56 protein-coding genes (2 of these 56 cut by a window edge) are annotated in these 57,671 nt (G+C 41.6%); 41 read left to right on the top strand and 15 right to left on the bottom strand.

Translation table 11 applies throughout. The features are described from left to right. A protein-coding gene (locus ACZ5AE_RS14600; protein ID WP_464565015.1) for an acyl-CoA dehydrogenase family protein crosses the window boundary here: on the top strand, positions 1-401 show its 3' end. 742 nt of this gene lie to the left of the window's left edge; only the last 401 of its 1,143 coding nucleotides appear in the window; the start codon falls outside the window, past its left edge; it ends in the stop codon at positions 399-401. Between the two features lie 179 nt (positions 402-580). On the opposite strand, the gene ACZ5AE_RS14595 is transcribed toward ACZ5AE_RS14600, so the two are convergent. Continuing rightward, positions 581-1,234 (bottom strand): hydrolase, encoded by a 654-nt coding sequence (locus ACZ5AE_RS14595; protein WP_464573636.1) that lies wholly within the window; start codon positions 1,232-1,234, stop codon positions 581-583. A gap of 699 nt (positions 1,235-1,933) precedes the next feature. Here ACZ5AE_RS14595 and ACZ5AE_RS14590 point away from each other — a divergent pair. From ACZ5AE_RS14590 to ACZ5AE_RS14530, 13 genes are all read left to right on the top strand, one after another. Then, positions 1,934-3,490: an acyl-CoA synthetase gene (locus tag ACZ5AE_RS14590; protein ID WP_464565013.1), complete on the top strand. Its 1,557-nt coding sequence runs from the start codon at positions 1,934-1,936 to the stop codon at positions 3,488-3,490. 3 nt (positions 3,491-3,493) lie between these two features. Beyond that, entirely contained in the window at positions 3,494-4,432 is a 939-nt protein-coding gene (locus ACZ5AE_RS14585) for an MBL fold metallo-hydrolase (protein ID WP_464565011.1), read from the top strand. Between the two features lie 75 nt (positions 4,433-4,507). Continuing rightward, positions 4,508-6,172 carry a sigma-54 interaction domain-containing protein gene (locus tag ACZ5AE_RS14580; protein WP_464573487.1) on the top strand — a complete coding sequence of 555 codons (1,665 nt, stop codon included), beginning with the start codon at positions 4,508-4,510 and terminating at the stop codon, positions 6,170-6,172. A gap of 226 nt (positions 6,173-6,398) precedes the next feature. Next, a complete protein-coding gene (locus ACZ5AE_RS14575; protein WP_464573485.1) occupies positions 6,399-7,547 on the top strand; it encodes an acyl-CoA dehydrogenase family protein in 1,149 nt (382 codons plus the stop codon). 14 nt (positions 7,548-7,561) lie between these two features. Continuing rightward, complete coding sequence (locus tag ACZ5AE_RS14570) at positions 7,562-8,332, top strand: SDR family oxidoreductase (RefSeq protein WP_464573483.1); 771 nt, start codon at positions 7,562-7,564, stop codon at positions 8,330-8,332. Positions 8,333-8,490: 158 nt separating this feature from the next. After that, positions 8,491-10,104, top strand: coding sequence for a long-chain-fatty-acid--CoA ligase (locus ACZ5AE_RS14565; RefSeq protein WP_464573481.1), 1,614 nt, complete (start codon positions 8,491-8,493; stop codon positions 10,102-10,104). Beyond that, positions 10,101-10,979, top strand: coding sequence for a 3-hydroxyacyl-CoA dehydrogenase family protein (locus tag ACZ5AE_RS14560; RefSeq protein WP_464573479.1), 879 nt, complete (start codon positions 10,101-10,103; stop codon positions 10,977-10,979). Before ACZ5AE_RS14565 ends, ACZ5AE_RS14560 begins: the two co-directional genes overlap by 4 nt. A 15-nt stretch (positions 10,980-10,994) precedes the next feature. Continuing rightward, positions 10,995-11,768, top strand: a complete 774-nt coding sequence (locus tag ACZ5AE_RS14555) for an electron transfer flavoprotein subunit beta/FixA family protein (RefSeq protein WP_464573477.1) — start codon at positions 10,995-10,997, stop codon at positions 11,766-11,768. A gap of 14 nt (positions 11,769-11,782) precedes the next feature. Then, a complete protein-coding gene (locus tag ACZ5AE_RS14550; protein ID WP_464573475.1) occupies positions 11,783-12,760 on the top strand; it encodes an electron transfer flavoprotein subunit alpha/FixB family protein in 978 nt (325 codons plus the stop codon). A gap of 72 nt (positions 12,761-12,832) precedes the next feature. Then, positions 12,833-13,678, top strand: coding sequence for a 3-hydroxyacyl-CoA dehydrogenase family protein (locus tag ACZ5AE_RS14545; protein ID WP_464573473.1), 846 nt, complete (start codon positions 12,833-12,835; stop codon positions 13,676-13,678). A gap of 15 nt (positions 13,679-13,693) precedes the next feature. Further along, positions 13,694-14,476: an enoyl-CoA hydratase/isomerase family protein gene (locus tag ACZ5AE_RS14540; RefSeq protein WP_464573471.1), complete on the top strand. Its 783-nt coding sequence runs from the start codon at positions 13,694-13,696 to the stop codon at positions 14,474-14,476. Between the two features lie 146 nt (positions 14,477-14,622). Next, the gene (locus tag ACZ5AE_RS14535) at positions 14,623-15,396 is read left to right on the top strand and encodes a hydroxypyruvate isomerase family protein (RefSeq protein ID WP_464573469.1); all 774 of its coding nucleotides are present in this window, start codon (positions 14,623-14,625) and stop codon (positions 15,394-15,396) included. Positions 15,397-15,398: 2 nt separating this feature from the next. Continuing rightward, positions 15,399-16,292: an NAD(P)-dependent oxidoreductase gene (locus ACZ5AE_RS14530; RefSeq protein WP_464573467.1), complete on the top strand. Its 894-nt coding sequence runs from the start codon at positions 15,399-15,401 to the stop codon at positions 16,290-16,292. A 147-nt stretch (positions 16,293-16,439) separates the two neighbouring features. On the opposite strand, the gene ACZ5AE_RS14525 is transcribed toward ACZ5AE_RS14530, so the two are convergent. Continuing rightward, positions 16,440-16,868, bottom strand: a complete 429-nt coding sequence (locus ACZ5AE_RS14525) for a PH domain-containing protein (RefSeq protein ID WP_464573465.1) — start codon at positions 16,866-16,868, stop codon at positions 16,440-16,442. Positions 16,869-17,020: 152 nt separating this feature from the next. Here ACZ5AE_RS14525 and ACZ5AE_RS14520 point away from each other — a divergent pair, with 152 nt between their 5' ends. Continuing rightward, positions 17,021-17,266 (top strand): hypothetical protein, encoded by a 246-nt coding sequence (locus tag ACZ5AE_RS14520; protein WP_464573463.1) that lies wholly within the window; start codon positions 17,021-17,023, stop codon positions 17,264-17,266. Positions 17,267-17,312: 46 nt separating this feature from the next. Here ACZ5AE_RS14520 and ACZ5AE_RS14515 read toward each other — a convergent pair whose 3' ends face one another. Further along, positions 17,313-18,140: a GNAT family N-acetyltransferase gene (locus tag ACZ5AE_RS14515; protein ID WP_464573461.1), complete on the bottom strand. Its 828-nt coding sequence runs from the start codon at positions 18,138-18,140 to the stop codon at positions 17,313-17,315. Positions 18,141-18,335: 195 nt separating this feature from the next. On the opposite strand from ACZ5AE_RS14515, the gene ACZ5AE_RS14510 reads away from it, so the two are divergent. The 3 genes from ACZ5AE_RS14510 to ACZ5AE_RS14500 all read left to right on the top strand — a co-directional run bounded on the left by ACZ5AE_RS14510 (position 18,336) and on the right by ACZ5AE_RS14500 (position 20,120). Then, positions 18,336-18,683, top strand: coding sequence for a hypothetical protein (locus ACZ5AE_RS14510; RefSeq protein ID WP_464573459.1), 348 nt, complete (start codon positions 18,336-18,338; stop codon positions 18,681-18,683). A gap of 117 nt (positions 18,684-18,800) precedes the next feature. Further along, positions 18,801-19,007 (top strand): hypothetical protein, encoded by a 207-nt coding sequence (locus ACZ5AE_RS14505; protein WP_464573457.1) that lies wholly within the window; start codon positions 18,801-18,803, stop codon positions 19,005-19,007. Between the two features lie 162 nt (positions 19,008-19,169). Then, positions 19,170-20,120: a ribose-phosphate diphosphokinase gene (locus ACZ5AE_RS14500; protein ID WP_464573455.1), complete on the top strand. Its 951-nt coding sequence runs from the start codon at positions 19,170-19,172 to the stop codon at positions 20,118-20,120. A 218-nt stretch (positions 20,121-20,338) separates the two neighbouring features. Here the strand turns inward: ACZ5AE_RS14500 and ACZ5AE_RS14495 are convergent, their stop codons facing one another. The 4 genes from ACZ5AE_RS14495 to ACZ5AE_RS14480 are packed head-to-tail and all read right to left on the bottom strand — an operon-like array spanning position 20,339 to position 24,399. Beyond that, on the bottom strand, positions 20,339-20,566 hold the full coding sequence (locus ACZ5AE_RS14495; RefSeq protein WP_464573453.1) for a hypothetical protein: 228 nt from the start codon (positions 20,564-20,566) through the stop codon (positions 20,339-20,341). 30 nt (positions 20,567-20,596) lie between these two features. Beyond that, on the bottom strand, positions 20,597-21,760 hold the full coding sequence (locus ACZ5AE_RS14490; RefSeq protein ID WP_464573451.1) for a Ger(x)C family spore germination protein: 1,164 nt from the start codon (positions 21,758-21,760) through the stop codon (positions 20,597-20,599). Then, complete coding sequence (locus ACZ5AE_RS14485; protein ID WP_464573449.1) at positions 21,738-22,865, bottom strand: GerAB/ArcD/ProY family transporter; 1,128 nt, start codon at positions 22,863-22,865, stop codon at positions 21,738-21,740. Before ACZ5AE_RS14485 ends, ACZ5AE_RS14490 begins: the two co-directional genes overlap by 23 nt. A gap of 13 nt (positions 22,866-22,878) precedes the next feature. Next, positions 22,879-24,399: a spore germination protein gene (locus ACZ5AE_RS14480; RefSeq protein ID WP_464573447.1), complete on the bottom strand. Its 1,521-nt coding sequence runs from the start codon at positions 24,397-24,399 to the stop codon at positions 22,879-22,881. 334 nt (positions 24,400-24,733) lie between these two features. Between ACZ5AE_RS14480 and sstT the strand changes: the two genes are divergently transcribed. After that, on the top strand, positions 24,734-25,972 hold the full coding sequence (gene sstT / locus ACZ5AE_RS14475; RefSeq protein WP_464573445.1) for a serine/threonine transporter SstT: 1,239 nt from the start codon (positions 24,734-24,736) through the stop codon (positions 25,970-25,972). Positions 25,973-26,323: 351 nt separating this feature from the next. Continuing rightward, positions 26,324-26,800, top strand: coding sequence for a hypothetical protein (locus ACZ5AE_RS14470; protein WP_464573635.1), 477 nt, complete (start codon positions 26,324-26,326; stop codon positions 26,798-26,800). 67 nt (positions 26,801-26,867) lie between these two features. Here ACZ5AE_RS14470 and ACZ5AE_RS14465 read toward each other — a convergent pair whose 3' ends face one another. Further along, positions 26,868-28,064 carry a CynX/NimT family MFS transporter gene (locus ACZ5AE_RS14465; protein ID WP_464573443.1) on the bottom strand — a complete coding sequence of 399 codons (1,197 nt, stop codon included), beginning with the start codon at positions 28,062-28,064 and terminating at the stop codon, positions 26,868-26,870. 305 nt (positions 28,065-28,369) lie between these two features. Between ACZ5AE_RS14465 and ACZ5AE_RS14460 the strand changes: the two genes are divergently transcribed. Together ACZ5AE_RS14460 and glnA are read left to right on the top strand one after the other, a co-directional pair. Next, positions 28,370-28,861, top strand: coding sequence for a hypothetical protein (locus tag ACZ5AE_RS14460; RefSeq protein ID WP_464573441.1), 492 nt, complete (start codon positions 28,370-28,372; stop codon positions 28,859-28,861). Between the two features lie 269 nt (positions 28,862-29,130). After that, positions 29,131-30,495 (top strand): type I glutamate--ammonia ligase, encoded by a 1,365-nt coding sequence (glnA, locus tag ACZ5AE_RS14455; RefSeq protein ID WP_464573439.1) that lies wholly within the window; start codon positions 29,131-29,133, stop codon positions 30,493-30,495. A gap of 280 nt (positions 30,496-30,775) precedes the next feature. On the opposite strand, the gene ACZ5AE_RS14450 is transcribed toward glnA, so the two are convergent. Further along, a complete protein-coding gene (locus ACZ5AE_RS14450) occupies positions 30,776-31,306 on the bottom strand; it encodes a UGSC family (seleno)protein (protein ID WP_464573437.1) in 531 nt (176 codons plus the stop codon). A 69-nt stretch (positions 31,307-31,375) separates the two neighbouring features. Next, positions 31,376-32,413, bottom strand: coding sequence for a hypothetical protein (locus tag ACZ5AE_RS14445; RefSeq protein ID WP_464573435.1), 1,038 nt, complete (start codon positions 32,411-32,413; stop codon positions 31,376-31,378). Positions 32,414-32,662: 249 nt separating this feature from the next. On the opposite strand from ACZ5AE_RS14445, the gene ACZ5AE_RS14440 reads away from it, so the two are divergent. Beyond that, positions 32,663-33,394 (top strand): TerC family protein, encoded by a 732-nt coding sequence (locus ACZ5AE_RS14440; protein ID WP_464573433.1) that lies wholly within the window; start codon positions 32,663-32,665, stop codon positions 33,392-33,394. A gap of 116 nt (positions 33,395-33,510) precedes the next feature. Here the strand turns inward: ACZ5AE_RS14440 and ACZ5AE_RS14435 are convergent, their stop codons facing one another. Then, entirely contained in the window at positions 33,511-34,290 is a 780-nt protein-coding gene (locus ACZ5AE_RS14435; RefSeq protein WP_464573431.1) for an alpha/beta fold hydrolase, read from the bottom strand. A gap of 418 nt (positions 34,291-34,708) precedes the next feature. Here ACZ5AE_RS14435 and ACZ5AE_RS14430 point away from each other — a divergent pair, with 418 nt between their 5' ends. From ACZ5AE_RS14430 to ACZ5AE_RS14405, 6 genes are all read left to right on the top strand, one after another. Then, a complete protein-coding gene (locus tag ACZ5AE_RS14430) occupies positions 34,709-35,056 on the top strand; it encodes a truncated hemoglobin (protein ID WP_464573429.1) in 348 nt (115 codons plus the stop codon). Between the two features lie 131 nt (positions 35,057-35,187). Next, positions 35,188-36,609: an amidase gene (locus ACZ5AE_RS14425; protein WP_464573427.1), complete on the top strand. Its 1,422-nt coding sequence runs from the start codon at positions 35,188-35,190 to the stop codon at positions 36,607-36,609. Positions 36,610-36,768: 159 nt separating this feature from the next. Beyond that, on the top strand, positions 36,769-38,496 hold the full coding sequence (locus ACZ5AE_RS14420; RefSeq protein WP_464573425.1) for a CocE/NonD family hydrolase: 1,728 nt from the start codon (positions 36,769-36,771) through the stop codon (positions 38,494-38,496). Between the two features lie 101 nt (positions 38,497-38,597). Further along, complete coding sequence (locus ACZ5AE_RS14415; RefSeq protein WP_464573423.1) at positions 38,598-39,617, top strand: zinc-dependent alcohol dehydrogenase; 1,020 nt, start codon at positions 38,598-38,600, stop codon at positions 39,615-39,617. 22 nt (positions 39,618-39,639) lie between these two features. Further along, positions 39,640-40,617: an NAD(P)H-quinone oxidoreductase gene (locus tag ACZ5AE_RS14410; protein WP_464573421.1), complete on the top strand. Its 978-nt coding sequence runs from the start codon at positions 39,640-39,642 to the stop codon at positions 40,615-40,617. A gap of 14 nt (positions 40,618-40,631) precedes the next feature. Further along, positions 40,632-42,374 carry an acetolactate synthase catalytic subunit gene (locus tag ACZ5AE_RS14405; protein ID WP_464573419.1) on the top strand — a complete coding sequence of 581 codons (1,743 nt, stop codon included), beginning with the start codon at positions 40,632-40,634 and terminating at the stop codon, positions 42,372-42,374. A gap of 136 nt (positions 42,375-42,510) precedes the next feature. Here the strand turns inward: ACZ5AE_RS14405 and ACZ5AE_RS14400 are convergent, their stop codons facing one another. Next, complete coding sequence (locus tag ACZ5AE_RS14400; protein ID WP_464573417.1) at positions 42,511-43,308, bottom strand: Cof-type HAD-IIB family hydrolase; 798 nt, start codon at positions 43,306-43,308, stop codon at positions 42,511-42,513. 145 nt (positions 43,309-43,453) lie between these two features. Here ACZ5AE_RS14400 and ACZ5AE_RS14395 point away from each other — a divergent pair, with 145 nt between their 5' ends. The 5 genes from ACZ5AE_RS14395 to ACZ5AE_RS14375 all read left to right on the top strand — a co-directional run bounded on the left by ACZ5AE_RS14395 (position 43,454) and on the right by ACZ5AE_RS14375 (position 47,302). Further along, positions 43,454-44,659: a CaiB/BaiF CoA transferase family protein gene (locus ACZ5AE_RS14395; protein WP_464573415.1), complete on the top strand. Its 1,206-nt coding sequence runs from the start codon at positions 43,454-43,456 to the stop codon at positions 44,657-44,659. 124 nt (positions 44,660-44,783) lie between these two features. Continuing rightward, positions 44,784-45,032, top strand: a complete 249-nt coding sequence (locus ACZ5AE_RS14390) for a hypothetical protein (RefSeq protein ID WP_464573413.1) — start codon at positions 44,784-44,786, stop codon at positions 45,030-45,032. Between the two features lie 15 nt (positions 45,033-45,047). Then, positions 45,048-45,368, top strand: a complete 321-nt coding sequence (locus tag ACZ5AE_RS14385; protein WP_464573411.1) for a carboxymuconolactone decarboxylase family protein — start codon at positions 45,048-45,050, stop codon at positions 45,366-45,368. Between the two features lie 16 nt (positions 45,369-45,384). After that, complete coding sequence (locus ACZ5AE_RS14380) at positions 45,385-46,329, top strand: phosphotriesterase family protein (RefSeq protein WP_464573409.1); 945 nt, start codon at positions 45,385-45,387, stop codon at positions 46,327-46,329. 40 nt (positions 46,330-46,369) lie between these two features. Continuing rightward, entirely contained in the window at positions 46,370-47,302 is a 933-nt protein-coding gene (locus ACZ5AE_RS14375) for an aldo/keto reductase (RefSeq protein ID WP_464573407.1), read from the top strand. Positions 47,303-47,417: 115 nt separating this feature from the next. On the opposite strand, the gene ACZ5AE_RS14370 is transcribed toward ACZ5AE_RS14375, so the two are convergent. After that, entirely contained in the window at positions 47,418-48,410 is a 993-nt protein-coding gene (locus ACZ5AE_RS14370) for an NADPH:quinone oxidoreductase family protein (protein ID WP_464573405.1), read from the bottom strand. A gap of 230 nt (positions 48,411-48,640) precedes the next feature. Between ACZ5AE_RS14370 and ACZ5AE_RS14365 the strand changes: the two genes are divergently transcribed. From ACZ5AE_RS14365 to ACZ5AE_RS14345, 5 genes are all read left to right on the top strand, one after another. After that, positions 48,641-49,201, top strand: coding sequence for a class I SAM-dependent methyltransferase (locus tag ACZ5AE_RS14365; protein ID WP_464573403.1), 561 nt, complete (start codon positions 48,641-48,643; stop codon positions 49,199-49,201). Between the two features lie 113 nt (positions 49,202-49,314). After that, a complete protein-coding gene (locus ACZ5AE_RS14360) occupies positions 49,315-50,538 on the top strand; it encodes an MFS transporter (protein ID WP_464573634.1) in 1,224 nt (407 codons plus the stop codon). A gap of 159 nt (positions 50,539-50,697) precedes the next feature. After that, positions 50,698-51,168 carry a CoxG family protein gene (locus ACZ5AE_RS14355; RefSeq protein WP_464573401.1) on the top strand — a complete coding sequence of 157 codons (471 nt, stop codon included), beginning with the start codon at positions 50,698-50,700 and terminating at the stop codon, positions 51,166-51,168. A 211-nt stretch (positions 51,169-51,379) separates the two neighbouring features. Next, positions 51,380-52,567, top strand: a complete 1,188-nt coding sequence (locus tag ACZ5AE_RS14350; protein ID WP_464573399.1) for an amidohydrolase — start codon at positions 51,380-51,382, stop codon at positions 52,565-52,567. Between the two features lie 40 nt (positions 52,568-52,607). Beyond that, positions 52,608-53,795, top strand: coding sequence for a M20 metallopeptidase family protein (locus ACZ5AE_RS14345; protein WP_464573397.1), 1,188 nt, complete (start codon positions 52,608-52,610; stop codon positions 53,793-53,795). 63 nt (positions 53,796-53,858) lie between these two features. On the opposite strand, the gene ACZ5AE_RS14340 is transcribed toward ACZ5AE_RS14345, so the two are convergent. Further along, positions 53,859-55,628, bottom strand: coding sequence for a sensor histidine kinase (locus tag ACZ5AE_RS14340; protein ID WP_464573395.1), 1,770 nt, complete (start codon positions 55,626-55,628; stop codon positions 53,859-53,861). A 12-nt stretch (positions 55,629-55,640) separates the two neighbouring features. Next, positions 55,641-56,375 carry a response regulator transcription factor gene (locus ACZ5AE_RS14335; protein WP_464573393.1) on the bottom strand — a complete coding sequence of 245 codons (735 nt, stop codon included), beginning with the start codon at positions 56,373-56,375 and terminating at the stop codon, positions 55,641-55,643. A gap of 216 nt (positions 56,376-56,591) precedes the next feature. Between ACZ5AE_RS14335 and ACZ5AE_RS14330 the strand changes: the two genes are divergently transcribed. After that, the gene (locus tag ACZ5AE_RS14330; RefSeq protein ID WP_464573391.1) at positions 56,592-57,608 is read left to right on the top strand and encodes an ABC transporter ATP-binding protein; all 1,017 of its coding nucleotides are present in this window, start codon (positions 56,592-56,594) and stop codon (positions 57,606-57,608) included. Further along, positions 57,605-57,671 carry the 5' end (the start) of an ABC transporter ATP-binding protein gene (locus ACZ5AE_RS14325; protein WP_464573389.1) on the top strand. 926 nt of this gene lie beyond the right edge of the window, so only the first 67 of its 993 coding nucleotides appear in the window; it begins with the start codon at positions 57,605-57,607; its stop codon lies beyond the right edge, outside the window. Before ACZ5AE_RS14330 ends, ACZ5AE_RS14325 begins: the two co-directional genes overlap by 4 nt.

The following is a 57,671-nucleotide window of genomic DNA, read 5'->3' as shown; positions in this document are numbered from 1 at the left end:
GTGCCAAAAGCATTGGCATAGCTGTAAAAGCACTCGAATACGGAAAACAGTATGCTATCCTTCGGATAACCAGAGGCAGACCGCTTGCCGAATTCCCAACCATCCGTTCAATGCTGGCAAATGCTGTATTAAATTTACAAGCTTCTAGATTAATGGTGAGCGATGCAGCACAAAAAGTAGAAACAAAGGCTCATAATTGGCAGCTCGCAGCGAAAATGGCCAAATTGCATGCAACGGAAAACGCTGCAAAAGTCATTGATGATGTCCTGCAAATTCATGGCGGCTCGGGATACGCTGGTGACCTGCCAATTGAAAGATGGTACAAAGAAATTCGGCTTGCGCGGCTAAACCTGCAAAAAGCCGAATTCATAATCGAAGATATTGCGGATACGATTCTATAGAGTTGCAGAGGTTGTTTCAAGAGGGGCAGCTCACCTGCTATGGGACAGCCTTGTTTGACAGAAACGATTTAAAGCAGAGGTTGGGGACCTTTTGGGTGCCCAACCCATCGCAAATGATATTTTCTTTAAAAAATCCCATTATCAGAGCCCATTTTCTACTTCTCTTCCATGATGTAGGTTTATCTCATACCATCCTGTGGTCTAAACATCTGTTCAGCATATAGAACTCCTAGACCATAAGCACCCCCATGTTCCTTTACAATCGCAAGTGTTCCATTGTAGGTTTCCTGACGTGCCCAATCATTTTGCAGCTCTAATAAATATTGCAGCCATGTGAGCGGTATGGCGCCCGCCTGAACCATACGTGTAACCGCCATTGCATGGGTCTCTTCACTTACTCCTCCTGAAGCATCAGAAACAAAATACACTTTATATCCTTCTTCGAGTGCAGATAGAACCGGTTCAGCCAAACATACCTCGGTCCAAAGACCAGCCATGACGATTTTTCCCTTACCATAGGCATTAACTTGCTTTATTACTTCCCGATTTTCCCAGGCGTTCATCGTCGTTCGATCGATGGGTTTTTGGTCAGGAAAGACAGCTTGAATCTCCTCAAAGATTTTTCCGCTAAAAGTTGCAGCAGCTATAGTAGTCAAAATTGTTGGGACACGGAATAACTTGGCTGCTTTTGCTAGTCCCTCGGTGTTGTTGCGCAGTTCGGCAACATTGTGGGATTTGGTTGCAAAAGCCATTTGTGGTTGATGGTCAGTTAATATTAAAAGATGATTAGTCGGGGTCAGTAACTGACGAGAAGGAGCTCCTTTTGCCGTAATCCGTACATTTTCTTCAACATTGGCAAAGTTGTTTGGCGGCGCAATAGTTATCGGATCAGGGTTGTATATCCGTTGAAAATAATAACTATTCGTAGGATAACTGTACGTTGAATGACCATAAATAGAGTATGGTGTAAACACTGGGCTATAAAACCGTCCTTCTCCTGTGAAGGATCCATATGTCGGTGTTACATGGTATTGGCAATTCCCGTTGTTTGCTTGCTTATTAATGTGAATCCCCCCTCGAATTTTCTTGGCTGCACTACTTTACTAATGTATGCCTAAGTGAAGGAACCTGTAAGGTCACAAATGACTTTTTTGATTTTATAGTTGTTGTCGATATTGAAGAACTCAAGTATGTTACTTCATTTTTCAAAGGTTTAAAAAGTATCTGAAGAATTAGGGGTAACCGTTATTAAGTTTTTAGATATGTGGCCTGGAGTAAAAAGGCATTGCACAGGCAACTATTAACGGAGCTTGACCGCTGAGGAATAAAACAAAGAAGCCCAAATCTAAAAGGTTTAGATTGGGCTTCCTTCATAATGTTTTGGATTATATTTAAGTATATTTTCTATTTACTTACAACAATTTTTCTTTTTTGAAATTTTCGATATATTGAAGGAGTTTTCGACATTTAATTGAATTTTTTAATAGAGTCGTTAACACATTTTATTCCATAACGGATAAGGAGCAAATATCATGATTGATTTCTTACGATCAAGACAGTTGTTAGTGGACCAAATGCTTGAGCGGTCAACAAGAAGGTTTCCAAATAAGATTGCATTAGTGAGCAATGAGGCGCGGATAACCTACGAAGAACTAAATAATCGGGTTAACGTCCTGGCTGGATGGCTCCAATTCAAAGGTATTCAAAAGGGTGATAAGATTGCTCTGTTACTGTTCAATCGTATTGAGTATGCAGAATGTTTATATGCTTTAGCCAAAATAGGGGCTGCCGCTGTTCCGATTAACTTCCGTTTACAGCCTGCTGAAATAGAGTATATTCTCACAAACTCTGAAGCAAAAATGATTGTTGTGGACAACAAACTAGTTCCGACGATAGAAGCTATAAAAAATCTAGCGAACCTTGAAGAAATTGTTGTAGTTGATGATAACAGCTTACATAATGATGCCCATTATCCATACAATCAAATTTTTGCCAATGTATATTCTCCAAGTTTGGTAGAGCTTGAAGATGATGATGATTTCCTAATTTGTTATACATCGGGCACCACAGGCAAACCGAAGGGTGCTGTCCTATCACATAAGAATGTTTATATGAATGCCATGAACTACTCTCTTGAATTTGGCCTTACAAAGGATGAGGTCCAGTTAATTACGACTCCGATGTTCCATATTGGCGGGATTTCCGCCTTCTCCATGGTGATTCTCATGGGTGGAAGGTCTATTTTTCATGATAAATTTGATCCAGGAAAGGTATTGGAAACCTTTGATGCTGAGAAGATTACATACAGCTTCATGGTACCATCCATGTGGAATATGTTATTGGAGCATCCGAGATTTGCAGAATTTGATGTTTCAAGTTTGCGAGTACTATGTACAGCCGCCTCTTCCACACCATTAGAATTGAAAAAACGGCTCATGAAGCATTTTCCGAACGCAGGGGTATTTGATACCTACGGCCAGACAGAAACCTCACCTGGAACCACGACCTTAAAACCAACGGATTCCTTAAATAAATCTGGATCAGTGGGATTGTCGTTTACCAATGTTGAAATTCGGGTTGTTGATGAACAGATGAACGATGTTAAACCGGGACAGGTTGGCGAAATCATTTTCAGAGGCCCGACTGTTATGAAGGGCTATTATAAGAATCCCGAGGCAACAGCAGAAGCGTTTCGAGGAGGATGGCTGCATAGCGGCGATTTGGCAGTGACAGATGAAGAGGGATATATTTCCGTTGTAGACCGCAAAAAGGATATGATCATTAGCGGTGGTGAGAATATTTATCCAAAAGAAATTGAAGAGGTTCTATATACCCACCCTGATATTCTTGATGCAGCAGTCATTGGTGTCCCGGACCCTAAATGGGGGGAAACGGTAAAAGCGATTATTGTCCTTCGTAATGGAAAAAGTTTATCAGAACAAGAGGTCATTAACTTTTGTTCTGATAAAATAGCCAGCTATAAAAAACCACGGTATGTTGAAATTGCGGAAGAACTGCCAAGGAATGCGGCAGGAAAAATTCTAAAAACTGTTTTAAGAGAATTAGAAAGCACTAGGAAGGAGTCATAAATTTTGCTTACAGAAATAGGAGTCACACAAGTAACCGTCCCGCTTCCTTTTCGTTTAAATCACGTGAATTGTTTTTTAGCGGAGGGAGCAAGTGGATGGACCATCATCGATGCTGGTTTAAATTCAGAGGTTTCCAGGGATATCTGGCGGCCCATTATTGAAAAACATGATGTCAAAGATATCATCATTACCCATTATCATCCCGACCATTTTGGCTATGCAGGGACACTGCAGCAATTAACAAATGCGGATGTTTGGATGACTGAGGTGGATGCAAAGACAGGACTAACATGCTGGGAACCGGAATCGATCGCTGAAATGAAGCAGCATTATGATACCTTTGGCTTTCCCGATGATTTATCCGTGGTCCTAACATCAGATGAGAATAGTTTTAATGCTAAAGTAAAACCTTATCCAATAGTAAACCATCATCTCATTGAGGGAATGAAAATCCCTTTCGGAAACTATGAATATGAAGTAATATTTACTCCGGGACACTCAGATGGATTAATAAGCCTTTTTAACAAGGAAAATAGTATTCTTTTTTCAACAGACCATATTTTGCCAAGAATTTCACCAAATATATCCTATTGGTTTCACGGCATCCCTAATCCATTAGACGCATTCTTTCGTTCGCTTGAAAAAATAAAATTGTTGGATGCAGAGTATGTCATTCCATCCCATGGCAAACCGTTCCGTGGAGCCAATCAGAGAATCGAAGAATTATTGTTCCATCATCAGGAGCGGCTGGAAAAAGTTCTTGAGGCGTTGAAACAACCGAGGACCATTTACGAAGTAAACGGGCATTTGTTTCAAAATTTAAACATCCATGAAACCAGATTTGCCGTTGGTGAAACATTAGCACACCTGGAATATCTTTATTTTAAAAATCAGTGCACAAAAAGATTGCATAATGGTACTTGGTATTATGAAGGTGTATAAATAGGAAAAATACACCAAGAGGGATTCTCAAACTATTAAAGAACTTATAATTATAACATTTTTTGAGGTGATTTCATGGAGGCAGTCATCATCGACCAACTTCCGTTTCCGTTTTTTATCACTGCGTCCGGCAATCGCATTCTTTTTAGCAATGAAATTTTTAAAAAGTACATTCCGTTTTCAGGAAAAAGTCTCCATGAGTTCTTTGATACCTGGGTAGAGCTAAGGGGAGGGCAGCTAGTTCATGCCTCATTGGAGGGTAAGGATTGGATTTTTTTAAAAACCCCATTCCCTGATTCTGAGAAAATTGCCTATATCGGTACCTTTTCAACTGAACTGACCTCCTTGATCAAAGAACTTAAGGAAGCCAATAAAGTAAACCGTGAGCTTAATGCGGTTATTGAGAATATGTATGACGGAATTTATATTACCAATAAAGAAGGTATCACCGTTAAAACAAATTCTGCGATTGAAAGGCTGACCGGAATACCAAAGGAATATTATATTGGCAAAAAAGTCGATGACTTAATGAAAAGAGGTATTTTAAAAAATTCCGTCACCCATCAGGTCCTAGAAAAAAAGCGAAGCGTGTCTTTAGTCCAGCAAAATTTCAAAGGCAGGGAAGTGCTGCTAACCGGCAATCCTGTTGTTGATGAAAATGGGGAAATCGAAAGTATTGTCACCAATATCCGCGATTTATCGGAGCTAAACGACCTGCAGGCTGCGCTGACAAAAGCAAATCAGTTGAATCATAGTTATAAAGAAGAAATTGAGCGTCTGAAGGGGAGATCGTTCACTAAAAATGGCGTGGTCATCCGGAGTGAGCAGATTCAGAAGATTTATGAGACAGCTGAGCGTATCGCCAATGTCGATGCGACCGTGCTGATTCTTGGTGAAACAGGAACGGGGAAAGATGTACTCGCCCGCTATATTTTTGACAATAGTGAACGAAGCCGGAGAGGCCAAATGATTAAAATTAATTGCGGTGCCATTCCTCCGGATTTGCTCGAATCGGAATTGTTCGGCTATGAGGCAGGCGCCTTCACAGGAGCTAGCGGCAAAGGAAAGGCAGGTATGTTTGAGCTTGCCAATGATGGTGTCCTTTTTCTTGATGAAGTGGGGGAGCTTCCGCTTCACTTGCAGGTTAAACTCTTACGGGTCATCCAGGAGCGGGAAGTGCAGCGGATTGGCGGAACGGTCCCTAAGAAGGTGGATGTGCGCATCATTGCTGCAACCAACCGAAATTTAAAGGAAATGGTGGCGGACGGGAAGTTTCGCGAGGACTTATTTTATCGTTTGAATGTGATTCCCATTTCCATTCCACCGCTCAGCGATAGAAAGGCCGATATTCTGCCGCTCGTCGACTATTTCCTAGAGATAATGAATAGTAAATATTCCTTGAAAAAAGACCTCTCTTCGGGTCTCAAAGAGTTCTTTTATAATTATGGCTGGCCGGGGAATGTCCGCGAATTGTCCAATTTGATTGAGAGAATGTGCCTTGTTACAGAAGAATCGACCTTAACCGTTGATCATTTGCCTGCCGATTATCGAAAAACGGAAACGCAGGCCATTCCAATCAATGAAATGATGACCTTGAAGCAAGCGACGGAAATTGCGGAGGAGAATCTTCTAAAACTGGCACTGAAAAAATATCGGACCACATATGAATTAGCAGAGGCGCTAGACAGCAGCCAGCCAACCATCGTGCGAAAATTAAAGAAGTACAACTTAAAATTTTAATTGACCAAACCACCAGCCATGGTGGTTTTTATTTTTGATTCATTCATGATTTTTTAATTCAAAAATGAATCACAGGATTTAACCATACTTTGGCCCTTCCTTTAATTCAAAAATGAATCATTCAAATTATAAAAAAGTTCAAAATACTTATTTTTTAAGCGTTTCCAAACTTGGCACGGTTCTTGCATCTTTCTTAAGCAGAAACAAAAATGAGGAGGAAATACATATGTTAGTGACACTACCACAAGAAATTGAACAAATGAAACAAATGGTGCGAAACTTCGTTGAAAAGGAAGTTGAACCTTACGCTCAGATCATCGAGGACGAAGATCGCATTCCGCAGCACCTGATTGAACAGGCCAAAGACTTAGGATTATTCGGTATCAGCATTCCTGAGGAATACGGCGGGATCGGTCTCAATGCGGTTGGTAAAGCTGTAGTGCTTGAGCAGCTTGGCCGTACGCACAATGGATTCGTCAGCTTAATCAGTGCCCATACAGGAATCGGCAGCACAGGACTTGTAAAGCTTGCATCTGAATACCTGAAACAAAAATACCTGCCAGACATGGCAGCAGGTAGAAAGATTGGAGCCTTCGCTCTTTCCGAACCAGGTGCCGGCTCAGATGCCACCAATCTAGCGACACGTGCAGAAAAAGTAGGCAGCAACTGGATCCTGAATGGGACGAAGCATTTCATTACCAATGCACCGGTCGCCGATGTATTTACCGTATTTGCATTGACAGATCCTGAAAAAGGCGCCAAGGGCGGCATTACTGCTTTCCTTGTAGAAAAAAATTTCCCGGGCTTCACCGTTGGCAAGAAGGATAAAAAAATGGGCTTGCGCGGTTCCTATACAGCCCAATTAATTTTTGAGGACTGCGTTGTTCCTGAAGAAAATGTGATTGGTGAAGTTGGCATGGGCTATATGTCCGCGTTAAAAATCCTTGGCGAAGGCCGCGTAGGGCTTGCCGCACGGTCAGTCGGTTCCTGCGATAAGTTAATTGAGCTCTCCGCTTCCTATGCAAAGCAAAGAGTCCAATTTAAAAAACCAATTGCGGAAAACCAAGCGATTCAGTGGATGCTTGCTGATATGGCCACCGAAACAGAGGCAGCAAGAGCTCTTACCTTAAAAGCGGCGATGATGATTGATGAAGGCAAGCGAGTGATCAAGGAAGCATCGATGGCAAAATTATTTGCTTCCGAAGTGTTTAATCGAGTGGCTGATAAAGCCGTTCAAATCCATGGCGGTATGGGTTATGTATCAGACTATCCAGTCGAGCGCTTCTACCGTGATGCCAGAATCACAAAGATTTATGAAGGTACAAACGAAATCCAGCGCCTAATTATTGCAAGAAGAATCTTAGAAGAGAATTAAGATGGGGGACGGACATGCAAAAAGAACTGTTTAATATCGAAAATAAGGTTGCTTTTATTACAGGCGGAGGCAGAGGGCTTGGCCGGCAAATCGCTGAGGCTTATGCTTCCTCCGGCTGCCACATCGCCGTTTGTTCGCGGCATTTAGACCAGTGTGAGGAAACGGCACAGTATTTATCTGAAACGTTTGGTATCAAGGCAAAAGGTTATTCCTGCAATATCCAAAATGAAAATGAAGTAAACGAACTGGTCAGCCAGATTATTTCAGACTTTGGTCAAATTGACATTCTTGTCAACAACAGCGGCGCCACCTGGGGAGCACCGGTAGAAGAAATGCCTTTGGAAGCCTGGGAAAAAGTCATGAACGTCAACCTTACTGGGATGTTTCTTGTGACAAAAGCAGTTGGCAAACAGATGATTGAACGAAATACCGGCAAGATTATTAACATTGGTTCAGTGGCCGGCATCAAGGCAGAACCGCCTGAAGTATTGAATGCCATTGGCTACAGCACGAGCAAAGCGGCCGTTCATCATTTTACAAGAGACCTTGCTAGAAAATGGGCACGGCATCAAATTTATGTAAATGCCATTGCACCGGGATTCTTCCCATCCAAAATGACGAAACATGTGCTGGCAGAACGCGGAGAGGAAATTAAAAAGCACAATCCGCTTGGCAGAATTGGCGATGACCACGCCCTAATGGGAGCCGCACTTTACTTCGCCAGCCCGGCAAGTGATTTTGTTACGGGCCAGGTTTTGGCTGTTGATGGGGGAAGTACACTTTAGGACATTAAGTGAGATGTGCAAGTAAAGTGGCCATCCACAAGGAAGAGCGAGTTATCCGCAAGTAAGGGGCGGCCATCTGCAAATAAGAGTGGGTTATCCCCAAATAAGAGAAGCTCATCTGCCAGTAATACCAGCCAACAAAAGGAGGTGCAGCCCAATTGCAACAACTGAACAACCGGCCATGGTCAAAATATCATGAACAAAATGCCAATATCGAAATTCCAGAAATATCGCTTTACGAAATGTTGGAACAATCAGTTCAAAACTACGCTCATAAAACTGCGATAATTTTTGAAGATGAACGGACTACCTATCTTGAATTGAAAGACCAGGTCGACCGACTAGCGAGCGCCTGGCAGGAGATGGGCTTCCAAAAGGGTGAACGGATCGGCTTGATGCTCGGCAATCATCCTGACTACATCATCAGCTATTACGCTGCACATGCGCTCGGACTCACCGTCGTCCAAATCAATCCGATGTACACGCCGCGAGAGCTGCTGCAAATTGTTAATGACGCGCAGGTTTCCTATATCGTTGGTGATCCAGTATCACGAAAAACAATTTTTGAAGTGAATGAACTTTACCATTTCCGTCTCATTATCGGGTCGCAGTTTGAGGACCTATACTCGGATGCGTTTAAAACCTTGGATGAGTTAATTCCTTTTTCAGCACCGATTGAGAGACAGGTAGATATCGACCCGCGTAAAGATGTGGCGGTCATTCAGTATACCGGAGGCACAACGGGAAAGATGAAGGGGGCGATGCTGACCCACCATAACCTGGTGGCTAACGTGATCCAAAGCCTCATGATGTACGGCGATAAAATGGTTCCAGGTGAGGAAACCATCCTGGCGGTAACTCCGTTGTACCATGTCTACGCGATGACCAGCGCCATGAATCTCGGAATTTATATCGGGGCAGAAATCCTGTTATTCCGAAAATTCAATATCAACGATGTCCTTGAAAAAATAAAAGCTTATCAGCCTACCTTTTTTCCCGGAGTTCCCAAAATGTACATCTCTTTTGTTAACTACCCGGGAATTGAAGAATATGGCTTAAACTGCCTAAAAACCTGTTCTTCTGGGTCGGCACCACTCCCCGTAGAAATCTTGAAACGATTTGAAGAACTGACGGGGGCTGCTATTGCCGAAGGGTTCGGTTTATCAGAAGCATCTCCATCGACCCACCGCAATCCGACTTTTGGCATTAGGAAGATTGGCAGCATCGGGATTCCTTTTCCTGAAACGGATTGCCTGATTGTGGATGATGAAAACAATGAACTTGGGCCATGTAGTGTGGGGGAATTGTTAATAAAAGGACCACAAATCATGAAGGGTTACTGGAACAATCAGGAAGAGACCAGTATAGCACTGCAGGACGACTGGCTTCATACGGGTGACCTGGCGATGATGGATGAGGATGGCTATTTTTACATAGTCGGACGAAAAAAAGAAATGATCATCGTCGGCGGGTTTAACATCTACCCGCAGGAAGTGGAAGGGGTTCTGTATGAACACCCCGATATCCAAGAAGCAGCCATCGTTGGAATCCCCCACAAGGACCACGGGGAAACGATCAAAGCTTATGTGGTGCCAAAGCCGGGAAAACAACTAGATCTGGAAGAGCTAAAAGGGTATTGCTATTCAAAATTAACGCCATACAAGGTTCCAAAAGTGTTCGAAGTACGCGAGGCCTTGCCAAGAAATACAGTAGGGAAACTTTTAAAAAGGCTTCTAGTCAAAGAGGAGCTTGAGAAAGGAGAAAAAGAATGACAACAAACATTCAAAAAGTCGGTGTCATTGGCGCCGGTACCATGGGAGCCCAAATAGCCATGGTGTGCGCGCTTGGCGGCTATTCCGTCACGCTCCAGGATGTAAGTGCCGAAAGCCTTGAAAGAGGAAAACAAATCCTGGATGAACAAATGCAAAAAAGGGTAGCAAAAGGAAGACTGACAGCAGAAACAGTTGAAGCTGCTTTCAATCGACTCAACTTCACTGCTTCCCTAGAAGACTTAAGTGATGCCGACATTGTCATCGAAGCCATTGTTGAGAAATTGGAGATTAAAAGGGAGCTATTTTCAAAGCTTGACAAAATCACTCCGGCCCACGCGATTCTGGCTACCAACAGCTCAACTATTGTAAGTTCGAAAATTGCGGATGCAACCGAACGTCCAGATCAAGTGTGCAATGTCCATTTCTTCAATCCTGCCCTTGTAATGGAACTTGTCGAAGTGGTCCGCGGGCCGCATACATCCGCCGAGACTGCCGAAACGGCAATGGAGTTTGTGAAGTCAATTAATAAGCTTCCAGTGCTGCTCAACAAAGAAATTTCCGGATTTGTTGCCAACAGAATTTTAGGAAAGTTGATGGACGAGGCATTGTTCCTTCTGGAAAACGGAATTGCCAGCCATGAAGACATCGACTTAGTTGTCAAAAAAGCGCTCAACCACCCGATAGGTCCATTTGCTTTAATGGATTTAACAGGCCTCGATGTCAATTACCTTGTACGCATGCAGCGTTACCAGGAGAGCGGCGATGAACGGGACAAACCTTCAAAGATTGTCCAAGAAAAAGTGGAAAAAGGTGAGTTAGGCAGAAAGACAGGCAAAGGGTTTTATACTTATGATGCCGCACCAGCAAAAGTTTAATAGGAGGGTTATAAAATGAATATTTATGTTTTGTTAAAAAGAACATTTGATACTGAGGAAAAAATTGTTGTTTCAAAGGGAGCCATCCAAGAGGACGGTGCTGAATTTATTATCAATCCATATGATGAGTACGGTGTGGAAGAAGCAATCCAAATTCGCGATAATCAAGGTGGAGAAGTAACCGTCGTGTCAGTTGGCGGGGAAGATGCAGAAAAGCAGCTGCGCACAGCGCTGGCAATGGGAGCAGACAAAGCTGTGTTAATTAATACTGAGGACGACCTTGAAACTGGTGACGAATTTACGACGGCGAAAATTTTGGCCGAATTCCTCAAGGATAAAGATGCTGATTTGATTTTCGCTGGAAATGTTGCGATTGATGGCGGCAGCGGTCAAGTCGGACCACGTGTCGCTGACCTGCTTGATATCCCTTATGTAACAACCATTACCAAAATTGAAGTAGACGGTCAAAACGTCAACATCGTCAGGGACGTAGAAGGAAGCTCTGAAACGATTGAAACATCGGTGCCACTTTTGGTAACAGCACAACAAGGCTTAAATGAACCACGCTATCCATCTTTGCCAGGAATCATGAAAGCAAAGAAAAAGCCGTTAGAAGAATTGGAGCTTGACGACCTCGATTTAGAGGAAGATGATGTCGAAGCCAAAACAAAAACAATCGAAATCTACCTGCCGCCGAAAAAAGAAGCTGGCCGTGTCCTTGAAGGAGATCTTCAAGATCAAGTAAAAGAACTAGTAACTCTGCTGCATTCTGAAGCGAAAGTAATCTAAGGAGGGACATAACTATGACTAGAAAAGTAATTGTACTTGGAGAAATCCGTGATGGGGAATTAAGAAATGTATCATTTGAAGGGATTGCCGCAGCAAAAACCGTTGCAGAAGGCGGCGAAGTAGTTGCTGTCCTGCTTGGTGAATCCGTTGGAAATCTGGGACAAGAGTTGATTCAGTATGGTGCTGACAGGACTGTCGTGGTAGAAAACCCTAAGCTTGCCAGCTACACGCCAGATGGCTTTTCCCAGGCAATCCTTGCTGTTGTGGAGCAGGAACAGCCGGATGCAATTATCTTTGGCCACACAGCACTTGGTAAGGACCTTTCACCAAAGGTTGCTAGCAAGCTTGGTTCCGGGTTGATTTCCGATGCCGTGGCGATTGAAGCAGCAGGAGGAAATGTTGTTTTTACTCGGCCAATCTATTCCGGTAAAGCATTTGAAAAGAAAATTGTCACGGATGGCCTCATTTTTGCCTCCGTCCGTCCAAATAATATTGCTCCGCTTGAAAAAGATGCATCACGCACTGGTGAAGTGTCCTCTGTTTCTGTAGAGATCAAGGATTTGCGTACCATCATTCGCGAAGTGGCGAAAAAGGCAATCCAAGGCGTTGACCTAACAGAAGCAAAAGTGATCATTTCCGGCGGACGCGGCGTGAAAAGTGAAGAAGGCTTCAAGCCGCTTCAAGAACTTGCAGATGTACTAGGCGGCGCAGTTGGAGCTTCGCGCGGTGCATGTGATGCGGAATACTGTGATTATTCTCTTCAAATCGGCCAGACTGGTAAGGTTGTAACACCTGATCTCTACATCGCCTGCGGAATCTCAGGGGCCATTCAGCACCTTGCGGGAATGTCCAACTCTAAAGTGGTAGTTGCCATCAATAAAGATCCAGAGGCCAATATTTTTAAAGTGGCCGATTACGGAATTGTCGGAGATTTATTTGAAGTGGTGCCAATGCTAACTGAAGAAATTAAAAATTTGCTTGTAAAAGCTTAGGTTTAAGAGATTAATAGAAAAGCAGCCCCCTTCTTCAAGGAGGGCTCTTTCTTCATGAAAGGGGAAAATAGGATGGAAATAGTTAGTGTAATCGGTTCCGGTACGATGGGACGCGGAATTGCCTATACAAGTGCAGCAGCAGGTTTTACAACCTATGTCCAAGATATCAGTGAAACGTCCCTGGATACCTGCCGATCCTACATCGAAAAGCAATTTAACCGTGCCGTTGAAAAAGGCGAACTTGATAGGGAAGCGGCAGATGCTTCCATAAACAGAATTCGTTATACCACCCAGCTTGAAGAAGCCGCGAAGGATGCAGATATAGTCATCGAAGCTGTTTTGGAAATCATGGATTTAAAAATAGAAATCTTTAAGCAGCTGGATAAGCTTGTAAAGCCGTCTACCATTCTGGCTACCAATACTTCGACGATGAGCCCAACGGAAATTGCGGCACAAACCTCGAGACCGGACCGCTGTCTTGCACTTCATTTCTTCAACCCGGTACCGAGAATGAAGCTGATTGAAGTCGTTTGTGGACTGGAAACATCCGATGAGACGATTGAAAGAAGCTTTGAATTTGGTAAAGCGCTTGGAAAGGAATGTGTCAAAATAAATGAATTCCCTGGCTTTGCAACCAGCCGGATGAACTGCCTAATTGGGAATGAAGCAATGAATATGGTTATGGAAGGTGTAGGCTCGGTCGAGGATATCGATAAAGCGATTAAATTAGGTCTTAACCATCCGATGGGTCCGCTTGCACTGGCGGACCTTGTCGGCCTTGATACTAGGCTCCGCAATATGGAATATCTCCATAAAACACTTGGAGAGAAATACCGGCCATGTCCAATTCTTGTAAAATATGTAAAAGCTGGACGGCTCGGGAAGAAAAGCGGTAAAGGATTTTATAACTATAATTAAGAGGAGGAAATACTGATGCAAAACTATCAAAATCTTGAAGTAAATCGAAAGGGGCGCCTCGCCTATATCGTTATCAACCGTCCAGAGCTTCGGAATGCCTTGAATGGGGAAACATTACAGGAGATTGTTGCAGCCCTGAATGAACTTAAGGAAGACGATTCAGTCGGAGTTGTTGTTTTTACTGGAAAAGGTGAAAAATCCTTCGCTGCCGGAGCAGATATCAGCCAGTTAAAAAAGAAGACAGCCCTGGATGTTTTTAAACCTGGTGGTATGCAAGAGGTATATGACTTCATTGAAATGTATGATAAACCCACCATTGCGATGGTAAACGGTTTTGCTTTAGGCGGGGGCTGCGAACTAGCGCTTGCATGTGATATCAGGGTTGCTTCTGTGAATGCCAAGTTTGGCCTGCCGGAATTGAATCTTGCCATCATCCCTTCTGCGGGCGGAACCCAGCGGTTAGCTCGCGTGGTTGGAAAAGGGAAAGCGCTTGAAATGATTCTGATTGGAAAAATGATTGACGGGGAAGAGGCCTACAGGATTGGATTGGTATCTGAAGTAGTTGCACCGGAAGAGCTGGCAGCAAAAACCGAAGAAGTAGCTGATAAAATCCTCGCAAAAGGGCCGCTTGCTGTTAAGTTGGCAAAGCTTGCCGTTTTAACCGGATTTGAAACAGACCAAAGAACGGGCTTGCTTATTGAAAAACTTGCCCAAGCAGTCCTGTTTTCTACAGAAGATAAAAACGAAGGAACATCGGCATTTTTAGAAAAAAGAAAGCCGGAATTCGCATCTAAATAAGTAACAAGTGCCTGGCATCATCCGGTTAATGGACGGTGCCAGGCATTTTGTTTGTCGATTTTTTAAAAGATGCAAGGAAAAATGAAAATTATAGTCGAATCTTTTATGTAATGCTTTTTAAAAAATTTTTATTGATGGAGTTAGAGATGAACAAATATGCCGTTAATCTTACAACTATATTCACTGAGGTTCCTTTTTTGGAAAGATTTAAGAAAGCCCGGGAGTGTGGATTTACTTATGTGGAGTGTCAATTTCCATATGACTATTCCATAGATGAAATACAGCGCGAACTTGTCCGGAATGAATTATCGATGGTGCTTTTAAATTTGCCGCCGGGAAATTGGACAAAGGGTGACCGGGGCATTGCAGTTGACCCCAATCGGAGGAACGAATTTAGATATTCGGTCATGGAAGGAATCAAGTACGCAACGGCCTTAAACGTTCCAAGAATTCACTGTATGGCTGGTATCGTATCCGAAAATGTTAGGGAAGCAGCTAAGGAGGTCTATTTGGAGAACCTTCATTATGCCGGAATCGAAATGGCGAAGCATGGCCTGACGGTTATGATAGAACCGATCAACCAATTTGATATGCCTGGATATTTTTTAAGTGACATTCGTCAAGCTAAGGAAATTCTGGATACATTAGGGCTGCCGAATATAAAGCTTCAATTTGATTTTTACCATATTCAAAGGATCCACGGGAACTCGCTTGCATTTTTTCAACAATATGCTGATCTAGTTGGCCATATTCAAATTGCCGATGTTCCGGGGCGGAATCAGCCCGGTACAGGAGATATGGAATACCAGCGTATTCTTCGATATTTAATGGATACATATGAAGGGTATATCGGGCTGGAATATACCCCTTTAGGGAAAAGCCAGAATAGTTTCGAATGGATTAAGGGAGGAGGGAAATAAACATGAGAGTAGGGTTTATTGGAATAGGTGTTATGGGTTCAAGGATGGTAAAAAAGCTTTTGGGTCATGGGTACCAAGTAAGCGTCTATAACCGCACTAAGGAGAAAGTAAAAGCACTGGTGGAGCTTGGCGCCACTCATGAAGAATCCATTTCTTTGCTGGCACAAAACTGTGATGTTATTTGCACATGTTTATCGATGCCAGGCGATGTTATAGAAGTTTATCAAGGAAACGCCGGAATCCTTGAAAATGCCCGGCCCGGGACTACTTGTATTGATTTTACTTCGGTCGGTGCAGATACGAGTAAAACGATTCACGCAAGTGCGATTGAAAAAGGTATAAGTTATCTCGACTGCCCTGTAAGCGGAGGACCAGAGGGAGCGGAAAGCGGTTCTTTAACGATAATGATCGGGGGAGAAAAGGCTGCGTTTGAGAAGGTTTTTAAGATATTAGAAGTTGTCGGGGGGACGATTGAATATCTCGGACCATCGGGCTCTGGCAGCATTGCCAAACTGATGAACCAATATCTAGTTGCGGTTCATTCATTGGCAGTTTCCGAAGTGATGGTAACCGGGTCTAAATTCGGCCTTGCTCCAGAGCAGCTATACAAAATCCTCTCTGCCAGCTATGGGGACAGCCGCATTTTGCGGAGACATATGGAGGAGTATGTATTCGACCGTCAATTTGAGCCTGGCGGCGCAGTGAAATATGTTCACAAGGATGTCCGCTTGGCCAATCAGCTTTTACAAGAAGCAGGATTGAGGGAATTTACAGGTCAATTGGCAGAGGAGGCCTATCGTTTGTCAACCGAGCAAGGTTTAGGCGATTTGGATATGTCGGCGGTGATTCTGCCGTTGGAGGAACAATGCGGGGTTGTGGTGAAGAAAAACAGATAGTAAGCTGGGGTGGTTTTTCTGCCCGAAGCGGTGTCTGGAACCACCAAAGGAAAATAAAAATCTTATTTTACGTGGAGTGTTCCTAGAAATAGTAATATCAGTCAAGAAAAGTGCCAAATAGCCTTTTTAACGGCCATCTGGCACTTACTATGACTTTATTATCTTTGCATGTGGACAAAGTTTTGCGAGAACATCCATAAACTCGTCCCTGTCCTTAGGTGAAATGAGAACAGTATCATATTGACCGTACGTAATCTCAAGTCTTTTTAATGACAACGCAGGGCTAGATAAGGGATTCATCGTTTTCTTGACGGATTTTATTGAATAAAAAGGGATAATTTTCTTAAAGGGTCCGTACCTCACGATTAAGTTTTTATCATCAATAACATAGTAAGTCGTCAACCACAGCCACAATATTAAAATGGATAATAGAATCGGAAACAGGAGGGCAACTATTATTTCACCAACATTCGGAGTGTCTTCAAAAGCCGCCCATCCGCTGCTTCCAATCGCAAATATCATGCCCCCAAAAACAATTACCGTTAGCCACCAATCCTTCTTTGATGAATATTTCATAAAAAAACACCACCAATATTAGGTTCTTTATATTTAATACGATCATCATTAACAAAAGGTTTCCTAAAAAAGTGAGAAGTTCTTATGATTGTTAAATATGCAGTCCTGGGGTAATAATGATATATTATTCTAAAAGTAGGTGAGGTAGATATATGGAAAAGAAGCAAAAGAGCACCGGAGAAGCACCAAGTGAAGAAGCACTCTCTTTTTCCGCTAATAAAAAGTGGCTTTCCATTCCGGTGAAAATTCGCAAAGATCTGGAACGAAATGTTTGGTGCAGTGATTGTTGCGATGTTGTTCAGATTGTAAATTATTCCGTAAAGGAATCATCGCCTGGAATTGCATTGGAAGGAAAATGTAAGAGTTGTGGCAGCGACGTGGCCAGATTTATTGAATAACGAAAAAACGGCCAGGATCCTAAATAGATCCTGGCCGTTTTTGACTCTAATTCTGATATCGATAATAATCCTGTGAATGATAACTCCTAAACCCGCAAGATTCATAGAGCCCCAGTGCATGGGCGTTCTTAGCTTCAACTTCAAGAAAAATCGGCAAGCCTTTTTGATGTTCCATTTGGACGACTCTTGATAAAGCACGACGCCCTATCCCTTTTCCTCGCAGTTCAGGGAAAATCGCGAAACCGTAAATCCAAGCTTCGCCATTTAACTCGGAAACCCGCATTTTTCCAGCTATCCTGCCTTCGGCCTCAATAATCAGCCTATCCTCACGGCTAGTTTCCGAGATGGTCCGTTGAAATTCACGTGCTTCCTTTTCACTGAACCCAAAGCCAGATATTTCTAACTGAATTTCAGCCTCCCAATCCTCTTTGCTAGAAGAGGGTCTTACCGTAACAGAAGGATCATCGACTAATTCTGTGTACTGCCATTTCATCTGATATTCCGCTACCGAAAAGGTACATGGAATTGTTTTTATAAATTCCTTTGCTGACAGTGATCCAGTCGGGGCATTCAGCAAAATGGTGACCGCACCGTGTCTTTTCGCCTCATCAAGCCCTGACTTAAGCAACTTGGAGAAGATTCCTTTTCTCCGGTACTCCGGATGCACCATCCCGCAAAGCTCCACTTTATTTCCAAACCCATAGCTTCCTAGAAAACCAACGAGCCTGCCATCCTCGTAATGAAAGAAGTCCTCCAGTCGGTTTTCGCTGCGATTTTCAAGCATATCAAAATTCAGTTTAAGTTGGAATCCACCATCTTTTTCACAAATCTCCTGGAGAACTTTAATATCATTTAATTGTTCCTGTTTTAGCATTTCGGTCACCCCTATTCATAATCCACTATATCTATTCGTTTTTTAATTTAGGTATTCCTTCTCGAAATACGGTGAACCTCATGCCAGGCATCATTTATTTAAAGGGTGCCTGGCACTTTTCGTTTTGTAATATAATAATAATCCCAAACATACACTCTCCGTAAGAATGCAATTAGTTACCGAGGAGATGGAAACATGCAATTCGAGATGCAAAAGGCGATCTTGCTCGCTGAAAATATAAATAATTTTATAAAATTTGTCCATAAGACCCATGCAAATAAAAATAGTGTTTATGTAAATGTGGATAAGGTGTATCAAATTAAACTAATCATGGAGGAGTTTCAGTATCAAATTATTGCAGACGAACTTATAAGAATTAATCGATTTTCCTGGGATGAAAAATACACTCATTATTTAGTGAAGCAGTTTCAGGAAGGCCTCGACATTATTGAGGAGTACGTAAAAATTAACCATGATGATTTATTTATTTTTTCTGGAAGACTCTATACGATAAAAAACCTCGTCTTATCATTCAGCAAATAGAAGACTCATTAAGAGTTGTTTTCAATTAATTTAAAAATTGAATAGCTTTTTAAAAGGATTTTCACCCTCCAACATCGAATTATGAATAGTAACAACATAAGTTAGGAGTGGGGAAAAATGAAGATTAAAGTCGTCATGGATTCAGGGAAAGAATATGTCATTAGCGAAAAGGATTATTCATTACAAGACTTCACTCGAACTTTTTATACTGATTCAGCAAATGGTGACAGAACCTTGCATAACACGCTGGTATATTTAGACAGAGACGAGAAAATTGTCATCAATCCAACGCGGATATCCTCTGTGGAGGTAATTGAAAAATAACAATGGGTGCATCCTTCAAGGGTGCTTTTTTATTTTATAGGCTTTTTTCAAATCCTTAATAACAATAATATTTTAGAAAAGAGTCATTTTTTGTGCAAAATTTATTCCTTGTCCCAATTGAATGTTATAATAATAAAAAAAGTATTTTTTGGAGGAAACAAGGTGCCTTATCAACTAAATAAAGACTTCAAAATGTTTACCTTAAATTCAAACCGCAAGTTGGCAGAAGAAATGGCTGAACTTTTAGGCTGTACATTGGGCAGGAGCTCCGTGAAGCGATTTAGCGATGGCGAAATTCAAATTAGCATAGAAGAAAGTGTTCGCGGAAGTGAAGTTTTTATAGTCCAATCCACTTCACATCCCACGAATGTACATATTATGGAGCTTCTTATCATGATTGATGCCTTGAAACGAGCTTCTGCAAAAGTGATTAACATCGTTGTGCCATATTACAGCTATGCCCGACAAGATAGAAAAGCAAGGTCGAGGGAACCTATCACAGCAAAACTTATCGCGAATCTTTTAGTTTCAGCTGGTGCCAGCAGGATTATCACGATGGATTTCCATTCCCCGCAGGTTCAAGGTTTTTTTGATATTCCTGTAGAACATTTAATCGGGATTCCGATTCTTTCAAAGTATTTTGAAGAAAAAGGGTTAGAAGATATCGTTGTGGTTGCACCGCATAACGGCGGGGTGGTTAGAGCGAGAAAAATGGCGAGTCTGTTAAATGCACCCATCGCCTTGATTGACCGGCGCCGCCCTGAGCATGATGTATCTGATATCATGAACATCATTGGAAACATTCAAGGAAAGAATGCGATTATCGTGGATGATCTCATCGATACAGCAGGGACGATAACAACTGGCGCAAATGCAATGATGGAAAAAGGGGCAAAGGCTGTTTATGCCTGCTGCACACACCCGCTGCTTTCTGGACCAGCCGTAAGCAGAATCGAATCATCTTCAATTAAAGAATTGGTGGTTACCAATACAGTTTCCATTCCAAAAGAAAAGAGAAGCGGTAAAATGACAATTTTATCCGTTGCTCCATTACTAGTTGAAGCCATCGATCGGGTTCATAATAAAAAAGCCGTCAGTCCGTTATTTGAATAACCATCTACCGAAAAATCCACCCACGGCCTAGCGGCTAGGATGGATTTTTCATTTTTGGGGGATTAAAAAAGACTTACTGTTGGATAGGAACCACCAATTGTCGGATAACAAGCTTCAACTGTCGGATATCCATCGTTAACTGTCGCATGGCACTTTCTATTTGTCCGATAAGATGCGCCAACTGTCGGATAACCCAATTCATCTGTTACAGAAGGTTTTTATTTTTTGATCAGCTTTCCAAATGGTTTGTAAATCCAGTCAATCATTTGAGTGGGGCCAGGCATATCTGGAAAGAAAATAAGTAAGACAGACAGAACCAATCCGAGACTAGTTAGCACTATAAACGCAGCCTTTTCTTTCTTTTGGTGCTTTTTTAATTTGGGCCATTGATAAAGAAACATGATGTTGGCAATGAAAATACTAGCACCCACCAGAGCCCATTTCATGATTTCACCTCTTTTTTTCCTGCAAGGGTTTTAAGAAGTCAAACCCTGCCTGCGAATATGGCATTTTGTAGCAAATTTTAATTTTACATTGGGAAAGATCTCATCCCATCGATTTTTTTCTTTATTCCATATATCTGGGTATTTACGATGAAAGGCTCCGGCGAATCCAAAAATATCGGCTTTCATCTCCTCTTGCACGTGATCCCTTGCCATAATAATTCTTTTTTCAATCTCTTTCGCTAACAGAGGTTCAAGCGATTTTACAACAACCGGATTCGATACATCTAAATTTGTTGTGTTTTGGATGATATCACCGGCGGATTCGGATTTAAGGGTGATTGTCCATTCGCCATTGTGTATTCTTGGTACTATGGTAGATTGTGCTTGGAGGACATTTACGGAAATATAACCGTCTGTATTTGGTGGTTTGATCGTAATGACTCCTAACAAAATTTCATTTCTTAGCCAAAGCACCCCCCTTGTTACGGAATCATTAATAATTCCAATCATTTTATCCTTTTTGAAGATGGCGGTTCCCGTACTATAAGCAATCGTCTGTTTGGGTTTTTCCTTATTTTCAGGGGGAAGGATGGTTATCCACGGCAAAGCGCAATCACCGGAATCACCTATCAGCATTTGTGCCAATTTTTTTGTGGTAATGTTTAATCCCAACTTATGCTGACTTAGCTCCCGCAAAACCTCGGACAAATCACGTTCAAGCGGAGGCATAAGACTTAACACCTTTTTCGCCTTTTGATTGCTGACAAAAATATGCGCACGTTCACGAAGCGTTGGATGCCGCATGATAAAATCAACGTGTTGGCCAATACCTTTTCTGGCAAGCTCCTCATCAATGATAAAAACATCTGTATGGCCCCAAAAGATTTTCCGGGGCAGTTTCTCCTGAAGCCTGGCCATCGCATCTGCAATTGTTTTCCCTTCCGCTGATCTTACGAGGGTTTGACCCGCATCGGTATTATTGCTCTCCATCGTCTGACTGCTGCTGCCGCCTTTTGGAATAAAAACAAGAACAGTCAGTTCGATCTTATCATTTGCAAATTTGTCAAAACCGGCAGCCGTAATCAAAGCCAAATCATTTACTTCATTCCTGTCCCAGCATCCAGAGAGCAATATGACTGAACCAATTAGGATAAAATAAAGCAGTCCTTTTTCACTGATTGACCGGAGTTTCATTATGTTTATTTCCTTTCTGTTGACCTAGCTGTTTTCGAACGTATGCAGTCATCAGCAGAATTACCGGTATCACGACCTGGATGGATAGAATATAAATTGCCCCTGATGTTGCAAGAAAAAAGGAAAGCTCCTGTAGATCCCGTGCTGCCCATAGTCCTTGTAAGAGAATTAAGAAACCAATCGGCAGCACAATTGGGCGGTAATCTGAGAGTTTAAGCCACTGAGCGGTGCCGAGAGAAAGTGCATAATAAAAAACCGTAATTTTGATAAAGGTCCCGGCAATCCAAATCGCCATGACAATCGATTCCAAATGTTCCAAGAAATCAGCGATACTAATGTAGCGGGCTGCCACCATTACAGGGTAGGTGAGGGAACCAGTTAAATTTCCAAATAATAAGAGAGTCATCATATTGGTAATAACCATTAGAAACATGACGCTAAAAACCGCTAACAATCCCCACTTCAACCCTTTTTTCTGATTTTTTACGTAAGGCAGAAAAAAAGACAAAAGGATGAACTCACTGTACCAGCTTTGCGGGACAATGGACCCCATTAACGATGGCATGATCCCTTTTTCCATAATGGGAAACAGATTATCCACTTCCAAATCTTTGATTAGCAGGATGACTAGTAGGATGTAGAGGAGAATCACAACAGGAACGATGATTTCCGAGGACCTGCCTATCACTTCGATTCCCCCTAAAACGGCAAAGGAACATACAAGAACCATGGTTCCGATTATTACGGACATGGGGGTATGGAATAGGGCTGCACTGGAGACAAACTCACCATATTCCCGGACGATAATCCCTGTAATGTGTAAATAGAAAAATAGAAAGATAAATCCAATTGATTTTCCAAGTATTTTTCCAAGAACACGTTCGCTATATTCAATAATGGTTAGTTCTGGAAAAAGCTTATTCAATTGATAGGATAAAAACACAACAAAAAAACCGGTAGCGGACGCCCAAATTGGTGACAACCATAAGTCATGATGGGCATGTTTGGCGGTTATTGACGGCACCAACAGAAGCACCGTAGCGATTATGGCAGGGATCATTAGCAAAGCCATTTGAACCGGCGAAATTTTACCTTTTTCCAGCATGTTGAGTCAACTCCTATTCCTTTCCTTTTAAAGGAGAAGGCTTTTGTCCATTCGGCTGACGTACCATATTATAATCATCCGTCCAATGGGGCCTCTTCTTTAAAGACCACCATGGCGCCCTGATGATGGAATCCTTCAACTCTGATTTTCTAACGGGTGCCAAGGGTTGTAGATAGGGAACCCCAAAGGACCGAAGTGTACACATATGAACAATGATGGTAAGCAGTGCGAGCATGATGCCAACTAATCCCAATGTACCTGCCAGAAACATGATGGGGAACCTTAGAATCCGAAGGGCAATCGATGCGCTGTAGCGCGGGATTAAGAAGGAAGCAATCCCGGTAATTGCCACTGCTATAACCATAGGTGCCGAAACCAATCCCGCCGATACTGCCGCTTGACCAATGACCAAAGCGCCGACGATACTAATTGCAGACCCGATGTTTTTAGGCAGTCGGATGCCGGCCTCTCGAAGTGCCTCGAAGGCAAACTCCATAATCAATGCTTCGACTAATGCCGGGAAAGGGATTTGTTCTCGGGACTTAGCGACGCTTATTAATAGGGAGGTGGGAATCATTTCCTGATGGTAAGTCAGGATGGCGACGTACACAGATGGCAGCAATAAAGCCACCAGTAAAAAGACATAACGAAGCCAGCGAATCAGTGTTCCAATGATAAACCCTTCATAATAATCCTCTGGTGACTGCAGCAGGGAGTAAAAGGTCGTTGGGGCAATCAGGGCAAAGGGAGTCCCATCGGTTAAGATGACCACGTTACCTTCGAGTAAGCTCGCGGCTGCAATATCCGGCCGTTCTGTATTTAAGATTAACGGGAAAGGAGAGTAAGGATGATCTTTAATGAACTCCTCGATATATCCGCTCTCCAGAATACCGTCAATATCAATCCGGTTTAAACGGTTTTGAACCTCTTCGAGCAGGGATTGGCCTGCTAGCCCTTCAATAAACATAATAACTACTTGTGTTTGGCTGTACCGTCCGATTTGAATTTGTTTCATTTTTAATTTGGGACTTCTAATTTTTCTTCGCAGCAGAACGATGTTTGTAGCTATTGTTTCAATAAAACCATCTCTTGGTCCGCGAACTACGGATTCCGCTGCCGGTTCTTGAAGCGAACGTTTTTCCCACTTTGGCAGTCCGGCGACAATTCCTTGTGATTGATGGTCTAGTAAAATAACAGGGTTCCCTGAAGAAACTTCATTGATCACATCGTCAAAAGTTTGTATTACCTTAATGTTTGAAACTGTTAAATTCTTTTCTAGTATTGCCTGTATATTCGGCAGCAGGTCCATATTTTGTTGCATTAATGGCTTTAAGACATTTCTATCGATTTCTTCGATGTCTGACATTCCGTCAACATAGATGAGAAGAGCCTTTGTATTATTGCCAATTAAAAAATGACGGAATTTTATATCTGCACAATCTGCGTAGATAGGCTCCAATATTTGAATATTTTCGGCTAATTGAACGGAAAGGGAGTCCATCATTAAAACTGGCTTTTTTTCAAACTGACTCATTTTTTCCTTCGAATTTATTGATTTTGAAAATAAATTTAGTATTCTTCTACGCGATTTCATAGGTTCTTTTCCCCTGGTTTTCAAATGAGTATTAATTGAAAATATCCCACATTTTCTCAACATTAGTATGATTTGGTGCCAGTTGTTTTATACAAGGAAGAGAGCCGGAAAGATTAAAGTTGATAAAATATAATAAAAATTTCTAAATTTTTATTCTATTCAAATAATGAAATAGCTATTGTGAGATATCAAAATATTCTCTATAATAATGTTAGGCAATAGGGAATGAAAGAGAGAATTTTTACGGAAGTAATAATAAGTGGGGGGAGTAGTTTTGAAAAATCTATTGAAAAAGTGGAATCAAGTAAGTCTAGTAAAACAAATCATTGTTGGTTTGATTATTGGTATCATACTTGCTTTAACGGTTCCAGCAGCAGCAAAGCCGTTAGTCATTTTAGGTTCATTATTTGTCGGCGCTTTAAAAGGCATTGCACCTGTTTTGGTCCTGTTCCTCGTTATGTCTGCGATTGCCCAGCATAAGAGCGGTCAACAAACAAATATGAAATCCATTCTCGTTCTATATCTCCTAGGAACATTTCTAGCAGGATTAATCGCTGTTATTGCAAGTTTTATTTTCCCAGTAGGTTTGACACTTGCAAAGGGAGCAGAGGATATGACAGCTCCTGGTGGTGTTGTCGAGGTTCTCAAATCCTTACTACTGAACGTAGTCGATAATCCTGTCAAGGCCATCTTCAATGCCAACTATATTGGAATCCTGGCTTGGGCAGTCGTTCTTGGCATTGCATTGAAAAATGCTCCAGATACAACCAAAACAATGATTTCTAATTTTTCCGATGCGGTTTCCAAAATGGTCACTTGGGTAATCAAGCTGGCTCCGCTTGGAATAATGGGTCTAGTTATTGACTCGATTACGACAAACGGTATCGATTCTTTGCTTAGCTATGGAAAATTGCTAGTCGTTTTACTTGGTTGTATGATTTTTGTGGCGTTTGTCATCAATCCGCTTATCGTTTTCGCTGCTACACGTCAAAACCCGTTCCCACTTGTGTTCATGTGTCTTAAGGAAAGCGCCATTACGGCCTTCTTTACACGCAGCTCTGCTGCCAATATTCCAGTCAATATGAAGCTTTGTGAAAAACTAGGGTTGGATAAAGATACGTATTCCGTTTCTATTCCGCTTGGAGCAACAATAAACATGGCCGGTGCTGCGGTTACTATCTCAGTATTAACCCTTGCAGCTGTTCATACGCTTGGAATTCAAGTGGATATCCCTACTGCAATTATCCTAAGTGTCTTGTCTGCTGTTTGTGCTTGCGGCGCTTCAGGTGTTGCAGGTGGTTCCTTATTATTAATTCCGTTGGCTGCCAGCCTATTTGGAATCCCGAATGATATTGCAATGCAAATAGTTGGTGTAGGTTTTATCATTGGCGTTTTACAGGATTCTTGTGAAACAGCATTGAACTCTTCAACTGACGTATTATTCACAGCAGCTGCAGAACACCGCAAGAACCGTTTACAAGGAAAGAAATCTTTCGTCCGTAAATCTGCATAAGGAAGAGACCCTCTATCTGTGATGGATAGAGGGTTTTTATTTTTATAAAGGCTCTTTTCTCAGAGATCGTTGCTTTTATCTATATTGAAAACACCGAGTGGATTGGAGCGAAAGGCGCTTGACTCCTGCGGGAAATAGAGGAAAGGTCGAGACCCCGCAGACGGAACGTCGAGGAGGCTCGACTTCCTCCCCGCGGGTTTGCTGAGCGCCTGTAGCGGAAAGGAACGGACAGTGTTATTACCAAAAACAACAAACTTTACGAAAAGAGCCTTTTTAAAAAATATGTTGGTGATTTTAAACCAAAATATTTATAATGGAGTTTATATGACTTTAAAAATTTTGGAGGCCTTTATGCTGACTTTTGATGAAAAACTGGCTGTAATCGAATCATTTCCTGAACTTGAGAAGGTAAATGTTTCACTAGGAAGAGTAAATTTCCAATATAACGAAAGTGTTTATGAAAAGAAAAATGTGGTGTACCATCTCCATCCAAATGGAAATGGGTTTGTATATGCCGGCCGATTATCTCAATACCAAACCGATCCAAAAGGGATGGTAAATATTCGGGACTACTCGGAGGAAGAGTTAAAAAAACTGATTAGGGAATCCATAAATAGCTTGTCTGCTGTAGAAAAGCCGATTGAAGAGGAAGCGATTGTTGGTGATAACGAAGAAGAACGATGGGTCAATGCGGATAATCAAGTTCTGCTGTTAGTCAACGAAGACGAAATCTGGAATATTTATTTTGGACTCAACCTCGAAGAAACCTTTGCTACACGGGCAGAGGCAGAAATATTTCTAGTTGAAGAAGGTTTTAGAAGAAGATAGTTTTTCTATCATAAAGAAAAAATGCCGGTTACTCACACTTACAAAGGAGCACCGGCATTTTTTAGTTTTAACCAATTTTTTTCAATGGTTCTCGAATGACATAATGATTTCTTCCTGCACCAATACCTGCAACGGTTAACATGATATTTATAATTGCTAAAACAAATAATGGGATCGTCCATGACTGCGTCTGGTCGAAAAGGTAACCAATCAAACTAGGACCAATTGCGGCCAGCAGATACCCAATTGATTGGGACATGCCAGATAAATTCGCAGCTTGCTTGGCATCAGTGGTTCTTAAACCGATAAAGGTAAGGGCTAAACTAAAGCTTGCACTCTGGGCAACTCCTATAAAAATAACGGACGCTATTAATAATATCGTATTACCATTAAAGATAAGACCGAAAAGCCCAACTAAGTGAAGAATTCCCAAAAAGAGAACCATTCCTTTTTGATGTGGAAAACGTTCGGCAATGACTGGTGTCATAAACGTGGCAGGCAGTCCCACCAATTGCATGATGGAAAGTATCCAGCCAGCCAACGTCAAACTCATGCCGTGACTTTCTAAAATGGCAGGCAGCCAAGCGATTGTACAATAAAACAAAAATGATTGCAGTCCAATAAAAAAGGTAACCTGCCAAGCCAATGAGGATGACCATAGGCCTTTATTTCCGGAAGGAGTGTTCTCAATTGGTTTTCGGACGCTGGTTTCGCGAAGCTGTGGGAACCAAATAATCATTGCTATCACGGCTAATACTGCCCAAAAAGCCAGCGCTGTCTTCCAGCCTAAAGCCATCCCTTGGGCTAGCGGCACAATAATTCCAGACCCTAGCGCGGCAAAGGTGCTAAGTGCTGTCGTATAGGTGCTTGTCATGATTCCGACTTTATCCGGGAATTTCAGCTTTACTAAACTAGGCAGGAGGACATTTCCAACAGCAATGCCAATCCCGATTAAAAGGGTGCCGACAAAAACAGTTGGGAGGTATCCAAGTGACCGTATGATAATTCCGACAAATAAGATAAAAAGACCTATAAATATAGTCCGCTCATTTCCATAGGTGCGGCTGATTCTTGGTGCAAGCACGGAAATAATCGCAAATGATAATAGTGGGAGAGTGGTAATAAATCCTGCTGTCCCGTTTGAAATGCCTAAATCCGTCCGGATAAATCCGATGAGGGGGCCCACAGATGTAAGGGCAGGCCGCAAATTAAACGCTACAAAAATAATCCCAATGACGAGAAGGGTTCTATTCACTTTTTTCATTCTGTTCCTCCGTGATGAAAAGAAAAGATCTTCTTTTTTTATTCATAACCATAATCATATCATTTTATCTGTTCGGAATGCATTAAATTCCTATATAAAAAAGAGAAACCATAATTGTATTTATGAAACCCAACGGTTATTAAGAAATTTTCCCAACTTATAATAACTCACATATTTGCAGGGGGAACATAAAAAATGAATTTACGAACTCTTTCCACCTGTCGATTGAACAAACATTAGATTTTGATATAAAATTAGGTTAATAGTTTGAAAATGTTTGAAACCACTGCATGGGGGAACAGCTTATGGCTATCGTTAAATCGGTAAAAATCGATGGAGAGAGTATCCATATTTTTAATAGTGCCATCTATATTTTTGAATCAAATTCTGGATTCAGCTTGCAATTGGATTTAATAGTGAGTGAAGTGACGGTGAAAAAATACAGAAAGTTTGAAAACCTGATTACGGAAATAGAATTAGAGGATGGCCGCATTATTCATTCTATTATGCATGCGAAAATTCTGCCAGGAGGGCTGCCGCAGCTAAATTTATTTTCTGAACTTGACGACCTAAATGAATATGAGGATTTCGATAAGATCAACGAAAACGATTCATGGTTTCCTAATATTGAAGAGGGCATCACATTGGAAGAAATAAGAAAAGTGGAAATGCCGCTTGAAGAAGTCAGTTTAAAATTAAAACTGCCCATTAACCAGGTCGAATGGTTAAAAGCCCAAAAAAAGAGTTTTTTGAATGAAATGTTTAAGGAAGTACTTCATGATATTTTGAAAAAATAGAATCTTTAAAGGAATAGAATATGCTGTTAAAACCGACATTCTGGGAAAGGATGTCGGTTTTTAAATATTCCATACATGGTTTTGTATATTTATGAATTAAAAACCTCTAAGAATTTGGTAATAACCCATAATCCATTATCATGTTTTGAAAACGCTTTCCGAAAAACTAGCATAAATATTCAAAAAAATATACAGAAAGTACTTGTCTAATGATAGACTTTAAAATATAATGTAAAAAAACATAACATGAATCTGGGAGGTAATGTAACATGACTGAAACACTTATTTCAAATGCAGCATTAAATTCTACAATTCTAGAACAAATTAAAAACACAATTAAAGAAAAAAGTGTAGAACTCCTTCACTTACAATTCGTAGATATCGAAGGAATCTTAAAACACGTCACTGTTACAACGGAGCAGCTGGATGATGTAGTAGAAGGAAAAATGATGTTTGATGGATCGTCAATTAAAGGTTTTTCCCCGATTAACAAATCTGACCTTTATTTACAGCCAGATTTAAATACGTTTGCAGTCCTTCCTTGGACAGTAGAAACAGGATATTCCGAAGCTCGTTTTCTATGCTCTGTTAAGAACCCTGATGGAACATTATTCGAAGGGGACACAAGAAATGTTCTTAAGAAAACAGTGGAGCGTGCAGCTGATCAAGGATATACCATTTCGGTCGGACCAGAATTGGAATTCTTCCTATTTAAAACAGATGAAAATGGCTACCCGACACAGGAGCTTGGCGATAATGCAGGTTATTTCGAGCCATCCCCTTATGATTTAGGGGAACGTGTCCGCTTAGAAATCTACCGTGCATTGAAGGCAATGGGCTTTACGATTGAAGCCTCTCACCATGAGGTTGCAGAAGGACAGCATGAAATTAACTTTAAATATGCAGATGTCCTTACAGCTGCGGACTTAGCTACTACTTATAAGTGGGTTGTTAAGACCGTTGCAAAGAAATTTGGCCTGCATGCTACTTTTATGCCAAAACCGGTTTTCGGTATCAATGGTTCCGGAATGCACGTCAATATGTCATTCTTTGAAGGAAGCGAAAATGCATTCTTCGATCCTTCTGATGAATTACAGTTATCGAAAAAAGCATACCAATTTATTGCAGGTGTCCTTGAAAACGTGAAGAGCTTTACTGCGATCACGAACCCGCTAGTAAACTCTTATAAGCGTTTGGTTCCTGGCTATGAGGCACCGTGCTATATTGCATGGTCTACATCAAATCGTTCAGCCCTTATTCGTATCCCGGCAAAAAGAGGTCTTGCGACTCGTGTGGAATTACGCTGTCCAGATCCATCCTCTAACCCATACTTAACGTTCGCGGTTATTGCTTCGGCAGGGCTGGATGGAATCGAAAAAGAATTAGAAGCGCCGGCTCAAATTCAAGAGGATATTTTCCACATGAATGAAGAAGAAAGAGCATTCCGCGGCATCGACAATCTTCCTGGAAGCCTAGCTGACGCTATAAAAGAATTAGAAGCAGGAGAAATTGCTTCTCAAACATTAGGAGAGCACGTTTACACTGAGTATGTTTCCCTGAAAAAAGCAGAATGGGACAGCTACCGTACTGCAGTACACTCTTGGGAAATCGCGAACTATCATTCTAAGTTCTAATAAATAGTCTTAAGCACTGGGGGCTGGCCCCAGTGCTTTATTTTTTGATTATTGAAATGGTCTTATAATAGTTTTCAAACCAAAGGGGTTTGAGAAGAAAAAATGGAAGTAATCTTATCAAAGGGTCATATGTCCGAAGTTATTAGAAAACAAGAGTGGAAGTGGACTTATAAAATGATTTAACAATAGAAATGGAATAATTTGTGTCCGGTTTCTTATCTGGTACCTCATTTAAATAACCTGCCGAGAAGGACGAACCCATCTTAGCAGGTTATTGTCTTTATAAACTTCTTAATAGGATCTCTTCAACATCACCTACAATCTGATCTACCCACTGATGGAGAACCACTTCTTCCGTCGCCGCAATTGGATGCGGGATGGTAACAAAAGGGTAATCAGGTATTCCGTGTGCGATAGCCATGGCTTTACTTGAGGAAATAAAGGGTTTGGTGCTGATGACGGCTGTTGGAGTGCCGTGTTTTTCCATTATAATTCCATCGAGCAAACTGCCCGAGCTGCACGACCCTCAATCTCCAACCCCGGAAATGATAAAGTCACATTTCTCGGCAAGCATGCTAGCTTCTGCTTCATTGAGACCGTGTGAAAAAGAAACTTTTTTATGGTGGATGACATCCTTCAGATGATATTTTAGCTGAAGACGTTCCGCCAGAAAACGAATGACGGTGTCTGAGTTCTTCTTTCCATTATCGACTAACCCAATGACACTGCCTTCTAAAGGTTTATCTCTTTTTGCCATTCGCAATTCTTTTAAACTATGACCAGAGGTAGGATTAAACACAATTAAACTCAAATCATTGCCATCCTTTCTTTTAAAAAGTAATAGTAAAAACCAATCACCGATTGGTTAAGAGCACTCGTGTCAGGTGAATCCTGTTGCGGCTTTAATCGACTTAGTGACGGCTTTAGACTGTTTATAGCTAAACCAGCCAGGCATGCAAGCTGAAAATCTTCCCGCTTCTCCGCCGGCTACCAGTAAAAGGATTTGTTCTGGGGAAGGAATTGCGTGTTTAAAATTATATTCATCTCCCTCATCAATGGGCGCATCGATGATTCCGCCATTTTTCATATCACGTATTGACCTTTTGGCATTCTCGTAGAGAAATTGCTGAACACTTTCCTTAGACCAGCCCTCTTTTTGCAGGTGATGGTAATGTTCAGGGCAAAGGACAACGGCCATTTCCGTTTCACTCGCCATATTCATGGTGCCTAAAGCACTCATCCGGTCCGACATCGTTCGAAGAATTCCAACGCTGTTAAGGGAACCATGATTTTGAATTTGATTTGGACCTTCACAGGCAAACACAGTAACTGTACTATCATTTTCGTTAAATCCTCTTTGAACATGAAAAGGTGTCCAAACAGTCTTTTTTTCAGCAAAACAAAAGCTGTATTTGGCCGGAGTCCCCAGGGTCGAACGGTCGAATTCAGGAGAACCGCCAGCGTTGAGCATCAGTAAGCGAATGGCTCGTCCAATTGTGGCATTTGCCCGATTCCCAGGTCCGAAGGCATTAGCACCAGAATTTAAGCCAATCTGCTCAACAATTGGCCCATTCACGGCTATCATGATGGCGGCACCATGTGTACTGGCAGTTGGTCCATGCAAGCCAAATTCAGGTTCACAAACGGCTTGAACAGCTGCCATCACAACTGGAAAATAACCAGGTAAACACCCTGCCATGACTGCATTTATCGCCACAATTTCAGCTGTAAAAACTCTTCCCCTTTCAGGAATGGCACCAACAATAGTGTCCGGTTCCATATTGACACTTTTCAACATTTCATAGATTCGCTCTTCCGTCGGCGGAACAATTGGGAGACCATCCGTCCAGCCTTTTTGAAAAAAATGTTCAATTGCCGCTAGACCATCCTTCACTTCCATTTTTTCAGCCCGAAGCATATCCAACAACCACCCCTTTCAGTCTTTTATAATGTATTCTGAAAAACTATCAGATATCCTGCTTTTAATGGGAAAGAAAGGTACAGGAAAGGAACTTTGTGGACTTTATATTTTTTTAATTCATATATCGCAAAGCAGTTCATAAATTTAGAGAGAAGGAAAGGACGGCTGATTTTAAAGTGGACAAACCTTCGACCTGTAGATAAAAAACAGAGAATTCTAGCTTAAGGAAAAGGAGTAAACATACTGATGGAATTCCTTCAAGAAATAATCCACAATTATAGTACATTTTTTTCATTAAAGGCATTTGAATCCGTAGCTTTTGATCATGCAAGCTGGGGCATAATTGGTTCATTGATCATTCTTGAAGGATTATTATCAGCAGACAACGCTTTGGTGTTGGCGGTAATGGTGAAACATCTGCCAATGGAACAGAGAAAGAAGGCATTATTCTATGGAATATTCGGCGCCTATTTTTTTCGATTACTGGTGATTGGCATAGGAGTTTCCTTAATTCATATTGCCTGGATCAAGATTGTCTGCGGCCACTATTTGCTGTTTATTGTCTTGCAGAATTTATTTTTGAAAAAAGAAGAAGAGGAAGAAATTCAGCCAAAAAGGATGAGCTTCTGGAGAACCGTGTTAACGGTGGAGTTAATGGACATTGCGTTTAGCTTTGATAGTATCGTTGCTGCGTTTGGTGTTTCAAATGAAGAATGGGTCTTGTTTATTGGCGGAATATTAGGGATTTTAATGATGCGTGGTGTCGCCCAGTTATTCCTGAAATTGATTAATAAGGTACCGGAATTTGAAACAACCTCCTTTATATTGATCGCAATAATTGGAGTAAAAATGATTATCTCTTCATTTGGAATTCATATTGATGAAATCATATTCTTCAGCATTTTAATCACTACCTTTTGTGGAACATTTATTGTCCATTTGGTCAGGAAAAACTCTGGAAATGAACCAACTATTTAACTAGCGAAATGACCAAGTATTTAGGCTTTGGAAAATAATATTTAATGAATGATGAAGAAAGCCCCTCTTGGTTGAGAAGGGCTTTTAATATGGAATCAGTTATAATGGGTGGGAGGTTAGCTTGCCGTTTTATGTTTATTTAAGAAGTTACGAAGGACTTTGTTAAAAGCATCCTTTGCCTCAAGCTTGGCAACATGACCCGTATTTCTGAATATAACAAACTCGGAATGACCAATTTGCTTATGCATTAAGTACTGCACCCAAACTGGAATGACTGAATCATATTGTCCGCCGATTATAAGGGTAGGTACGGTTATGTTTGAAAGTAATCTTAAATAATTTACTTTCAAACATGCTTCCGCTGATTGGATATAGTATTTTTTATTTGGTTGATAATATTGGTAAAACTTTTCCAAGTTTTCTTTTGACCAAGAATATAAACAAATCTTTGCGGCAGTTTCTTTCATACCGTCCACTGATTTATTCTCTGTTAGGGCACGACGGAATTTTATAAATAATTTTCCAAACTGTTTTGGGGCATAATGGAATGTACTTACTAGCAGCAAGGAGCGGCACATACCAGGAGCTTGACGATAAATTTCCTGTGCCACCATTCCGCCCATTGATAAACCGCAAATGTGTGCGCTTTCAATTCCAAGGCTTTTTAATAATGCGATGACATCGGAAGCAAAATTATAAATGGATATTTCACCAGGAGACTGATACTCACCATGTCCACGTAAATCTGGAATAATTAAGTCAAACTGATCGGCTAATTCGAATTGATCTGACCAACCTTCCTTCACTTCACCAAGTCCGTGAATAAGAACTAATGGATCACCGGCACCAAGACGCAAATAAGGAATTTCGGAGCAACTTTTTTCTACCTTACTCAAAGTTCATTCCTCCTAAGGGTTTTAATAAAACCTTTATTTCCTATATTTTTATGGTAAAAACATCCATAATGTTTAGTTGTAATTCATTATATCATCAAGTTTTATTTTTTAACACACTTAGGTGTAAATTACATATATGTATTATTTTAAAAGCGTGACCTACACAGATGAACTAGGGCAAGCTAGGTGATTTTTTTATGATTAGGAAAAAAATAAGAATGATTTTCGGCAAATCATTAATTTTCTTGTCCTGATTCGGGGAGAGTTAGGGGGGAGGGAAAGAAGTAACTGCCAAAACGATTCAACAAAGCAGATAGAACTATCCCATTATTTGTGATTTATGTCACAGTTTTGCGGTTTGGTTTACACTATAATGGTGGTAGAAATTACTGCTAGTATATTGAAAAGAGGTATTGTCATGTCTCAAATTTTGGACCAGGAAAAAGTCAACGAGTTGGTGGACCGTTTTTATGATAAGCTGATGAAGGACGAGTACTACATCTCCATGTTTAAAGAGAGAAACGTGAATGTTGAGCAGTTAAAGAACCGTCAAAGAGTTTTTATCAATCGTCTCGTGTCTGAAGAAACATCTGACGAGCATGAGAATCAGGTTAAGGATCGGCATCCCTTCCACATCGCTCCTGATCGGGCAGAAAAGTGGATCAATAATTTGAAAGAAACGATGGCTGAGGTGGAATTGGATCCCGCTGTGAAGGGACAATTAATTGGAAAAATCGAAAAGTTATTGAACAAAATTGTTAAATAAAAATTAAGGCGCAAGGAACAGGTTTCGTGTTCCTTGCGCTTTTTTTAAACAAATATTCAGAAAATAATTAAAATTGACGATAAATTCAAGTATAATAGAAAGGAAGACTTATCCAAAAAGGAGTGAATGGCGTGTCCATTACAGATTTAACCGCGACCGAGTTAGGAAAGTTGATTAAACAAAAGGAACTGTCACCAGTCGATGTTGTCAAAGGATTTTTGAACCGTATTGAAACTCAAAACTCCAAATGGAATGCATATGTGACCATCAATGAGCAGGCACTTGAAGAAGCAAAGAATGCCGAAGAATCCGTGATGAAGGGTGAAAATCTTGGTAAACTTCATGGAATTCCGATTGCCATTAAGGATTTAACCCCGACAAAAGGGATTTTAACTACATATGGATCGCCGCTTTTTAAAGATTATGTTCCCGATTATGACCCTATTTTTTTACAAAGAATTAAGGCGGAGGGCGGGATCGTGCTCGGAAAAACAAACACACCGGAATTCGGCCATAAAGGGGTTACAGATAACCCATTGTTTGGTGTGACGAAAAATCCTTGGGATGAAAGGTTAACTCCAGGGGGATCAAGCGGAGGTTCTGCTGCAGCTGTAGCTGCTAAACTCGCACCGTTCGCCGAAGGAAGCGATGGAGGCGGATCGATTCGCATTCCGGCAGCACTCACGGGCATTTTCGGGTTAAAGCCAACCTTTGGTCTGGTTCCTCATGAGGATCGTCTCAATTTATTTGGTTCCGAACATCCGTATTTACATAATGGACCAATGGCAAGGACTGCGGAAGATGCAGCGTTACTGCTTTCGGTTATGGCCGGATATGATGTGAATAATCCAAATTCTATTCCGGATTCAGGTGACGATTTCACGGACCTTAACAGGGATTTGAAGGGCTTAAAGATTGCCTATACCCGTAACTTCGGTCTGTATGAAATTTCGCACGATGTTGCCGAAGTAATAGACAAAGCGGTTGGGCATTATGCAGATCTTGGCTGTGAAGTGGAAGAGATTGATCTTGATCTAGGTGTAAGCTTAAAGGAACTAGCCCGTGCCTTCTCCGGAATGTGGTGCGTGAAATTTGCTGCCAGCTACGGCGAATTTTTCGATAAAGATCCGGAAAACTTCTCCGATGGAATGGCCAAAATGATTGCAATTGGAAGAAAGTTAAGTGCTATTGACTATAAAGCTATCGAACTTAAACGAACGATTGTATGGAAAAAGATACAAGATGTATTAAACAAGTATGATTTATTGCTTTCACCTGTTCTTGCGACAGCAGCGTTTGAACACCACTTACCAGGTCCGTCCTTGATTAACGGAAAAAGTGTAAACCCTTCCACGGATTGGATGCTGACGCAAATCTATAACATGACCGGACACCCTGCGGCCTCCTTGCCAGTTGGGTTGACTAGCAGCGGATTGCCTGTCGGATTGCAGGTGGCAGGAAACAGATTTGCTGATAAGCTCGTTTTAGAGGCGTGCCATACCTTTGAAAAGGCATTCCAAACTTATTTGGAGCCGGTATCGCAAGTAAAGTAGGCTTATGCGCAAGTAAAAAGTGCCTATGCGCAAGTAAAATTAGGTTATCCGCAAGTGAAGTGGGCTTTCGCAAATAAAAATGGGTTATCCGCAAGTGGATGCCCCTTATCCGCAAATAAACATAGATCAATGCGTCTGATTCAAAAAGGAGGGATTTTGTTGAGTAAAATCATTCACGAAAAGAATGTCCCGGCTGTTATGAGAGATGGTACCACCTTGTATGCTGAGGTTTTTCGACCAGATGGAGAAGGAAAATATCCCGTTCTGTTACAACGAACACCTTATAATAAGGAATTTATTCCCCTGACCACGATGGTACTTGACCCAATTGCTGCTGCCCACAAAGGGTATGTTGTCATCATTCAAGATGTGCGCGGCCGCTTTGAATCAGAGGGCGCTCCTTTTTATATTTATAAAAATGAATATAACGACGGATATGATTCGGTAGAGTGGGCGGCCTCCTTGCCATACTCAGATGGAAATGTCGGCATGTATGGCCTGTCGTATATGGGGATGACTCAATTCCAGGCTGCCAGCATGAAGCCCCCTAGCTTAAAAGCGATTTTCCCAATCACCTGGGGAACCGATGTATATATGTATCGCGGCGGCGCGCTGGAACTTGGTTTACTAGTCTCTTGGAGTATGTCAACGATTGGCCCGAATGCAGTCATTAAGGCCAAACAAGGAAAAGCGGACTTTTTAAAAGAATTTATGACACTTCTCGATTCCATTGATCATATAGAAGAAGCTGCCTATTCCCAATTGCCCATCCGAGACAGTGAATGGCTCAAACTTGGGGAAGGCTATGCTGCATTCGTTCATGATATTTTGAATCATGATTTAAGAGACGAATACCATCAGGAAATCAGTGTTAGGGAAAAGTCAGATAATATTGAAGTGCCTATTTTTGGAATTGCTGGCTGGTACGATCTTTTATTAGGTCAGGACCTCGAGCATTATGAAAAATTAAAAGAAAAGAAGAATACGAAGCTTATGATTGGCCCATGGGCTCACGCAGGATTTGCCCCAATAGTAGGGGATCTCAATTTTGGAATGAGCACATCCAGCCTGCTGCTTGAATTGAAAACGGATTTAACAAGCCTGCAATTAAAATGGTTTGACTATTGGTTAAAAGGAATCGAAAACGGTATTACGGAAGAACCGCCCGTCAAACTATTTGTCATGGGCGAAAATAAATGGCGCGGTGAGCAGGAATGGCCGCTCAAACGAACTGTTTATACACCTTACTATTTCCATAGTAATGGCATAGCCAATACGAAAGATGGTGATGGTATTCTATCCGCAGCACCACCGCTGGAGGAAACAAACGATAGTTATGTTTATGACCCAGCCAATCCAGTGCCAACGCTTGGAGGTAACCTATTAATGCCGGCGAATTATTTGCGCGGTCCAATTAACCAGCAGCATTTAGAAGCGCGGGAAGATATTTTAGTCTATACGAGTGAGGTTTTAGAGGAGGACATTGAGGTAACCGGTCCGGTAAAAGTGGTAGTATTTGCATCAAGCTCCGCAGTGGATACGGACTTTACCGCTAAACTGGTCGATGTCCATCCAGATGGGAAAGCGTTTAATATAGCGGACGGGATTATCCGTGCCAAATACAGAGAAAAAAATCAGCCGCCTTCTCTCATCACGCCAAATGAAGTGTACCGCTATGAAATCGACTTACTTTCAACCAGCAATTTATTTAAAAAAGGGCACCAGATGAGAGTGGAGATTTCCAGCAGTAATTTCCCGCGTTTTGACCGGAATACGAACACGGGTGAATCTGGAATTGATAGCAAGGAGTTCATAACCGCTTCCCAAAAAGTATTTCATAATGATGAATATCCATCCCATATCTTACTGCCGATTATTCCTAGGTAAGTTTGTAAATTTGATAGATACGCAGAATACTAGGTGAAAAAGCCCTCTGCTGAGGGCTTTTTCAATAAAAGTAACCACGCTTTTGAGGGGGAAAATTCGAATTGGAATGCATTGTGTTAAAAAATGGGCAGGTTGCCTTAGATGAGATCGACGTTCCGGAAATAGGGGAGTATCAAATATTAGCCAAAGTAAAGAGGGCAGGAATTTGTGGAACGGATTTGAAGCTATATACGGGAAATTATCACCATGATCCTAAAGCACCACCAGTCATTCTCGGCCACGAATTTATCGGAGAAGTGGTCGCAATAGGAGAAAAGGTCAGTAAAGCAGGGATAGGAGACCGGATTGTGGCCCAGCCTACATACAGCAGCTGTCAAGAATGTACCTACTGTAACAGTGGAGAATTTAACCTATGCCTCAATCGAAAGCGGATTGGTTTTGATTACAATGGAGTATTTGCCCAGTTTGTCAAACTTCATGAACAGCAGATTTATATCGTGCCGGATACGATCTCAGATGATGCAGGTGCGTTAATTGAACCGCTGACGGTAGCAGTAAGAGGTGTTTATAAGGCTGACATAAAGCCAACTGATAGTGTATTAATCATTGGACCGGGCACGATTGGACTGCTTACCGCCTTAACAGCGAAACAATTCGGGGCAACAGTTATAGTATGTGGAACAACGGCGGACACAGACCGCCTCGAAATCGCATCGCAAATGGGCGTGGATATCACAGTCATATCAAGGGATTTGTCATGTCTGCTTAAAGAGAAAAATATGATCATTGATATCGTATTCGAATGCTCCGGGAATGAAAACGGTGTTAATTTAGGACTTTCCCTCCTGCGTCCAAAAGGGCAATTTGTCCAGATTGGTACATCATCGAAACGAACAAATGTCTCTTTTATGGACATCGCATATAAAGAATTAAAGGTGACTGGCAGTATCGCCGCCATTAAGGAAGATTGGCAGACAGCCATTAAATTTATGGAAAAATTGCAATCCAAAGCCCTCTTAATTGTAAAAAAACACTTGGAACTTAAGGATTTTAAAGAAGGTTTTGAGGAATGCCTAAACAATGGCGGCCCGAAAGTTTTATTTACCCCCAGAGAAACTTAAATGAAAGAGAGGTAATGATGAGATGAAAGCTGTTCTAGTAAACGACAAAAATCATGATTTGTATATCGGAGACGTTAATGATCCAATCCCAAATGAGGGTGACTTACTGGTAAAAGTAAAAGCAACAGCCATTAACCGAGCAGATTTGCTCCAGCGAAAAGGATTATATCCGGCGCCTCCTGGTGAATCTGCCATTATTGGTTTGGAGATGGCTGGTGTGGTTGAGAAAGTGGGCCAAGGTGTAACAGGCTGGAAGGAAGGTGACCGGGTTTATGCCCTATTACCGGGCGGCGGCTATGCAGAAAAGGTGGTCATTCCGGCAGATATGGGGATGAGAATACCAGCCAAGATGACGTTTGAGGAAGCGGCAGCGATTCCGGAAGCCTTTCTGACCGCCTATTTAAACATGGTTGTATTAGGGGATTTAAAAGCGGGAGATCATGTGCTGATTCATGCTGGCGCCAGCGGTGTTGGAACAGCAGCTATCCAGATTGCAAGGGAAATAGGTGCGGTAAGTATCGTGACTGCTGGCTCCGCAGAAAAATTAGACCGCTGTTTATCTCTCGGCGCAAACTATACCGTTAATTATAAGGAAGAGGACTTTTCGGAAAAAGTCCATGAAATCACGAATGGAAAAGGAGTCCAGCTCATTATGGACTTCATAGGTGCTTCCTATTGGGAAGCAAATGTAAAGTCAATTGGAATCGATGGGAGATGGATTTTAATTGGGACATTAGGCGGACAGGCATTGACTTCAGCGCATTTAGGCCCATTCCTTCAGAAGAGGATCCAATTTATCGGGTCAACGCTTAGGTCCAGGACCAAAGCATTTAAAATTGATTTAACCCGTCAGTTTGAAGAATTTTCAAGTGGAAAATTTAGTACAGGAAAACTGGCTCCCATCATCGATCAAGTTTTTGATTGGAAAGATGTCGCTTCAGCTCATCAGTATATGGCGGAGAATCGAAATACTGGAAAGATTGTTTTAAAGGTAGATTGAGGAGGGAATAGCAAATGGCCAATATTACAGAAACAAATAAGGAAACTGATGTTTTAACTCAGAAATTAACAAATGCACAAAAGTTTGCTTTAGCATTAAAACGCCATGGTGTTAAGTATATTTTTGGGCAAAGTAATCCACAAACTATCATGCTGGCCTGTTCCGATCTTGGTATTAAACAAATCGGATTCAGGCAGGAAAATGCCGGTTCCTATATGGCACAAGCCTACGCCATGTGTTCTGGAACCGTTGCTGTGGTGGCGGCACAGAATGGACCTGCTGCCACCTTATTGGTTCCCGGCCTGGCAGAATGTTTAAAAGCTTCCCATCCAGTGGTGGCGATAGTTGATGAAGTGCCAATGACTGAAGAGGAAAAAAACTCCTTCCAGGAACTTGATCATGTAAAGCTTTTTTCCGGTGTGGCCAAATGGGTTAAAAAAGTTCCATTAGAAGCTAGAATCGAAGATTACGTGGACATGGCGTTTACCGCTGCTGCGAGCGGTAGGCCAGGACCCGCCGTTTTGCTTATCCCAAAAGATATTTCCTTCGACACGAAGAAAAACGATGTACAAATCGAAAGAAAGGCTTGCCTGTCTACTTACCCTTTGGACCGGACGATTGCAGACCCGGCCCGAATCGAAGAGGCGGCTGAACTGCTGGCAAATGCAGAACGTCCATTTATTTATGCAGGCGGAGGTGTCATTTCATCGGGGGCTATCCATGAACTTCGCCAAATTCAAGATGAATGTTCTATCCCTGTCGCCACAACGACGATGGGAAAAGGCTCAGTGGATGAAGAACATCCGTTAACCATCGGGCCGATTGGCTACTACATGGGCAAAGGCGGCGCAACAAAATTCTTGAGACAAGTGGTTGAAGAGGCCGACGTCATTTTATTGGTGGGAAATCGTACTAACCAAAATGGAACCGATTCTTGGAAACTTTTTTCTAAAGATGCAAAATTTATTCATATTGATATTGATCCAATGGAAATTGGCCGCAACTATGAATCTTTAAGATTAGCTGGAGATGCAAAATTAACATTGGAAGCATTAAAAAACGCCCTTTTACGCAAGAATCTCGAAAAAAGAGATAAACAGCGTTCTAGTCTGGTAGACGCCATTGCCAATGCGAGAAAAGCTCATACTAAGGAAGCAGAAAAAATCCAAAACTCAGACCAATCGCCGATTCGAGTTGAAAGATTTCTAGCCGAACTTGAAAAACAATTAACAGATGATCATATTATTGTGGCAGATGCAAGCTTCTCGTCTGTTTGGCTGGCCAATTATGTCAAGGCAAAAGGAAATCGAAAATTTATTTTTCCACGGGGAATTGCAGGTCTTGGCTGGGGGCTTCCGATGGCAATGGGTGCCAAGGTGGCACAACCAAATCGAAAGGTCTTTTGTCTATCAGGAGATGGAGGCTTTGCGCATGTATGGAGTGAACTGGAAACATGTAAACGGCACGGAATAGATGTGGTGGTAGCTGTCATAAACAATGAAGTTCTGGCCTATCAAAAATGGGCTGAGCAGGCCCGCTGGGGAAGAAATACATCCGCTTGTGACCTGACTGCTGTTGACCATGCCAAAGTGGCAGAAGCATGTGGAGTAAAAGGTATTCGAGTGAGTTCACCAGAAAAAATCGAAGAAACTTTGAAGGAAGCCTTTGCCACAGAAGGATCTGTGGTTATTGATTTAATAGCTGATTCTAAATCTTTTCCGCCTCTTCCTTTTTTGAGCGTATTAAATAATATTTAACTAAAAATAACTCGTCCTAATTTAAAGTTTTGATCAAGAAGTTAAGGAGGGGCGTGAAAGACACGCCCCGAATTTGTTTAGTACTTATGCTGACTCTAAAAGGAAATGAGCCGTGGTGCCTTATTGTGAAGAAAAGCTAGATATTTAACAAGTGCCGGACTGCATAGGCAAATCCGTCTTCATCATTTGTCTTAGAGATGAGATCCGCCTCCTGCTGTACATATAAGGGGGCATTGGCCATTGCGACGGAAGTAGTTGCAGCTTTAAATTGGGAGATATCATTTCCACCGTCACCAAACGCAAAAATTTCATCAAACTGGACATTCATTAATTGTTGGTATCGTCGCAGGGCTTCTCCTTTATTTGCCTCAATAGAGGTAATTTCAACTACGTGAACGTAAGAAGAAGCCATGGAGACTGCAAATTTCCCCTCGATTGCTTGTTTGACTTGGTCAATCTTTTCGAGTTGATTCCCGGGTGCGACAACCATAATTTTGTAAATTTTAATATCATCCTGTTCAAGGATTTGATCGTAATCATAATGATGGAAAATATCAGCAATTTCTTCAGGATCTTTATCTTGAAGCGCTGGATATCGACATGGAAAACCACCTTTATTGGTATATACCATAATCCACATGCCAATTTCTTTTAAAATTTGCATGAGTTCTTTATAGATGGAAACCGATAAAGATGCTTCGTATAGGACATCTCTTTTTTCAGAGTAAAGAATAGTTCCATTAATAGTAAAAATGGGAGCTGCTATTTTTTGCACATGATCATATTTAATCACATCATCAAAAGCTCGGCCTGTGTTAAAGATAATCTGATGCCCTTGTTCCCGTAACTCCTTTAGTACCTTGAAACTTTCATCTGATATTTCATGTTTGGAGTTTAATAACGTTCCATCTAGGTCAATCGAAAAACATTTCATATGATATTTCCTCTCTTTTTAAGGTTACTATGTTCAATATACCATTTTTATAAAAAATTTTTTCAAAAAGCAAATTATAAAAATAATGAGTGTTGGAATTTACCTATTCTATATTTTTTAAAAATATTAAAAAGAGGTGACCGCTGTGTCAATTCTATCGGGAATTCGGGTTTTAGATTTTACGCATTACATTTCAGGGCCATACTGCAGTCAAATCCTTAGCGACCATGGTGCTGATGTCATAAAAATAGAGCGGATAGAAGGAGAAGTTGGCAGGATGGCTGGCCCTTTCCATGAGGAAACAAGCCTTTATTTTGCAGCTCAAAACCGTAATAAACGCGGACTTTCTATCGATTTGAAGTCTGAAAAAGGCAGAGAAATCATTCATAGGCTTGTAAAAACAGCGGACCTTTTAGTGACTAACTATGGTGCCGGTGTACCTGAGCGTTTAGGAATAGACTATCAAACTATTTCGGAAATTAACCCCAAAATAAGCATGGTCCATATTACAGGTTTTGGCCTAACAGGGCCTTATAGTGAATATGGGGCATACGATGGAACCATTCAAGCTATGAGTGGATTAGCAGGGCTTACTGGACATCCGGACGGACCTCCTACCAATGTCGGCTTCTATATAGCCGACCATCTCTCAGGATTGCAAGCAGCGATGGGTGCGATGCTGGCTTTGGTGCACAAGGAACGTACCGGTAAAGGAAAATATGTTGATGTAAGCATGCTCGATGGAATGCTTTCCTTACTTGGATACCATTTTTCCCAAGTCATGTTAAAGGGTATAGAGCCCAAGCGGATTGGCAATCGGGATCCTCTGGCATTTTGTAATACGTATCCAACGAGGGATGGTTATATCTTTATTGCACCTGCCGCTCAGCATATGTGGGAAAAGCTTTGCCGAATCATAGGTAAAAATGAATGGCTAAATAGTAATTCTCCCTTTAGTAGCAAGGAGGGACGAATGGAGAATCGGGATGTATTGGAAAAGATGGTTTCAGAATGGACCATCCAGTATACAAAAGAGGAAATTTTTCAGCTTCTGCAAAAAGCTGGAATTGCGTGCGGTCCGGTTAACACATTAATGGACATCATTAACGATCCGCAAATTAAGGACAGAAATATGGTCCGGAAAATGAATATGGGTGAACAGGGTGATGCTGTATTTGTTACGGGTGTTCCGATTAAAATCAATGATACCAACGCAGAGAGGTTTTCACCTCCACCAGAAATAGGCGAACACTCCGTTGAAGTTCTGGCGGAGTTAGGTTATTCCATGGAGGAAATAGAAAGATACTTGATGCTTGGAGTTATCAGCTCTGCTGAAAAAGTTGATTGCTAAAATAAAATAGTCGACTAGTGAAAGGGTTAAGAACGTTATTATCAAAGCCAGGAAATACCCTGGCTTTGCAATTATTATCGGAAAATTATAAACTATCAATAAAGTAGGAATAGAAAGTTGGTAGATGATGGAACGTATTGGATTGATAGAGTATGACCAGGCAAGTCCCGAAGTCCAAGATTCATTAGATTTCATTCAGGATGCGTCCGGCGGCCATGTGATGAATGTTTTCAAGGTGTTAGCCAATCAGCCTAAGGTATTGGAAGGAATCTCGGATCTTATTTTTGGTGTTTACCGGTCCGGTGAGGTGGATATTCAACTGACCGAACTTGCTTATCTTTATACCTCTACTTTATACAAATGCCATTACTGAGTACCGACCCATATCATGCTCGGTCGGGGCATTGGACTGTCTAAAGAAAAAGTAGAACACCTCCGTCACTGGAAGGAAAGTACCGTATATACCGAAAAAGAAAAGCTAGTCCTTGAATATACGGAGAAGCTAGCCACGGAGGTTCGGATTGAGGATGAATTATATGCCAGACTCAGAGAACACTTTACCCCAAGGCAAATACTTGTCCTTTGTACTACTGTTGGAGTAGCAGGGATGATCAATCGGATTCATGGTACCTTCAAAACGGAATTAGAAGAATTCACTTCATCAAGACCAAAAGTACAAGAAAGTCTGGATAAATTACTGGAAAAATAAAGAAGGAGACTATGCTATGACATTAATAAATACTGTAACAGGACAAATTGATTCCGCAGAGCTTGGAGTTACACTGATTCATGAGCATATGCGTGTGCGTTCGGAAGCTGTGTTTGTGCAATTTCCCCACTTATATGACGAGGAAAAGGAATTTGCCAAAGCAGTAGAGCAGGTAAATAAAGTGAAGGAACTTGGTGTTAAAACCATTTGCGATCCAACGGTGATGGAACTCGGCCGGGATATCCGCTTTATTGAGAGAGTGGCCCGTGAAACAGGAGTAAAAATTATCGCAGCAACAGGAATTTATTCGTATCATTACATACCGCCTCACTTTCAAAATCGAAGCATTGATTATATGGCAGACTTATTTGTTAGAGATATTGAAGTTGGTATTCAAAATACATCGATCAAGGCCGGCTTTTTAAAATGTGCGACAGACGCACAAGGGGTTACCAAGGATGTCGAAAAAGTGATCCGCGCTGTGGCACGGGCCCACAAAATGACCGGAGTACCGATTATGACTCATTCCCACCCGGCAAGCGGAACAGGCTTAAACCAACTTGATATTCTTCAAGAAGAGGGGGTCGATCCTAAACGGATATTGATCGGACATACGGGAGATACTGACAATCTGGAGTACATCCTGCAGGTATTGGAGCGGGGGCCATTCATAGGTATGGACCGTTATGGCATAACAAGAGTGTGTTCAAACGAATCGCGCAATGATACCGTGATAGCCCTGGCGAAGTTAGGGTACTCTGACCGCATGTTCCTGTCACAGGATTATTGTTGTTCGTATGATTGGTATCCTGACGGAACATCAGCGAAGGCATTCCCAAGTTGGAGCATGAGTTTTGTGTTGGAAGAAGTGATTCCAGAATTGAAGAAAAACGGTGTAACCGAAGAGCAGGTTACCAATATGATGGTTGATAACGCTCGACGTTGGTTTGAAGGAAATTAGGAACCTCGCAAAATAGTAAAATTAAGGAGATGAATAGTACATGGATAAGCAAACTAGAATTGGAAAAACAGATTTATATGTGAATCCGATTGGTTTAGGTACCAATGCTGTGGGCGGACATAATCTATTTCCCAACCTGGATGAGGAAGCAGGAAGGGGTTTAGTACGAGCAGGATTGGAACAGGGAATTAACTTTTTGGATACTGCGTTTATCTATGGTCCAAAACGGTCTGAAGAAATCGTCGGGGAAGTAGTCAAAGAAAGTGGAAATCGCTCACAGATTGTCATTGCCACGAAAGCGGCTCATAAATTTGTTGGGAATGAAGTGGTGCTAGATAATTCTCCGGCCTTTTTAAAGCAATCTGTGGAGGAGAGTCTGCAGCGTCTTCAAACGGATTACATAGATTTGTTCTACATCCATTTTCCTGATCAAGATACACCTAAGGACGAAGCGGTCGGGGCCTTGAAGCAGCTAAAGGATGAAGGGAAAATCAGGGCGATTGGGGTCTCTAATTTTTCCCTCGAGCAGTTAAAGGAAGCGAATAAAGATGGCTATGTAGACGTGTATCAAGGGGGTTATAACTTATTAAGCAGAGAAGCAGAAACAGAGTTATTCCCTTACACAATTGAAAATCATATTTCCTTTGTTCCTTTCTACCCGCTTGCCTCCGGATTTTTAACGGGAAAATATAATATAAATTCAGTGATTAGTGAAAAGAATCAAAAAAGGCCGCAATTCCAGAAAGAAGTGTATGAGCAAAACTTGGCAAGAATCGAGCAGGTCAGGAAAATTGCTATTGCAAAAGGTGCGGAAGTTGCCCACATCGTTCTTGCTTGGTATTTGACTCGTGAAGGAATTGATGTGATTATTCCAGGAGCCAAGAATGCTGACCAAGTGCTTCATAATCTAAAATCTCTGGATGTGCGACTTACAAATCAAGAGATTCAAGATATTGACCGAATCTTCCGATGAAAAGCTTATAAGAATAATTCTGTTAAAGAATAATAGAGTAATGTCCTTATGAAAGACAAAAAGGACACTTTGCACTAAATGAACGAGCAAAGTGTCCTTTTGTTAATAATAGAACTTAAATCCTTACCACAAATCTTCCTTTAGCCTGCCCCTTTAAAATAATCGGCAATGTTTGCGGTAAATCTTCCAGTGAAATTTCAACAGCAATTGAGTCCAGCAGCTCCGACGGTTTTAAATCGTCAGCCATTCGCCTCCAAAGCTGCGCCCGGACCTCCATTGGGCAATAAACCGAATCGATTCCAAGCAGGTTCACCCCGCGTAGAATAAATGGGAAGACAGTGGCCGGCACGTTACCTCCCCCAGTTAACCCGCTCACTGCAACAGATCCGCCATAATGAATCTTACTTAGAACTGCTGCAAGGGATTCGCCGCCGACAGGGTCAATCGCACCAGCCCAAAGCTGTTTATCCAATACCTTAATTTTTCCGTTATAAACCTCTTCTCGGGAGATAACTTCAGCCGCCCCCAGCTTATGTAAAAAGTCATGTTCACTAGCTTTACCAGTGCTCGCAACAACCTCGTAGCCACGTTTTGCCAGCATCGAAACGGCAATACTTCCAACACCGCCGGTTGCTCCAGTTACCAAAACCTTTCCCTTTTCAGGGGTAACGCCGTTTTCTTCCAGCCTTTGGACAGAAAGAGCGGCGGTAAAACCGGCCGTACCCAAAACCATTGCTTCTTTCAGTGAAAGATTCTCAGGCAGCGGAACAATCCAATCGCCAGGAATACGGGCATATTCACTAAACCCGCCATAATGAGAAACCCCGATTTCATAGCTAGTGGCAATGACTTTATCACCTGCTTGGAAACGGGGATCTTGAGATGAAACTACAACCCCGGCCAAATCAATCCCTGGAATAAACGGGTAAGAACGCACGATCTTCCCAGCAGGGATACTAGCTAACCCGTCTTTGTAATTGATGCTGGAATACGCCACTTTGATTAATACATCTGCTTCAGGCAGCGCGGCTAACGTTAAATCTTTAATTCCTGCCGTGAAAGATTCCTCCGTCTTATCCACTACGAACGCTTTAAATTGTTCACTCATCCTAATTACTCCTTTCATTTGTGGGGATAAACTACTTGTTGCAAACCTATTAAGATACCTATTTAATAATTATTTTACATTGTAAAGTAGATATTGTAAAAATCTAGTCAGACTTATCTGAAAATTAATCCAAAAGTATAGGCCACTTTTTTCATAAAGTCCTCTTTTTAGTGGTACATTTGTATGGTAGAATTTAGTAACTTATTACAGATTGTTGTGGTGGAAAGAATATGGACGAGAAATCAAAATGGAACGCCAAATATAATGAGCGTTTAAATGGGTTAAAGGAGCCTGTTCCGAATCCCAGATTAAAAGCCCTATCACCGTTTCTTCATGGCGGGACTGCACTTGACCTCGCTTGTGGACTTGGAGGAAACAGTTTATATCTCGCGCAATTAAACTACCAAGTAGAGGCACTGGATTTATCAGAGGTAGCCATTGGCTTCCTCCGGGAGCAAACTGCCAAAAATCATTTTAATATCACTCCGCGCGTCTGCGATCTAACAGATTTGAATCAGCTTCAAATTGAGAACTGTTCAGCTGACCTTGTTGTCATTACCTATTATCTTGACCGAACCTTATTTCCTTTTGTCAAAAGCGTAGTAAAAAAGAATGGCTTTTTCTTTATGGAGACCTACTATCAATCACCAAAGACGATAAACCGAACTGTTTCCACTCAATTTAAATTGGCGCCAAAAGAATTGTTAACCGAATTCGGGAATTGGAAGATACACTTTTTTGAAGAAAATGAACAAGAAGGAAGACAAACAATCTTTTGTGAAAAGGTTTAACAATACCCAAAAAATAGGAGGTGGGGAAGGTGATTGAACCAAAGGCAAACGATAACGCCAAAACTTTGGAAATCCAAGTAGGTGATTTACATAGTTACATAGATTCCCCAGAAATGCAAAAACGTTTATATAAACGTACATTGGGTATTGTGGTTATTTCACAGATGTTCGGCGGAGCTGGGCTTGCCGCCGGTGTAACTGTCGGTGCACTTCTTGCAAAAAATATGCTGGGAACTGACCGGTATGCTGGGATTCCTGTTGCATTGTTAACACTTGGTTCCGCTGGTGCGGCGCTCCTAATAGGAAGATTATCACAGCGTTTCGGCCGCCGCTTTGGCCTAGTTGCAGGATTTTTGGCCGGGGGTATCGGTGCCATCGGAGTGGTGACTGCTGCTGTCTTGAATTCTATTTTTCTCCTGTTTGCATCACTATTAATCTATGGTGCCGGAACCGCAGCCAATCTGCAAACCCGTTATGCTGGTACCGATCTCGCTGGTCCTGCACAGCGGGCAACCGCGATTAGTATCACCATGTTAGCGACGACTTTCGGGGCTATGGCCGGGCCGAATCTGATTGATGTAATGGGCCGGTTCGCAATCTCAGTTGGGGTTCCGCCTTTAGCCGGTCCGTTTATTTTAGGTGCTGCCGCTTTTCTACTGGCCGGTTTAGTACTATTAGTGTTCCTGCATCCCGATCCTCTCAAGGTTGCAATAATTCTGTCTGAATCAAATAGTACGGAAAACCTGCCAAAACAGACTCATGATACACAGCTTAAGAATAAGCGGGAACTGGTAGTCGGCGCAGCCCTCATGGTTCTGACTCAGCTTGTTATGGTCGCCATTATGACCATGACACCTGTTCATATGAGAGATCACGGACACGGTTTGAGTGAAGTGGGATTAATTATTAGTATTTATATCGGCGCCATGTATCTTCCATCTTTGGGGACCGGAATACTTGCTGATAAAATTGGCCGCACGGCAATGTCCATTGTTGCAGGTGCCACATTGCTTACGGCAGGTGTCCTTGCTGCCTTTGCACCTTCCGATTCAATGCTCGTCCTTATGATTGCACTTGCGCTGCTAGGGCTTGGCTGGAACTTTGGGTTGATATGCGGTACTGCGCTAATCGTCGATGCAACGGATGTATCGACGCGTGCTAAGACACAGGGGACCTTAGATGTTTTGGTTGCTCTTGCCGGTGTTTCAGGCGGGGTTCTTTCCGGAATGATGGTTGCGCAGACAAGTTACACGATTCTTTCACTAGTAGGGGGCATTTTATCTTTGCTGCTCATCCCTGTTGTTGTTTGGTCCAGGAGAAAACTACCGAATGAATAACAAAAAAATTTCCAAGCCTATATTGGCTTGGAATTTTTACGTATTTAGAAATTTTCATGAATGGCCATTCGCCACAATCCATCATTAACATGACCGGTAACCAATGAATACAATGATTGACATAGAGTTCTAATACTGATGCCCAATGGGGGGATAAGGTTGAAGATTGAGTACAGTCATGCCGTTGGTTTGCCAAGAAATTTAGTATGGAAATGGTTGAAAGATGAAACAGTCCTAAAAAACTCGATTCCTAACTGCAAGTCTTTTATTGAAACTTCAAGTGGTGTCTACCGAGGTGAAATTGATATCAAGATTGGTCCAATCAACGATGTATTTACGATCGACATACTACGCTTGGAAGAGAAAAGTCCATCATTTTACCGTCTGAAAATAAACGCAAAAAGCAAACTTGGAAATATTCAGGTGCTGTCTAATTTATTTCTTAGAGATTGGCAAGGCGCTTGCAAATTAACTATTAAAGCAGATGTAGTGATAACAGGAACTATGGAAGTGACTCCAGATCGGTTACTTAATGGCGCAGCAATCAAAGTGATTGAAAATTTATTCCAGAACCTGGAGAAGGAAATTAAAAGAGCGGTCTATAAGTCAAGAAAGAAATTTCGTACTTAAGTCTCCATATCTTGATATCAGCATCCAAGCATGAAATAAGCCTGGATGTTTTCTTATTGAAAAGAGAAATAAGTGGAAGAAAAAGGTTTCTTTGATTCAGAAAATACTCTTATATTGACCGTTATTAGAATATTCTATATTTTTGTTGTATTTCAATGCACTTTTTCTCTAAAATTATCTTGAATAAAAGAATTTTAGGGAGGCTTTAGTTATGGTCGAGAAAACGCTTGATCTTCAGAAATTAGTAGAAGCAGTCGAAAAAGAGGTTGTGGAGTGGCGCAGGCATCTCCATGAAAATCCTGAACTTTCATTTCAAGAAGTAGAAACATCCAAGTATGTATTTGAGAAACTGGAGTCCTTTGGCAATATTGAGTTATCCCGTCCAACACCGACAAGCGTATTAGGACGGATTGTTGGTGCTAAGCCTGGTAAAGTTGTTGCTTTACGTGCCGACATGGACGCGCTTCCAATTCAAGAAGAAACAGAGCTGCCATTTGCCTCCAAAAATGAGGGTGTGATGCATGCCTGCGGTCATGATGGACATACTGCCATGCTTTTAGGAGCGGCAAAGGTTCTGTCCCAATTAAAGGATGAAATTGAAGGGGAAATCCGCTTTTTCTTCCAGCATGCGGAGGAATTGTTCCCTGGCGGCGCATCGGAAATGGTGAAGGCCGGCGTTACAGAAGGGATTGATGGAGTCATCGGCGTTCACCTTGCTTCGCAAATTCCTTCAGGGATCTTTACTGTTTGTTATGGACCAGTCACTGCAGCAACTGATGCATTTGATATTGATATTCAAGGCAAGGGCGGACATGGCTCTGCACCAGATGCAACGATTGATCCAATCGCTATCGGTGTTCAAATTATTAATGGAATCAACCAAATCATTTCACGAAAGGTGGATGCGGCCAAGCGTGCTGTCATTTCAGTTACCAAATTCAATGGCGGAACAGCCAATAATATTATTCCTGACCGTGTAAGTCTTGGCGGAACTGTCCGCACTTTTGATCCGGAATTACGTAAACAGATTCCTGTCTGGATTGAAAAAATCGCTAAAGGGATCACTGAAGCCCATGACGCTTCCTATGAACTAAATTATATGCTGGGTTACGCACCGGTTATTAATGAAGAAAATATCACCAAATTGGTGGAGCAAACCCTTGTGGAAACATTCGGAGAAAGCAATCGAGTCATTGCAAATGGGATCATGGGAGGGGAAGATTTCTCCGCATTTTCAGCTGAAGCTCCGGGATGTTTTGTATTCCTAGGTGCTGGAAGCGACAACCCAGCCGAAAATTATCCGCATCATCATCCGAAATTTGATGTGAAGGAAGAATCTTTGGTTAAGGGTGTAAATTATTTCGTTCGTTCAGCATTGAATTTTTTAAATGATAATTAATCCATTGCTAGTTTTCGTTAACGGTTAGAGGAGGGATATTATGATTGAAAAAGTAGTCGATATCCAGAAATTGATAGAAGCAGTTGAACAAGAAGTAATTGAATGGCGCAGACATTTTCACGAAAATCCAGAGCTTTCTTTTCAAGAATTTGAAACCTCTAATTACGTTTATGAAAAACTGCAATCCTTTGGCAATATTGAAGTTTCCAGGGTAACACCGACCAGTGTCATGGGACGCTTATTCGGCGGCCAGCCTGGCAAAGTCTTAGGGCTCCGGGCAGATATGGATGCACTGCCAATCCTTGAAGAGACTGGATTGCCATTTGCCTCAAAAAATAAAGGTGTGATGCATGCCTGCGGCCATGATGGACATACGGCTATACTCCTTGGTGCTGCTAAAGTTCTGTCGCAGTTAAAGGACGAAATAAAAGGAGAACTCCGCTTTTTCTTCCAGCATGCGGAGGAGCTGAGCCCTGGCGGTGCACAGGAAATGGTGAAGGCGGGGGCAGCTGATGGCATTGACGGTGTGATTGGACTTCACCTCGGTTCACAAGGCCCGATGGGCAAATTCTCGCTCTGTTATGGACATGTGACAGCAGCCTGCGATGATTTTGATATTGTAATTAAAGGTAAAGGCGGGCACGGTTCGGCTCCGGAAGAAACTGTTGACCCAATTGCCATTGGTGTTCAGCTTGTCGATGGAATCAATCAGTTTATTTCTAGAAAAGTCGATGCCAGCCATCGGGCAGTTATTACGGTTGCTCAGTTCCATGGGGGAACGGCCAACAATATCATTCCTGATAAAGTGACATTAGGCGGAACTGTTCGTACGTTTGATCCTGAGGTTCGCAAGCAAATTCCAATTTGGATGGAAAAGTTATTAAAGGGACACACCGAAGCACATGGTGCAGCATATGAATTAAACTATGACTTTGGCTACAGTCCAACTATCAATGAAGAACAAATTACCTCTATGGTTGAAAAAGTTGTTATTGAGACTTTTGGTGAGAACAATTTTGTAAGAGGCACAGCTTTGATGGGAAGTGAAGATTTCTCGGCATTTGCAGAGGCAGCACCAGGATGCTTCGCCTTCTTGGGTGCGGGAAGTCACAACCCTGCTGAAAATTACCCACACCATCATCCAAAATTTGATGTAAAAGAGGAAGCATTGATTCTGGGCGTCCAGTATTTTGTCAAAAGTGCATTGAAGTACCTAAATGAAAATTAAGATGTGAAAGGGACCTGAACACCGGCACGTTAATGTTTAACGCACTGGTGCCAGGCCCATTTTTTATTTGATAGGGATTTTTATGGAAATGGTTGTTCCCCAATTAACTTTGCTGCGGATGACCAGACCGTAGTTGTCCCCGTATGTAAGCAGCAGGCGCTTGTGAGTATTATAAAGGCCGATGTGATCGGATGCTGTATAATTTGACCTCAGCTTCAAGCGGATTTCCTCTAGCCTTGACTTTTTGATTCCCTTGCCATTATCGATGACTACCGCGTAAAGATGTGTCGGGAAGATTCTTATTTTCACCTTTATCGAAAGCTTTCTCCCCAAGCCCGGCAGGCCATGTTGAAGGGCATTCTCTATCAGAGGCTGGAGGAACAGTTTCACTACATAATAGTTTTCAACACCCTCATCAAATTCCCAACACAACACAAACTGGTCCTTGTGTCTGATTTTCTGAATATCCACATAGCTTTTCGTATGCTTTATTTCATCTTTGAAAAAAACTAAACTATCCTTCGCGCTTAAGGAATAGCGAAGGATTTTCCCTAGATTATCAATCATCCCATTGATTTCGTTTGGACGTTGTGTGAGACTTATCACCTTCCAATTTATCGTTTCCAGTGTATTATACAAAAAATGTGGATTTAGTTGAGATTGGTGCATTGATAATTCCAGCGCCTGCATTTTATACTTTCTCTCCGAAAGAAGCACCTTCATATAGGATTGTTCCATAAAATTGGTCAAAATCTTATGGATGATTAGGCTGTGAACATCTGTTACGTCGTTTGGTAAATGGGGAAGGGGTTCACCCTTTTCGGCATTATTTAAGATATTGACAATCGAATCAATTTCGGCAAAATTCTTTTTCGTCAGAAAATAAGCGATAATTCCTCCCACAATAACTGAAGAAAGCAGCAAAACTAAAGTAAGCAAACTCAATTGGTACGGCAGCTTATAAAGAGAACTCCGCGGGATGGTAGAAAAAAACACCCAGCCATATTTTTTTGAGTCCAGCTTAAAAACAGTAGAAGGGGTATTGCCAATGTTCAATTCGTTAATTTCATTAGAAGAGGAAATCATTTCCTTCGTTTCGAATGAGGTTAAATGGACTGGATGATTTTCAAACAGAACCTGTCTATTTTTATCCAAGACCAAAATATTTTGACCGCTCATTTTATATAAGCTGTTTAGATTGTCCTTTACATAATCAGTATTTACATTCAGAATAATGTACCCCAGGTTGCCATTTGCAAGAGTAAAGCTCCGATACAAGGAAATGACCTCAATCTTTTGGTCGGGGAAATCCGCAAGCTTTCGAATGACTGTTCTTCTGTTTGTCCAAACCGTTTCGCCGCTGTTTACCTTGTCAAGCCCCTTATACCAAGAGGTATCATCGAAATTCCCAAGGTCCACCATACCGCCAGTTGTTGAGGTTAAAAATCGTTTTTTATCATTTTCAATATAAATATAAATCGAATCTATGTATGGATGGGCAATAGCAGGAGAGTCGATGGTGTTTTTTAACGACGCCAGTTTAACAAAATCCTCTGGGTCGAGCCATTTTTTCTCGAGCATATTTTGCAAGTCTAGAAATTCCCTGGCACTGGCCGCAATAGTTAAGTTAATAGAATTTACCTCATCGAAAATCATTTCCACATTCATTTGGATTTGATTGAGAAGATTCAGGTTTTCCTGATTAATTTTTTCTTTCAGATATAAATGGATTAGTGTTATCGCAAGTGAACCAAGAATGAGTATAGGAATCAGCATGGGAATCAGCAGTTTGCTTAAATTTTTAATAAAAAAGGAACGTTTTAAAGAGTCCATTGGAATCAGACCTTAATTTAGCCGATATTCCTTTGGGCTGACCCCAAAATATTTTCGGAACGCACGTGTGAAATTCTTGGCATTGCTGTATCCGACCATTTCACTTACCTCATAGGCTTTGTACTTCATTTCTTTAATTAATTTTGCTGCTTCTTCCATTTTGACTTGAAAAAGAAAATCAGAGAAATTGACATCTGTTTTTTGTTTAAAATATTTACTTACATAATGGGGGTTCATATAAACGACTTTAGCAGCCTCATCCAGGGTGGCATTTTTAAAATTGGTTTTCACATAATCTTTAATTTTATTAATAATTGGATCATCATCGTCTTTTAGTTTTGCAGATACCGTTTGGGTGGAGGCTGGAATTCTTTGGTCAAGTTCTTTCTTGATTTGTGTAAATGCTTCTGTTATTTCAGAGAAGTTTGTTGGTTTTAGAATATAATTTTTGACCCCGTACTTAATAGCGGACTGGGCATAGTGAAACTCTTGGTAACCGCTTAAAAATACAGTCAGCACAGGGGAGTTTTGCTCGTGCATTTCCTTTATGATCTCAATGCCGGTCATGATCGGCATTTGGATATCGCAAAGCAAAACGTCTGCATTTCCCTCTGATACGAGCTCCAGGGCTTCTTTCCCATTTGCTGCTTCCCCAATTACTTCGAATCCAAGTTCAGTCCACGGAAAATAGTTTACCAGGCCGTGCCGGATTTCATATTCATCATCAGCAATAACTAATTGGTACATATAGCACCCCCTAAAACATTATTTTAATATTCAAAATATACTATACTTTAAGATTATCAACAAGCTTAACTCTATTTTTGTTTGTCAAGTAATGATACGAAATGTCAATTCAGGTCCCTTTTTTTCACACTGCCATTTTTATTAAAATGATGTTAACCGAGTAGAATGTTCGGAAAATTTACAAAATTAATACTTTCTAGAAAGAGGGGTGAAGGGATGAAACCTTTACTGCAAGTAAACCAAGTACAAATTGCATTTGAATCAGACAAAGATGAAGTGGTTTCAGTAGAAGAGGTGAGTTTTTCAGTTAACCCTGGAGAAACCATCGGCATTGTTGGCGAGTCCGGCTGCGGAAAAAGCGTAACCTCCTTATCTATTATGGGTTTGCTAGGAAAAAACGGAAAGGTGAAAAAGGGCCAGATTCTTTTCGAAGAAGAAGACCTTACAAAAGTATCCAATCAGCGTATAAGAGATATCAGGGGAAATGAGATATCGATGATCTTTCAGGAACCGATGACCTCATTAAACCCCGTTTTTACGATTGGCAACCAAATGGTTGAGGGAATCAAGCTTCACTTAAAAATGAATCCAAAGGCTGCTAAGGAATACGCCATTGAAATGTTAAAAAAGGTTGGAATACCAAGGGCGAATGAGATTATGAAGGAATACCCGCATGCATTGTCAGGCGGAATGCGGCAAAGGGTGATGATTGCGATGGCGCTTGCCTGCAAGCCAAAGCTTTTGATTGCGGATGAACCAACAACCGCCCTGGATGTAACGATTCAGGCGCAAATTCTCGAATTGATGAAAACCCTGCAAAAGGAATCTAATACGGCCATTATGCTGATTACCCATGACCTAGGGGTAATTGCGGAAACAGCCGACCGGGTAATTGTCATGTATGCCGGACAGGTTGTCGAGGAAGCAGATGTATTCACGCTATTTAAAGAGCCAAAGCATCCTTATACCCAAGGGTTAATGGCCTCCATTCCGCATTTGGAGTATGAAAGTGAACAACGCCTAGCTTCAATCCCTGGTTCAGTACCAAGCATCAAACAGATGCCAGCAGGCTGCCGGTTCCATACCCGCTGCCCATATGCAACGGAACGTTGCGAGCAGGAACAGCCTAGACTTAAAAGTGTTCAAGCAGGACATATAGTAAGATGCTGGTTAACGGAGGAAGACGGTTTAAGGACAAACTCCGATCAACCAAAGGAGGAGATATTCACATGACCACCATGATTGAAAAAGAAACAACTCCTTTACTAAAAGTAGAAAAATTAAAAACCTATTACC

The sequence above is a fragment of the Neobacillus sp. S1227 genome, assembly GCF_055385255.1.
The sequence above is the reverse complement of the archived record's forward strand: the minus strand, read 5'-3'. Positions and strand labels throughout refer to the sequence as shown.

Coding starts and splice junctions, on each gene's coding strand:
- ACZ5AE_RS14540 (WP_464573471.1), top strand. CDS start 13,694: ATGCAAAACTATCAAAATCTTGAAGTAAATCGAAAGGGGCGCCTCGCC.
- ACZ5AE_RS14495 (WP_464573453.1), bottom strand. CDS start 20,566: ATGAAATGGGCTCTGGTGGGTGCTAGTATTTTCATTGCCAACATCATG.
- ACZ5AE_RS14590 (WP_464565013.1), top strand. CDS start 1,934: ATGATTGATTTCTTACGATCAAGACAGTTGTTAGTGGACCAAATGCTT.
- ACZ5AE_RS14445 (WP_464573435.1), bottom strand. CDS start 32,413: ATGCTTCGGGCTGAAAAAATGGAAGTGAAGGATGGTCTAGCGGCAATT.
- ACZ5AE_RS14480 (WP_464573447.1), bottom strand. CDS start 24,399: ATGAGTCAGTTTGAAAAAAAGCCAGTTTTAATGATGGACTCCCTTTCC.
- ACZ5AE_RS14365 (WP_464573403.1), top strand. CDS start 48,641: ATGGACGAGAAATCAAAATGGAACGCCAAATATAATGAGCGTTTAAAT.
- ACZ5AE_RS14380 (WP_464573409.1), top strand. CDS start 45,385: ATGACATTAATAAATACTGTAACAGGACAAATTGATTCCGCAGAGCTT.
- ACZ5AE_RS14335 (WP_464573393.1), bottom strand. CDS start 56,375: ATGTACCAATTAGTTATTGCTGATGATGAATATGAAATCCGGCACGGC.
- ACZ5AE_RS14390 (WP_464573413.1), top strand. CDS start 44,784: ATGATGGAACGTATTGGATTGATAGAGTATGACCAGGCAAGTCCCGAA.
- ACZ5AE_RS14410 (WP_464573421.1), top strand. CDS start 39,640: ATGAAAGCTGTTCTAGTAAACGACAAAAATCATGATTTGTATATCGGA.
- ACZ5AE_RS14570 (WP_464573483.1), top strand. CDS start 7,562: ATGCAAAAAGAACTGTTTAATATCGAAAATAAGGTTGCTTTTATTACA.
- ACZ5AE_RS14490 (WP_464573451.1), bottom strand. CDS start 21,760: ATGAAACTCCGGTCAATCAGTGAAAAAGGACTGCTTTATTTTATCCTA.
- ACZ5AE_RS14545 (WP_464573473.1), top strand. CDS start 12,833: ATGGAAATAGTTAGTGTAATCGGTTCCGGTACGATGGGACGCGGAATT.
- ACZ5AE_RS14485 (WP_464573449.1), bottom strand. CDS start 22,865: ATGCTGGAAAAAGGTAAAATTTCGCCGGTTCAAATGGCTTTGCTAATG.
- ACZ5AE_RS14440 (WP_464573433.1), top strand. CDS start 32,663: ATGGAATTCCTTCAAGAAATAATCCACAATTATAGTACATTTTTTTCA.
- ACZ5AE_RS14520 (WP_464573463.1), top strand. CDS start 17,021: ATGGAAAAGAAGCAAAAGAGCACCGGAGAAGCACCAAGTGAAGAAGCA.
- ACZ5AE_RS14370 (WP_464573405.1), bottom strand. CDS start 48,410: ATGAGTGAACAATTTAAAGCGTTCGTAGTGGATAAGACGGAGGAATCT.
- ACZ5AE_RS14530 (WP_464573467.1), top strand. CDS start 15,399: ATGAGAGTAGGGTTTATTGGAATAGGTGTTATGGGTTCAAGGATGGTA.
- ACZ5AE_RS14580 (WP_464573487.1), top strand. CDS start 4,508: ATGGAGGCAGTCATCATCGACCAACTTCCGTTTCCGTTTTTTATCACT.
- ACZ5AE_RS14345 (WP_464573397.1), top strand. CDS start 52,608: ATGATTGAAAAAGTAGTCGATATCCAGAAATTGATAGAAGCAGTTGAA.
- ACZ5AE_RS14505 (WP_464573457.1), top strand. CDS start 18,801: ATGAAGATTAAAGTCGTCATGGATTCAGGGAAAGAATATGTCATTAGC.
- ACZ5AE_RS14350 (WP_464573399.1), top strand. CDS start 51,380: ATGGTCGAGAAAACGCTTGATCTTCAGAAATTAGTAGAAGCAGTCGAA.
- ACZ5AE_RS14465 (WP_464573443.1), bottom strand. CDS start 28,064: ATGAAAAAAGTGAATAGAACCCTTCTCGTCATTGGGATTATTTTTGTA.
- glnA (WP_464573439.1), top strand. CDS start 29,131: ATGACTGAAACACTTATTTCAAATGCAGCATTAAATTCTACAATTCTA.
- ACZ5AE_RS14375 (WP_464573407.1), top strand. CDS start 46,370: ATGGATAAGCAAACTAGAATTGGAAAAACAGATTTATATGTGAATCCG.
- ACZ5AE_RS14340 (WP_464573395.1), bottom strand. CDS start 55,628: ATGGACTCTTTAAAACGTTCCTTTTTTATTAAAAATTTAAGCAAACTG.
- ACZ5AE_RS14400 (WP_464573417.1), bottom strand. CDS start 43,308: ATGAAATGTTTTTCGATTGACCTAGATGGAACGTTATTAAACTCCAAA.
- ACZ5AE_RS14385 (WP_464573411.1), top strand. CDS start 45,048: ATGCTCGGTCGGGGCATTGGACTGTCTAAAGAAAAAGTAGAACACCTC.
- ACZ5AE_RS14510 (WP_464573459.1), top strand. CDS start 18,336: ATGCAATTCGAGATGCAAAAGGCGATCTTGCTCGCTGAAAATATAAAT.
- ACZ5AE_RS14525 (WP_464573465.1), bottom strand. CDS start 16,868: ATGAAATATTCATCAAAGAAGGATTGGTGGCTAACGGTAATTGTTTTT.
- ACZ5AE_RS14460 (WP_464573441.1), top strand. CDS start 28,370: ATGGCTATCGTTAAATCGGTAAAAATCGATGGAGAGAGTATCCATATT.
- ACZ5AE_RS14360 (WP_464573634.1), top strand. CDS start 49,315: ATGCAAAAACGTTTATATAAACGTACATTGGGTATTGTGGTTATTTCA.
- ACZ5AE_RS14430 (WP_464573429.1), top strand. CDS start 34,709: ATGTCTCAAATTTTGGACCAGGAAAAAGTCAACGAGTTGGTGGACCGT.
- ACZ5AE_RS14515 (WP_464573461.1), bottom strand. CDS start 18,140: ATGCTAAAACAGGAACAATTAAATGATATTAAAGTTCTCCAGGAGATT.
- ACZ5AE_RS14560 (WP_464573479.1), top strand. CDS start 10,101: ATGACAACAAACATTCAAAAAGTCGGTGTCATTGGCGCCGGTACCATG.
- ACZ5AE_RS14330 (WP_464573391.1), top strand. CDS start 56,592: ATGAAACCTTTACTGCAAGTAAACCAAGTACAAATTGCATTTGAATCA.
- ACZ5AE_RS14535 (WP_464573469.1), top strand. CDS start 14,623: ATGAACAAATATGCCGTTAATCTTACAACTATATTCACTGAGGTTCCT.
- ACZ5AE_RS14470 (WP_464573635.1), top strand. CDS start 26,324: ATGCTGACTTTTGATGAAAAACTGGCTGTAATCGAATCATTTCCTGAA.
- ACZ5AE_RS14550 (WP_464573475.1), top strand. CDS start 11,783: ATGACTAGAAAAGTAATTGTACTTGGAGAAATCCGTGATGGGGAATTA.
- ACZ5AE_RS14575 (WP_464573485.1), top strand. CDS start 6,399: ATGTTAGTGACACTACCACAAGAAATTGAACAAATGAAACAAATGGTG.
- ACZ5AE_RS14405 (WP_464573419.1), top strand. CDS start 40,632: ATGGCCAATATTACAGAAACAAATAAGGAAACTGATGTTTTAACTCAG.
- ACZ5AE_RS14555 (WP_464573477.1), top strand. CDS start 10,995: ATGAATATTTATGTTTTGTTAAAAAGAACATTTGATACTGAGGAAAAA.